The sequence below is a fragment of the Sphingobacterium sp. UBA1897 genome, from assembly GCF_002337775.1.
Taxonomy (GTDB): domain Bacteria; phylum Bacteroidota; class Bacteroidia; order Sphingobacteriales; family Sphingobacteriaceae; genus Sphingobacterium; species Sphingobacterium siyangense.
On sequence record NZ_DDGR01000029.1, the window covers coordinates 1 to 57,671 of the forward strand.

Sequence of the window (57,671 nt, forward strand, 5' to 3'; positions counted from 1 at the left end):
TGCGGGCTTTTTTATGAAAGTCTTTTTTCTGTTAAGCTAAAATGGCAATCAACTCAATCTGAAATATCAACGTACATTCCCCTCCTTTTCGAGGTAACAATTCTTCCTTTCCATAAGCCAGCTTTGGTGGAAGACACACTTCCCAGATTGACCCAACAGGCATCATTGAAATCGCTTCTTGCCAACCGACTATGAGTTCATTGATATAGAACGTTTCGGGGCGCTTCCGCTTATACGAACTGTCGAATACGGTTCCGTCTAAAAGCTCGCCTTTATAATGACAGATAACTTTCGCGGACTTTTTGGGAATCTGCCCCGCCCCCTTTGTTAATACCTTATAGTGCAAACCCGATGCACATACAACAGCACCTTCCTGTTGTGCATACTTTTCCAAAAAGACCTTTCCAGCCTCCAGATTCTTTTCCGCAAACGCTGCTGAACTTAACTTATTTTTCTTTCTCTGAACCAAAACTCAATTGATTAAAATTCAATATTGCTAATTATTTATGATATCCTCAAAATAACAGCTTTTTCTCCTTTTTACGAAAAAAGGCCGGGTTTTTGTTCAATACTGTACCTTTATCATAGTAGCTTTGCATCTAAGGTTTTCTCGAAACTAAAAGCCTTACTCACAGGACAGTTTTCCTTCGCTTTATGCGCTATTGTTTGAAACTCAGCTTCTGTAATCGCTGGGACCTTTCCTTTCAGCTCCAGTTCAGATCGCACAATTGAACCATTTTCGAAAACAATTGTCGACACTGTCGTTAATTCCTCGGGAACAAAACCAGACTCAGAAAGATAAGCGCTCAATTGCATGGTGAAACATCCAGCATGCGCTGCTGCCAATAATTCTTCGGGATTTGTCCCAATACCATTTTCAAAACGTGTCGAAAATGAATATTGCGTATGATCCAACGCTGTACTGTCTGTAGTCAGACTACCTTTTCCTTCTTTCAAATTGCCATTCCATTGGGCTGTTGCTTTTCTTCTCATGTTTTCTACGATCAATTATTCAATTTAATTTTTCCTATGTCAATTTCTCCTGTCGCGTTTCTAATTTTTCAGGTATCTTTTATAGAACAAATAGTCGATCAAAAAGTTGTACACTATTGAATAAATTGATGTCGCATTTTAGATAGTGCTTACGTTAACAGTTGTATTAAAACTAAACTCATGAATAAACTACTGTACCTTTTTATCTTTGTAATTGCGTTCACTTCATGTAAAACTCGTCAAGTCAAAGAACAGGCTTTAATACAAGACTGTCCTGAAGAGAAGATTGTCAATAAAATCCCCGGCCCTCCAGTAAAGGGTGAATCTGAAAAAGTTTACTATATCTATCAAGGCAAAAGAATTTCACCAAAACAATTTGATCAAGAATGGCTCGAGAAAAATTGTGATATTAAAGAGACAGTTGTTTATTGATTTTATTTCTAAAAACAAGCATAAAGACGTAATTTCGCCTAAAATTTTTTATAATGACAATTTCTCTTCGGGAGGTCAATCAAAAGATTTTAGGCTATGTCTCTTTAACTTTCCTTGGTTATTTCACAATCGGCCTATCGCTTGCAACCCTTCCCATCTTTATTCACCAGACTTTAGGATTTAATACAATTATTGCGGGATTGGTCATTAGTGTTCAGTATGTTGCTACATTCTTACTCCGCGGTTATGCAGGAAAAATTGTGGACACCAAGGGCCCCAAGATTTCAGTTTTGCGTAGCATGTTATTTTTTGCATTATCTGGACTTCTTCTGCTCCTTGTTTTCTTATTTAAATCACAGCCTTTTATCAGTTTAGGGCTTCTGCTCATTACCCGTTTGTTTACTGGAATTGGAGAGGGTCTGGTGGGTGCGAGCCCTATAAATTGGGCATTAATGGAACTCGGCGATGAACATGCTGCAAAAGCAATTTCTTTCAACGGAATAGCCAGCTATGGTGCATTGGCTATTGGCGCACCCCTAGGTGTTTTGATGGTGGATCATATCAATTACGAAGCTTTGGCTCTACTTACCAGTGCGGTTGGCCTCCTTGGTTATTTTTATTGTCGCGCTAAAACACCCTACCAAGTGGCACGAAAAAAGGCTGAAAAAGTGAGTTTTAAGCGCGTATTGCTTTTAGTAGCACCCTTTGGAATCTGTCTTGCTTTAGGAGGTCTAGGCTTTGGCAGTATCTCCACTTTTATGACGCTTTACTATGAACATTTCAATTGGCAAAATGGCGCAGCTTGCTTAACTATATTTGGCGTATTCTTCATTTTAACACGGCTTATTTTCAATAAGGTTATTGACCAATATGGCGGGCTTAAAGTTGCTTTAGTGAGTCTTTTCGTTGAAACATTAGGTCTCATGGTTATCGCAGTGGCTATTGATCCATTATGGACCCTATTGGGCGCAGCATTAACGGGTTTTGGCTTCTCACTGGTATTTCCAGCGCTTGGTGTCGAAGCCATTAAGCGGGTAGATCAAAGTCAACAAGGCTCTGCTCTGGCTGCTTACGGACTATTTATAGACATTTCACTAGGTATCACAGGCCCTTTAATTGGCTTTGTGGCCAATAATATGGGTATGACAGCGATATACCCATTTAGTACCATTATGGTCTCTATTGGTTTTGCCGTTGTTGGAAACCTACTCTATCAAAAGCGGCGGGAGCTGACACCATAGTCTCCCAAACATATAAACATAGCATCAAAGATATACCTACAAAAAGAGCGGATAATGTTTAAACATTATCCGCTCTTTTTGTAGGTATATCCGTTAAAATTAACCTTCAATACTAGGTACACCAACAACTTCATTGGTATCAGCGTTGTAATCGATACCGTCGAAATTGAAACCGAACAAATTGAAAAACTCGTTACGGTAACCTTCAATGTCTGAAATTTCGGCTAAATTTTCGGTTGTTGCTTTCTCCCATAATGCTGCAACTTCAGCCTGAACATCTTCACGCATTTCTAAGTCATCAACACGGATACGACCTTTGTCATCAAGCAATACCTTTCCGTCAGCGGTATAAAGTCGCTCAGCAAACAAACGTTGCATTTGTTCAATTGTACCTTCGTGAACACCTTTTTCCTTCATGACTTTATACAATAAAGAAATGTATAAAGGAACAACTGGAATAGCTGAACTTGATTGCGTAACCAAGGCTTTATTCACCGATACATAGGATACACCATTAATATCGCTCAAAATCGCGTTTATTGCAGGCACTGTTCCTTCTAAATCATCCTTTGCACGACCAATCGTACCATTACGGTAAATTGGATAAGTAAGTTCAGGACCTATGTAAGAATAGGCAACTGTTTTTGCTCCTTCAGCTAACACACCAGCAGCTTTAAGATCTTCGATCCAAAACTTCCAGTCTTCTCCACCCATAACAGCTACAGTATTCGCAATATCTTCTTCATTTTCAACTGGCTGAATGGTAATGTCTGAAATTACACCCGTATGAAAATCTACCGTTTTGTTGGTAAAAGGCTCTTGTATCGGTTTCAAAACAGAAGCGTGTGCTACGCCAGTTTTTGGATGCGTACGACGTGGTGATGCCAAACTATAAACCACTAAATCAACCTGTCCTAGATCCTTTTTAATAAGTTCAATAGTCTGTTTTTTCACTTCGTCCGAAAACGCATCGCCATTGATACTTTTGGCATATAATCCCGCCTCATGGGCTTCTTTCTCAAAAGCTGCCGAATTGTACCATCCAGCAGTTCCTGGCTTGCCTTCTGCCGCAGGTTTTTCAAAAAATACACCGATTGTAGCAGCTCCAGAACCAAATGCTGCAGAAATCCGAGATGCAATACCAAATCCAGTAGAAGCACCGATTACCAATACTTTCTTTGGACCATTCGCGATCTCACCTTTGGATTTCACGTATTCAATTTGATTTTTAATGTTTTGCGCAGCCCCTTGTGGATGCGAGGTTAAACAAATAAAACCTCTAGTTCTTGGTTGTATAATCATCTTGATTAATTTTCTTACTACTTGTTTTATTGATTAGGCAAAATAAGGAATTTTAAATGAGAAAATCGCGATAAAAATCAATTAGTTTTTGTTTCATTTCCATTTGAACGGACATTTGCTTACTTTCACAAAGTTAAGTATACATCGCACTCCTTTTATTTATGCCAATCCAATTTACAATAAAAAAGAATAAAAAAAATGCACTTTTTTTAGGAACGCTAGCTGCATTATTTTTTGCCAGCACCTTCGTTCTAAACCGAATTATGGCAGTCTCCGGTGGAAGTTGGCAATGGACAGCCTCTTTACGTTTTATTTGGATGCTTCCAATCTTACTTATCATTGTTGCCATAAGAGGAAACCTCATCGATTTACTCAAAGAAATCAGATCCAACCTTTGGCAATGGCTTCTTTGGAGTACGATCGGATTCGGGCTATTCTATGCAACACTTACCTATGGCGCAAATTATGGCCCATCTTGGCTCGTAGCTAGCACCTTCGAATTCACCATTATAGCCGGCATGTTTATTGGTCCGCTACTTGATAAAAAAGGGCAACGAAAAAGCATTTCAAAAGCTTCACTCCTCTTCTCCATCCTTATTTTTTTAGGTATTCTTTTGATGCAAATTTCAGAAGCTCAATCAACCTCCTTAAACACAATGCTATTGGGAACCATCCCGGTGTTGATCGGCGCTATTGCCTACCCCTTAGGTAACCGTAAAATGATGAAAATATCGAACAATAGATTGGATGCTTTTCAACGTACACTCGGCATGACACTCTGTAGTATGCCATTTTGGATTATCCTGAGCCTATTTGGCTATTTAGATAATGGCCTGCCCACTGATAGTCAACTTTTCCAAACCTTTTTAGTAGCCATCTGTTCGGGAGTAATTGCCACACTTTTATTTTTCTCAGCTACCGATTTCGTTCATCAGGACCATAAAGCATTGGCAGCTGTAGAGGCAACACAGGCCATGGAAGTCATTTTTACGTTGGTTGGCGAAATTCTTATCCTGCAGGCGGCGCTTCCGAATGTATATTCCTGTATTGGTATTGTCATGGTGGTCATTGGCATGATTCTACATAGTCGCACAAGTTAATAATACCCTCACCTTTCATCTGCATGTAATGTTCGGCTTATTTTACTCAGGTTTAAACTATTGGCCATTGCTGAGAAAATATCATAATAAGTTCCTTTATGTGCGTATAGATCTTCATGTTGCCCTTTCTCCACCACCATTCCCTTTTCCATAACCACAATGGCATTGGAATCGATGATCTGAGAGATACTATGCGAAACGATAATTACTGTACGGTCTTTCTTTATGGCATCCAAACTATTTTTAATCTGTTCGGTCGCGATGGCGTCCAAATTAGCCGTAGGCTCGTCGAGAAAAATAATCGGTGGATTTTTTAAAAATAAACGGGCTATGGCGATCCGCTGCTGTTGGCCCCCTGATAGTGACTGCGCATCTGAATCATAACCTTTGGGCAGATCCATAATCTGCTCATGAATATAGGCTTTCTTGGCTGCTTCAATAATTTCTTCCCTAGAACTTCCCATCTTACCATACTCGATATTTTCAAAGATAGTCCCTTTAAAAATATGATTACGCTGCAATACCATACCGATATGTCGACGGAGAAACGCTGTATCATACTTTGCCAGATCTACCCCATCCAAAAAAATTTGGCCACTGCTAGGTTCATAAAATTTATCCAATAAGTTGATAATCGTGCTTTTCCCGGCCCCACTCAGCCCCACTAAAGCTGTGATTTCATTCGGCTTGATCTCAAAATTCACGTCCTTTAAAGCAACGGTTCCATTTGGATATTCAAAAAATACATTCCGTAAGGCCAAATGTCCTTGAATATGTGCTGGCTTATAATCACCCTTTGATTCAATATGCTCGTCAGATTCCAAAATTTCGAAGAAAGATTCTGAATAGATCAGGGCATCGTTTACCTCATCATAAATACGGTGCAACTGACGTATCGGCGCCGAAACGTTATTAAATAACATGATATGAAACATAATCGCACCAATAGTAATTTGGCCAGAGAGAACAAGATAAGCTGTTAAAACGATGATAATGACGACAGCAATCTGTTCGACAAAATTTTTAATGCTATCATAAAGAAAACTCGTTTTTCGAGTTTCCATTTGATTCTCCGTCATTTCAAATTGGATCTTTTCATGACGTTTAGCTTCTTCTGGCTCCCGAACGAATGATTTAATTACTAAAATTGAATCGATCAAACTAATGATCCGGTTATTTTTCGACTCCCTGTAATTGCGCATCTGCCTCCTAAAGCCTGTCAACTTGGAGGCTTGAGTCTGACTAATATAAAGGTACAAAGGAATAATAGCCACTCCCACCAGCCCTACATATACATTAGCATAGAACATACAGATTAATGCTATGATTGCATTTGCAAACAAAGGCAGAATATCAATAAAGAAATTTTGGACTAAACGTGTCAACGAGCTAATACCGGCGTCTATTCGGGTAGCCAATTTTCCACTTTCATTATCACTTGAGGTATAAAAGGCTAACTTATAGGTTAAAATGCGGTTTACTATTGATTGAGAGAAGTCCCGTGCGATATAAATTCGAAGTTTCTCTCCGTAAAATTTCTGACCAAACTGAACAAAAGCGTACACAATTTCTTTAATTAACAAAATAATACTGATCATGCCTACTAGATACATGCCTTTTGATAAGGGTTCTTTGGCGACCATCAGGTCATTAATTTGATCGACGGTATAACGCAAAATAAAAGCGTTTATTTGCGCAGCAAAAGACCCCACTACCGTTAATAGCAAGGTATAAATAATCAACTGACGATAAGGTTTTGCAAAGGGAACAATTTTTTTAAATAATTGCGGGATAGTCATTGAAATTGATTTTAATATAGAGGAAACAACTAATCTAGGGACATTGTTTAAATGAAAGCATAAAATCAATGTGATCGCAATGACGTACTACGACAAAAAAGGCGTATCGTTTCAGGATACGCCTTTTTAATAATTTATGGTAACGGTAATATTAACCAAAAATTCGGTTTAATACTTTAGCTAGCCTTAAGCCACCTTTTAGCATACATTGCTCCATAATATCTTTGTTTTGATAAACATAGGAGTACGATAAATTGGCATTATTAGCTACGTCAGCGTAAATCTTTTCAGCCAATTGATTTGATTCATACAACCAGTTAGCGAGCTCTCCAGCCGCCAGCTGTTCATTCTCTTTTTTGTTATTCACATCTAAAACAGTTGCAAACTCGGTATAACTATACTTCTCATTGTCGACCAAATCACTATCCCAAACACGGTGAATATTTGATTTTTTTCCAAACCAGCTTACTTCAATCTTATTACCTCCTTGATCCTCGGCACGGCTAACATGCATGGGTTGATGCGCATCGCCCAGAATATGGATCAAGAAATACAGGTTTTGCTTTTGTTGATCCATTGGAATAGTCTTATCTGCAAAGGATTTCTCAATACGGAGCGCTGTCTTATACAGATTCTCATCAGCTGAATTTTCTAAACCCAATTGAAAATCGGCCCAGGGTAAATTTGAGTTTAAATTTATAAAATGAGAATTTCCCAGTTTTTTAAATTCAGGATTGGGATCTGATTTGATAAAATCCCCCCAGTTGGCCCAATAGGCCAGCTTTTGCTGTCCAATAATTTTTCCAATATTCTTTTTGGCTTTTTTAGTCAAATGGCGTTCCGCAATTTCAGCCACGACACGATGCCCTGTTGTCCCCCACGCAAATACCGAAGAAAGCTGAAAACACAATGCCATTGCCAGCAAACCCTTGATCATTTTTTTCATTAGATTGTTGTTTTAAATGATGACGAAGCTCCTACCTGTTAGAAAAACGCCGTTCGCTCCCACAAACTGGAGTTGAAAAGCGGAATCAGACCTGTAATAACCCATCTTACTATATTGAATGTTAATTATTTGAAAATATCGAACGTATACTTAGCCGATGACCAAAACTCATCCAAAGCAATTATTCGAGGTTTAAAAAAAGAAATGAGCTCGGCCCAGTCATCCTCTTTAAAAACACTGTAACCGGTTAAGCTTGTATAGATGCGACAAATCGGCTTTCCATATTCGTCCATTCCGTCCATATCCCAAATCCACTCTTCTTCAAGAAGATCCTGCAACAATACTTTAAACTGAAGAAATTGTTCTGCCATTAATGCCCTGAGCCCAGCATCAGGTTGGGACCACTGTATCGCAATAGTTGCCAGCTTCTTATCCGCATCCATTTTGAAGTATAAATGCTTAATACCTGTCTTGTAGTTAATCCAATTTGCCTTCTCCCCATCTGCCGACGCATGTAATGCCATAAATTGGCCAAACTTCGTCCAGAATAACTGTTTTAGTTGTTTTATCTCTTCCCTTGAATACACCGATACAATTTTTTAGTCAACAAAATTAGTAAAATAGCTCGGTATGTCTAAACCTTATTGGTATCAAAATTGTTGTTTTAACAATAAACATATTCGAAGATGAACATGGATAAGAAAAAATCACTGTTACTATTAACTGGCATAGCACTTGTGGCTGTGGCTTATAACGCTTTTAAACCTGTCGTCTCGCGACCTGATGTCGTAGATCCTTTTGACTTGGATAAATATCTTGGAAAATGGTTTGAAATAGCCAGACTCGATTTCTATTGGGAAAAAGGCTTAAGTCAAGTTTCCGCGGAATATAGTAAAAATAAAAATGGCACAATACGTGTCAATAACCAAGGGTACTCCGAAGACAAAGAACGCTGGAAACAGTCTATCGGAAAAGCCAAATTTGTCAACAGCCCCAATGAAGGTGCACTTAAAGTATCGTTCTTTGGCCCTTTCTACAGTGGGTATAATATTGTAAAAATAACGCCGGATTATAAATATGCACTCGTTTTTGGTGACAATCTAGACTATATGTGGATTTTGGGCCGTGAGAAGGAGATTCCAGATAAAATCAGAAATGAATTTTTAACCTATGCCCTGCAATGTGGCTATGAAACCGGCGATCTTGTATGGACCAAACATTAGTCGAAGATCGGAGCTAATAGTGGGTAGTTTAACGTCTTATCCTGTGTGAGTACATCAGCTATTTCCTCAACATCTTCCGGCGTGATTGCATTTCTGATACCTGCATTGTAGAGATTTACAAGGAACAGGGCACCCGCACGTTTTTCGTTGAGTGGCAAAATTGAACTCCCGACATAAAAATTTAATACAGATACTGCATAATCACCAAACACGTTAAAACCGAAATCACCATTTTTCTGTAGGCAATAACGCATCATTTTTTCAAAATCAGAACGCAAAGTATCTTTAATCTCAGTAGTCATGAAAATCTTTTTAGAGGCACAGGTACTCGAAATAGCGCATAGCATCATACACTTCTCTCCTGGCAGGACAAAAATGCAAAAAATATCCCAAACAATGTACCGCTAAGCAGTAGATTGTTTGGGATAAACTATGCGTTATGCTGCGACTAGGTTACAATGCTTCTGCATGTTGAGAAACATCCAAACCAAGCTCTTCATCTGTCTCTTCGACGCGTAATGGAGCAATAAGATCGGTGATCTTCAATAGCACAAGTGAACCAACGAAGGCAAAAAATGACACCGCAAATAGTGCGACCATATGGACAAAAAACAACTTCGTTTCGCCAAAAAATAAACCATTGTCCACAACAACAGGATTAATGTTATGATGGGCAAACACACCAGTAAGTACCATACCAACCATGCCACCTACCCCATGACAAGGGAATACATCCAACGTATCGTCGATACTTGTTTTACTTCTCAGATATACAACCAGATTACTAACCAACGCGCCAACCAAGCCGATGATCATCGCATGTGGAATACTGACAAAACCAGCTGCTGGTGTAATCGCAACCAATCCAACAACGGCACCGATACATGCCCCCATTGCTGAAGGTTTCTTTCCACGTATGATATCAACAAATATCCATGCCATAGCGGCCATGGCTGATGCTGTAGTCGTTGTCGCAAAAGCGTAAGCTGCCAAAGAATTTGCTCCACCAGCTGAACCTGCATTAAATCCAAACCAGCCAAACCACAAGAGTGCTGTACCTAATATCACGTAGCTTATGCGCGCCGGATTATGAATTTGCGTTTTACGTCCTTTTAAATAAATCGCTGCCGCCAATGCTGCCCAACCGGCCGACATGTGCACAACTGTACCACCGGCAAAATCAAGAACACCAAATTTTGCTAATATACCTTCAGGGTGCCAAGTAGCATGTGCCAATGGCATATAAATAAAAATACTGAACAGAATAATGAATAGCATAAATGAATTAAAACGAATACGTTCCGCAAAAGCCCCCGTAATCAATGCTGGTGTGATAATCGCAAACTTCAATTGAAACATCGCAAACAAAACCAAAGGTATAGTGGGAAGCGCTCCCCAAGCAACATTCCCTAATGTACCTTTCATCATAAAAAATGTACGCGGATCACCGACAATACCACCGATATCATCGCCGAAAGCCAAACTGAAGCCAACAATGACCCAGAGGATTGTCATTAAACACATACATATAAAGCTTTGCATCATCGTTGAAATTACATTCTTCTTGCTAACCATACCGCCATAAAAAAAGGCAAGTCCAGGTGTCATAATCAACACCAATGCAGAAGAAGTTAACAACCAGGCCGTATCTCCCGTATCAAATTCTGCCTTGTTTAAATCAGACAAGTCAATGGACGGAAATACAAGTCCCAATACTCCCAAAAGAACTAGAACAATGAGTGGAATAATTTTTTTCATTTGTTTAAACTGATTAGTGTTTTCAATATATTAATAAAATTGTTAAAAAAATACAAGAACAAAACAAAAACCTACTTTCCCTTATAATTTTTTCAAATATAAAGTCTTTTTGTTAAAAAAATACTATGTTATTTTATTTTTTATGATTTTTTTTACATAATTTCACAAAAACAAACACAAAAACCATAATTACCAATCAATTTTTAAACGAAAACCAATACAAAACAGACAAAACAAAAGAATTAAGCCTTAAAAAATCAAACAAATCAAACTTAAACCAAAAAAAACATGAAAAAACTTCTAACAACCATCTTTTTATCACTATTTCTAATAAAAACAGCAATATCACAAGAAGAAACCAAAGAAAAAGGGATAGAAATATCCGGATCAGTGGATACCTATTGGAAATATGATTTTCAAAACAAACCTAACATCAACACCTATTTTACCGAAGACAACAACTCCGTCTCTATTGGGATGGTGGATTTGGCTGTAAAAAAGAAGTTTAAAAAGGCATCATTTGTCGGAGAATTATCTTTTGGCCCCAGAGGGCAATATCGATCCATTATGAATGGCGATGGCCAGGCTGGCGACGACAAAAACAGTTTTCATATCCAAAATCTATATGTAGGCTATGATCTAACCGAGAAACTCAATCTTACTGCAGGATTCATGGGAACATTTGTGGGTTTTGAAGTAATATCACCAACCTACAACTTCCATTATTCAACTTCTTATTTATTCGGCGCCGGCCCATTTCAAGACGCTGGTTTAAAAGCTACGTATAGTTTCTCAGATAAAGTGGCTTTAATGGTCGGACTATTTAACGACTGGAATGTCTATCAAGATATGAACGGAGTTTCCCATGTCGGCTCCCAACTAGCCTATACCCCCAATGATAAAAGCAGCTTTTATCTCAATTTCCTGACAGGATCCTCTGCTGGCGGTAAAACCAATTACAGCTCTGGAACCTTGATCGATCTCGTTGCTAATTATGACTTCACCTCCAAATTTTTCCTTGGTTTAAATGCTACAAATTATAAAAAGAGAGATGGTGGGGGTTACTCTGGAGTAGCACTTTACCCAAGAATTCATTTTTCAGAACATTTTGGCCTAGGATTACGCGAAGAGTTTTTCCAAACGCATAAAGAGGAAGAAAATGGAATCCCTAGTTCCAATATCCTCGCAACCACCTTGACAGCAGAATATAATTACCATGGATTCAAATTCATTCCCGAAATCAGAATTGACAAAGGAAATACCGAACGATTCATCAAAAACGATCTAAGCCCAACCAAATCTGCAGGACAATTTCTGTTGGCCTGTGTCTACAGTTTCTAAACAACATTGCATTACACATAAAAGAAAAGAGCAGGTTCCAGTGGAATCTGCTCTTTTTTATTTTCACAGCGGTCTAGTTATGCTGCACAAAGCAATTATCGAACACTTACCGAAACATGCCGATCCATAATACGATCAGATTCCGGCGCATCGGCCTTATACTTAGCAAACTGTGAGCCGTACCCCTCTGCACCGATCACTTGTTTGGAAAGCTGCTCTTTACTCAGGTAATCCTTTACAGCCGTTGCCCGCTCAAGCGATAACTTTTTATTAAAATCCTCATTGCCCGTTTTGTCGGTATAGCCACCGATTTTAATATTAGCTGCAGGAAAAGCCTTTAATATCGCTGCAAGATTACTTAGTTGCACCTGACTTTCAGGCAGTACCTCGGCTGTACCTGTTTTGAAATTCAGGTTATCGAAATCAAACCAGGTATTTTTCAGGGAATCTTCACCCATCGATTTATAATCGGATTTTAAAAATTGGACCAAGTGATCCTCTATCCCGCCTTTAAAAGCAGCAAGTTTGACACCGTTTGGTAGGATGACCTCCGTTTGCTCGCGCTCGACCATACCGGAACCCGTTTTCATAGTATCTGACTCTACCGTTGTCTTATTTACACTGGTGTCGGTAGCACCGTCTTGCTTGCTTCCACTACAGCCTTTTCCAAATAAAAACCAAAGTGCAGCCAATACGACCAGGGCGATTAAAATCTTCCACCAACCGCCACCAGAACCGCTTCCAGAACCGGTTCCAGCGATTGCTGCCCTGGACTCTTCCGCTCTTGGCAGTGACAAGGGCTCTTTATGTGCTTCCAGTTCATTTGCCGGATTAATGGGTATTGACTTATGACTATCCACCTCCCTAGCAACATCAGCAGGAATTGCATGTTCAGTCGCGGATTCTTCCGGCGCAGAAAAATGTGCACCATCAAAAAGCTTCCCAAAGGCGCCTAAGCCTAACCCAGCTGGAACAGCAGCAGCAAAAGCGGTTTTATTTTCCTCCAAAACATGACCGATACGATCAAAATCCCAATTTTGACCCTTATTTGTTAGACTGGAGAATATCGCAGGCAAAGAAAAATTCATTAATTTCCCGATGGAGCTGCCATCATACCCCAAATAACCGGCAACAGTACTCAAAACAGTATCCAGGCCGCCACCAAATATTGATCCCAATAAACCCTGAGCATTCTCGCCTTTCACAGCAGGATCCTCTGCGGGCTCATCTGCTTTGGTCACACTACCGAGAAGCTCGCGGAAATCAAAATTCGCAAAGTGCTGCTTAGCCCTTTCAAGTATCTCCGAAATCCCACTACCGGAATCGGAATATTGGCTTAAACCTAAAAACAAGGCGGGAATTGTTACATTCAAACCCTGCTTTACCCCCTCTTTATCCTGATTTAAAATTTGCCCTATCTGAGCGACCGCCCCTTCGTCAAAAAAGTCCTTCGCCCCTTTTAAAAGCTGATTTTCCATAATCTTTGTTTATTTATAGTTTATATAAAACTCTAACAAACAAAGGTTTAATTTGTTTACCCTATACGATTTAACGATCAAAATCACCCGAAAGCCATTTTGGTAGAACAAACTCGGATGCCAGGTGGGCCCATTGGTAACTTTGCCAATCAGCTCTACTGATCCACAGCACTTCTTCCAGTTCTTCGTAAGCCTCAAATGCATGACGCTCTGCCAGTTTAATTAAATAGATATAGCCCACGACCTCCGTATTTAACTCATTTACAGCCTGTGTACTGTGACTACCAATAAAGCTTATTTCCATGCTGCTCACATCATACCGAAGCTCCTCTTTCAGTTCACGAATTAAGGTCTGCTCACGGCTTTCTTCCGGCCCTACCTTCCCCCCAGGTAGCTGAAAATAGCTAGACCCTTTTTTACGAACCATTAGTAAATCTCCTTCCGGAGCAAGCATCACCGCCGAGCAAATAACAATTTTGTCCATATCATTTATTTCATATCACAAAACTAACTTTTTATCCATCATCGAAGAAATATCTCCTCTGCATTCAAGACAGCTCTTTAAAATAAAATTTTACCCCAATAAACACCTCATCATTAAAAATCTGTTACAGTTCACAAAACGAATAGTAAGGTTTAACAGCAATTCTATTTCCTTCAACTGCAATAAAATTGCAAATAATAAACTAATTATCTAAGTTTAAGGAATAAAACGATAATCTATACTTCCATATATGAATCGAAGATTAACCTGTTTAATACTAAGCATATTGTTTCTATTGCCGGGATGCCAGCAGGACAAGAAAAACACAGCAAAAACCAATCAGCAAACTGAGCAGCAAAAACCTACTCCCCCTAAAGAGCAGGTTGAGCAGAAAAAAATACTTACCGCTGAGGATATTATCTTAAAAAAAGAGCTGCTTTACAACAAATACACCCTGGAAGACAGCTATCCTTACAAAGACACCACACGCAGTTTTCAATGGGAAAAGATCAAAGAACGCCTGGCCTTTATCGAAAATTTTCAACAGACGCCATCGCTGTATGGGGTTCTACAGAATTATCAAAATGAAAAAGGCGAAGCCCCAACAATACAGGACTACAAACGGGACTCTTATAAACGCGTATCTGACAGTTTCAATGTCGAACGCTATCAAGCGGCACCACTCTACGATCTTAACAGCGCCAAAGCTGTTCGTTACGGTCGGGACGGCTGGCTCGTCCGCATACAAGGCCCCGACAGCATAGCTCGAATTCCGATTGAAGGTATTTCATTCGAAGGAAAATATACGGTTCCCAAAAGATATCTGCGTATTATTAGCGACACTGTGCAGTTCAAGATCATCAATGTCGTCGATGTAAAGAACCAAAATATCTGCACCTTGGAAAAAGTCGGAAACGAATGGCTTGTCCGAAGCATGAATCCTGTGACGAGTGGCCGGCACAAACCTCCCCATGCCCAGGAAACTCCAACAGGCCTCTTTGTTGTGCAGGAACACAAATCCAAGATGTTTTATTATGAAGACGGCACCAAAACTTACGCCGGATTCGCACCTTATGCCACCCGATTTACCGCCGGGGCCTATATACATGGAGTTCCAGTCAACAATCCCAATGGCAGCATTATCGAATATAGTGAGAGCCTAGGCACAACACCCAAGTCGCATATGTGCGTCAGAAATGCGTCATCTCACGCTCAATTTGTCTATAAACGGTCAAAAGACCTCGCTTCACTGGTCGTTGTTATTGATTAACAATATTTAACATTCTGTAAATCAAATATGTATTAACTTTAATAATTAATTTTGTAAACATCTACACAGAAAAGGGAGAAGAATGGGAAATACGTTTATGTTTCTTTTGATGGCACTCAATACAGCATTGTCTTCACAAGAAGAATTAAAAACAACAGATCAACAAACCACCAGCACTCATCGTATCAATGTCGAACGTCAACGCACCGAAGTTGACTCGTTGTATGATGAAATGAATCTAGGCAAAGTATTAAAATACGAAGCGTTTCGTCAAGCAATGGAAGGCAGAAAAGAACTTCCGATCCACAACAAGGACATCATGACCGTCATTGACTTTTCATTGGCATCAACGGAAAAAAGGCTTGTGGTACTCGACCTTGCGCACAAAAGAGTACTTTTCAACACACTGGTTGCGCATGGAAAAAATAGCGGAGAAAACTATGCTGTCAATTTTTCAAATCAACAGGAGTCACTTAAAAGTTCTTTAGGGTTCTTCACAACAGAAAACACGTACAACGGCGAGAATGGCTACTCCTTGGTATTAAATGGTCTTGAAGAAGGTATAAATGACAATGCAAAAGCAAGATATGTTGTGATGCATGGCGCCGATTACTGTAGCACAGGTACAATAGCAAGTTTAGGCAGACTCGGTAAAAGCTACGGCTGCCCCGCAGTACCAAGGGAATTTGCAGGCCCTATCATTAACACCATCAAAGATGGAACGTTGTTGTTTATTTATGCCGACAACTCCGAATATCTCACAAAGACACACTTGATCCATCAACCCAATATATTGATGGCACAATTTCAAAAAAGACCGCCTGCATTTGATCACGAAGGCTAATAAATAAAAAAAGCCTGATGGAAATACTTCATCAGGCTTTTTTTATTTATAAATTGTCTTTCGATACACCGCTACCGGACCAACACGACCCTAAGATTTATGCTTTTTCTTAAACTTCAACATCCAATTGTAAATTGCATCATCATGGAACAATCGCTCCACACTTCCATGCGTCCCCCCTTTTATTACATTTAAGCTCACATTTGCATCCGGATCTTCTCTTTTGATCGCATTCATAATTTTTCTGGATTCCGAAATTGGCACAGCACGATCAGCGGTACCATGATGAAGCCATATCGGCACCTGCGTCAGATTAGATGCATACTGACTCGATCCGCCGCCACATATTGCTACTGCAGCAGCCACCCTTTCGGGATATTTACCAGCCACATCCATGGTGCCATAGCCCCCCATACTCATGCCGCAAACGTAAATACGGTCGGGGTCAGCATTATAATGTTCAATAACATAGTCAATAATTTCGATTACTTTGTCCGGATCCCATCCTCCCCGGGACTGTGGCGCAACAATTATCCCAGGCACCTCCTGCCCTTTGTTGATGGCATACAATACACCATAACGCTTTACACGATCTAAATTTGTCCCGGACAAACTTCTTCCATGCAAAAACACAAATACAGGCTGTTTTTCAGACTCCAAAGAATCCGGTGCGGCATCTTTCAATAAAAAAGGATAAGCAGTTTCTCCTTTTATAGCGTGTATTTCCTGCGCGTTTACGCGCATCAACAGCATAAAGAAAAAACAGATATACAGGTAAACTTTTCGCATATTTCTTGTCTATGACTATCTAGCTTAATTTTGGAGCACTAAAAATACAATTAAATGACTTTTATGGCACGCATTTAACATGTTTTAACATTTCAACTGCGACAGCATTACACTTTAGCACAAAGCAAAGACTTCATCCCATATTGGCCCGAACTGATCATTTCGAAGATTCCATCCAATTATAATTGCATTTCATGCCAAATTTATCTTAGTTTGTAACATTGCGCAAAATATCCAAGCTCTCACATGAAAATATTGCATACCGCCGATTGGCATTTAGGAAAACGATTGGACAGTTTCTCCCGGATAGATGAACAGGTACTGGTCATGGATGAAATCGTTGATATCGCAGACCGGGAAAACGTGGATCTCGTGATCATCGCGGGAGATCTGTTCGATGCCTTCAATCCCGGTGTGGAAGCCATCGAGCTATTCTACCGAACAATCAAGCGTCTTACCAAGAATGGTATACGCCCAGTAATAGCAATCGCGGGCAATCACGATTCCCCCCATTTGATTGACGCGCCCGATCCTTTGGCACGAGCGTCGGGCATCATCCTAATCGGGCATCCGCATGCTGTGGTTACCCCTTTCGCAACAGATGGTTTCACCGTGTTACAGTCAGATACGGGCTTCATTGAATTGAGCTTACCGCAATTTGACTACCCGATTCGTATTCTTCATACAGCCTATGCCAATGAAATACGCTTAAAACAATATCTAGGCGAAGAGAAAGAAAGTAAATTAAATCAGGTCTTAGCAGCAAATTGGCAAAAAATAGCCAATACCTATTGCGATGATAAAGGCGTGAATATATTGACGGCACATCTTTACATGAATAAATTGGGCAGCCCACTTTTAGAGGAGCCTGACGGCGAAAAACCGGTCAAAATTGGCAATGCAGACTTAATCTATTCAGAGGCCATCCCACCACAGGTCCAATACACCGCATTAGGGCATCTTCACGGGTATAAAAATATCGGTTCTGCCGAAAAACCGGTGATTTATGCATCTTCGCCTCTATGTTATAGTTTTTCGGAGGCTGGGCAAGCAAAATACGTTGCGCTGGTCAATGTATCGGCCGGCGAGCAAGCAAGTGTTGAGCGCATTCCACTAACTCAGGGCAAACCGCTGATCCGAAAATCGTTCGACGATATTGAACTGTGCATATCCTGGTTGTCTGAAAACCCCGATGCTTTGGTGGAGCTCACGCTGAAATCAGAAACCTTCTTAAAAGCCGAGGACCGTAAACGAATCTATCAGAGCCATTCGGGAATAATCTATCTCATTCCGCTCGTTAAACAAGATGAGCAAGCGCTTCTGAACAACAAAGAAATAAATCTTACACAAGACATGTCGACCTTATTCAACGATTATTTCAAATCCAAGAATGGCAATCAGGCGCCCAATGATGACATCCTTGATCTTTTTCGCGAAATCCTAAACTCTTAATCCATGATTCCATTAAAGCTAACTCTAGAGGGGATATACTCTTATCAAGAACGTCAGACGATCGACTTTACCGCGCTTTCTCAAGCGGGGCTTTTTGGTATCTTCGGTGCTGTAGGCTCCGGTAAATCATCGATATTGGAAGCGATTACCTACGCCTTATTTGGAGAAACGGAACGCCTGAATGCACGGGATAAACGCGCTTATAACATGATGAATCTCAAGTCCAATCGATCTTATATCGAGCTTGATTTTGTCAATTTTGAAGACCGTACATTTAGAATTACCCGCGAATTTAAACGCAATTCCAAAAATTTCGATGATGTAAAATCCCCCATCGTTGTACTCTACGAAAAAATAAATGAAGAATGGGTTCCACTGGAAAGCAGCAATACACAGCATATCATTGGATTAAGCTATGAGAACTTCAAAAGAACAATCATCATTCCCCAAGGGCAGTTCAAAGAGTTTATAGAACTTGGCGCCAAGGAACGGACGGATATGATGAAAGAGATTTTTCAACTGCATCGATTTGACCTGCAGGATAAAGTTTCCAACCTCTATAAAAAAAATCAGTCCGAGCTGGATCACCTCAACGGTCAATTAATAGGTTTTGACGAGGTTACAAGCGAACAGATAGAAACGACCGAAACAAATCTCCAACTAGCAGTCGAGTCCTTTGTCGCCATTGAATCGTCGTACAAGTCGCATCATGAAAAGTTCTTAAGGCTCAAAAAACTCAAAGAGGATGTCTTAGAGCTTCGTACGGTGAAGGCGCTCTTTCAGCAATTGCTAGAACAAAAAGGTGAAAAAGAGACCTTACGATTAAAGTTAAACCGCTTTGAGGAAGCGCAAACCAACTTTCTACATATTCTTAAATCCAAGGAAAAATTAGCACAAGAAGGCCTAATTGCACATAAAAGAGTAGAAACCGAAAAACAGAGACAGGCCGAAATTCAACAGCTTATACAGAAGCATTCCTCAAATCTCAATCTGTTGAAATCACAATACGAACAGCTGCCACAACGTCGTGTTCAGGAACTGGATCTTGAATTAATAAGCCAATTGATTACGTTTTCAAATGAAATTAAGAGTTTACAGGATCGGGCACAGAAGGGGCGCAATTTTGTGCAGGAAACAAGAGCGCAACAACGACATTTTAAAGCCAAAATCCAAGAGACAGAAATTCAGATCGCTAACCTAAAGCAATCAAAGCCTTCGGCCCATGAACTCATGGAGCTGGGCCAGTGGTACACCAAACAGCAGGGCATCCAACAACAGGAAGACGATCTGAACAAACAGGCCATTGATTTAGAAACAAGTATAGCTGTGCTAAAGCAGGAACTCCAGGCCATTCATCCGGACCTCGAAAAATTCCGATCAAATCACCTCCTTGTAGCCAGTGCCCTCGAGCAAAAACTTCAGACTCTCCAAGATGAAAAATCACATCTTCTCCTGCAGCAAAGGTTGACCCAATATGCAGAAAACCTTAAAGCAGGATCCCCATGTCCACTATGTGGATCATTGGAACATCCTGCTATCAACCAAGGACAGGATATTTCCCAGGAAGTTGCCGCCAATGAAAAATTGATTGCCGAGACAAATGAAAGTCTTAAGCATCAACAGGACCAACAATTCCAAGTCGAAAAACTCCAGCTGCGCTTGCAGTCATTAAATGATCAGCAACAAGATCTAAACACGAAAATTCAGCTGAATGCCAATAACAAAATTGCACATGCCCAGCAATTTACATGGATCGGTTATAGCGCTACGGATGAATCCAGTTACACATCAAATAAGCAGGAACTTGCCCGGATCGAAACACAGATAACAACAGTGGAGCAACAGCTTGGTGAGCATCAGGCTACACTCGCTTCCGTTGAGGAAAAGCTGGAGAAATACAATAAAGCACTGCATCAGTTTGAACGTGATGAAGCAAGCAAACAGGCCCAGATTAATCAAAATATCGGGAACCTGAAAGCGCTGCGCTGGTCTGATTATGAAATACGGGAATCCGAAGCAGTTGAAAAGGAATATATTGCACTGAAAAGATCAAATCTGGATATTGAGCACGATTACATTACTTTAAGCGAACGATTAAATGAGTTAAACAGTCAATTTGCAGCACAATACAGCTTGGTACAGACGATTGTTGAACAGCTTGCAGATATCCGTCGTGAAAGTCAAGAAACCGATGCTACAATCCAGCAGCTACTTGTGGCTTCACCCTTTGAAACTTTGGCAGAGATTCGGCAAATTCTTGCCGAGAATTTGTCTGTCATACAGATCCGACAAGAGCTTGAACAGTTTCAAATCCAGTTTGAAACTGCGAAGGCACAGATCAGTCAGTTGGAAAAGAAACTCGTCGACCAGGTATATGACGAGAACGAATTTCTTGCACAAGAAAAAATCTTGGATGAGAGCGCCCAACAATTGAAAGCGAGCACTGAAGCTGTTGCCCGACTTCAGCAGGAGCGCGATCAGCTAAAAATCGCCTATGCAAAAAAGGAAAATCTCCTGCAACAACAGGTAAAACTAAACTTACGCCATGACAATTTGAAGCAACTTTTTAATCTCTTTAAAGGTGCGGGCTTTGTACAATATGTTTCTTCGATTTACCTACGACAGCTGTGTGATCATGCGAATATTCGTTTCCATCGCATGACCCGAAATCAGCTTAGCTTACAGCTGAACGACAACAATGAATTTGAAATTATAGATTATTTGAATGAAGGAAAAAGTCGCAGCGTAAAAACACTATCCGGTGGACAGGCATTTCAGGTATCCCTAAGTTTGGCTTTGGCTTTGGCAGAAAGTGTACAGTCAAATTCACGTGCGGCCAAAAACTTCTTTTTTATCGATGAAGGTTTTGGAACACAAGATATCACTTCTGTTAATATTGTTTTCGAAACGCTATTGGATTTACATAAGGAAAACCGGATCGTCGGCATTATTTCACATGTTGAAGAACTCAAAGAACGTATTCCAGTGTCCCTTTCGATAGAAAAGGATGAAGAAAAGGGTAGCCAAATTTTTATCAATTAATTCCGTTTTATTTTGTATATTAGTTATAGCGGTCCCGCTGAACAAGCCTGATCGCTATAACCAACAAAAACAAAAGATTATGGGCTTATTTTCAAACAACAAAAAAGGAAAAGGGTCTCATCCTTTTTTTCATAAAGCGACCAAAGCAGTAGTCAATACGACCTTTTCAGCTAAAGATTCCAGTCCATTAAGGACAACACAATCCATGCTTTTTGTCAAACAATACGATATCCTAACGATCTTGAGGGAGGTTTTAATGCCGCAGAATCAAAACTAAATTCGAATAAAAAGGCTTATCTTTCCATCCAAAAGTGAACAATTGGTTTGGAGTTGCCGGATGCAAAATAGCGTCATTGCCATTCTCATGGAGCCACCCCATCCGAACTGATCCAGGGACAAAAAAAAGAAATTCAAAAAATCATTGAAATTATAAAAAAGGAAGTTTAATTTAACAAGATAAAACTTTTCTAAAAAAATATTGTCATACGATAAATAACAATCGATAGACAGTATATTTGTCAGCTATATGAAGTACAAACAAATCAACAATAATTCCATCAATCAAATCATGCTAATCGTCATCATTCTGGCGATATGTATATTGATCTTTACAAGCCTATTCTACTACCTACCCGGTTTTCTGGGAGCAGTTACCTTGTATGTTCTTTTTAGAAAAATCAACTTTAAGCTGACTGAAGAAAAAAAATGGAATAAATCTTTTGCAAGTATTTTATTGATATTATTGACCATCATATTCTTGGTAGGACCACTCTATCTGTTAATCAACTACATGGTACCTCAGGTAACAGAAGTCATTAGCAACAAAGACGATCTGATGCACAAGTTTGACTCGATCAAAACCTACTTTAAAGACAGCCCTTATTTAAGCAATATTGATCTTTCAGATACTGCCTTAATGGGAGCGCTTCAAAAAGCAGCTAAATTCATACCCAATATTCTGAATTCCGTTGCAGAAGTGGGTGTCAATATATTGGTTGCTTTGTTTGTTTTGTATTTCATGTTGGTTAGCAGCAAAAAATTAGAACAAACTATCTATCAAGCGATCCCTTTCACCAAGGCCAGTAAAGCCGAATTGTGGAAAGAGTTTGACATGATGGTAAAATCCAATGCAATCGGTATCCCGATTTTGGCCATGTGCCAAGGTATTGTAGCCGGTCTTGGCTATTGGTTCTTTGGCCTGGAAAGCCCTATCTTTCTAGGGATACTCACCGCTGTTTCCACCATAATTCCCATTTTGGGAACGATGGTGGTCTATCTACCGGCAGCGCTTTTTCTACTTGCGAATGGGCAGTCCGGAAATGCAATAGGTCTTGCCTTATACGGGATCATTATCATCGGGAGTATTGATAATGTACTTCGGTTTACCATATTGAAAAAGTTGGGCGATGTACATCCACTAATAACCGTGTTCGGTGTATTGTTAGGATTAAATCTATTTGGTATGCTGGGATTGATCTTCGGTCCGCTCATTTTATCCTGCGTTAGCGTACTCCTGAAAGTCTACAGTATTGAATTTGGACGAAGTACGCCTGAAATCATTCAATCTACCTCATTGACAGACACAAAGTCTACTCATGACAGCCCTGACATTATAGAATAAGGGCACTTCAATAGGTTAAGTTGATTTGATCACAAATGCATCAATATCCAGTAAACTGTCATAAATGAGATTCAACGATTGATAATCCCTTTTTTTTTATAGTTTTGAATCATTAATACAATAGATTGTTCAATGTTTTCTACGCAGAATTTGACGATTTATTAAGCATAAATATTAAAACGATAAAATCACTAAAACTGATTTAAAAGCAAACGTATTCTATGAATAAAAAGATAATCTTAGGAGTGACAGTGGCATTGGCTGCCGGAATTCTTTCCTCATGTAACAACAACAAACCGAAAACAGATCATACTGCAAATACGACCCAGGAAGCCAGCGCCGAAAGCCATGACCATGCAAGTCACGATCATGCAGGCCACGACCATAGTCAAGCTGCACCAACACAATCTTCCGACCCTGCAGCCATTCTCCCTAATTTCACATTTTATCAGCTTCGTTCGGGCATCCGTGTTACGCAGGAAAACGTTGCCAAAGACAAGAATACCGTTTTTATCCTATTTGATCCCGGATGTAGTCATTGTCAACATGAAGCTACGGAGCTAGAAAAGAATATTGATCGTATAAAAGACGTCAATATCTATTATATTTCCATGAATGACCCGGCATTAGTATTAGGTTTTTTTGACACATTCGCTCCTAAACTATCCAAAGCATCTAACGTAGAGGTATTGATTGATAAAGACCAAACGTTTATACAAACAATCCATGTGCCTTCACAATTTCCGGCAAATTATGTGTATGGTGCTGATGGAAAGCTAAAAGCACATTGGGAAGGTGAAAAAAATATTAACGAAGCAATAAGCCAATTTCATAAATAATCTGAAATGCTAAACATAGCAATCAATGGATTCGGACGTATCGGTAGAAATACACTACGTAATATCTTTTTAAGAGGGGCTTTCGATGAACTGCAGGTCATTGCTATCAATGATCTGACAGACACCAAGACGTTGGCCCACCTATTTAAATATGATTCTGTACATGGTCCTTTTCCTGGTACCGTAACCCACGATGACCAACATATTATTGTCAATGGTCTTTCCATCTTGGTCACCAATGAAAAAGATCCGGCGGAACTGCCTTGGAAGGAGCTTCAGATTGATGTCGTCATAGAATCTACGGGGTACTTTACCAGTCGTGACAAAGCGTCGCTGCACTTGGAAGCTGGTGCAAAAAAAGTGATTATTTCCGCACCGGCACAAGATAAAGACATTCCAACAGTGGTATTGGGCATTAATGATCGTGTCATTGATCTATCTGCTTCGATTTTATCCAATGCCTCCTGTACAACAAACAATGTTGCTCCCCTAGTTAAAATATTGGATGAAAATTGGGGCATCAAAGATGGCTATATTACCACGGTTCACTCCATGACTGGAGACCAAAATCTTCACGACGCACCACATAAAGATTTAAGGAGAGCGCGGGCAGCATCGTCGGCGATCATTCCAACAACTACTGGTGCTGCTAAGGCCATAACCAATGTCTTTCCACATTTGCAGCATAAATTAGGGGGCGCAGGCATACGTGTACCTGTACTCAATGGCTCATTGACGGACTTTACCTGTACACTTGAGAAAGAAACCACGGTAGAAGAAATTAATAAAGCGTTCAAAGCTGCAGCAGAAAACGACTTAAAAAATGTATTATTTTATACAGAAGACCCTATCGTTTCGGTAGATATCATCAATAACCCCTATTCATGTGTATTTGATGCCCAGTTAACCTCGGTAGTGGGTGGTCTGGTCAAGGTCGTAGGCTGGTATGACAATGAATTTGGTTATTCTAATCGTTTGGTTGACCTCCTGATCAAGATCGACAAGCTTGTATAATCTAGCTACCCCTGCAGCATCTTACGATAGGTTCCGGTATAAAAAAGCGTCCTTGCCAGTTATAGCTGACAAGGACGCTTTTTTCTTCACGCCTTAATTTTACATTTCCCCTTCTACGCCTAAACCAAACAACGCAAAATCATATTTGACCGGATCCAACGGATCTAGTAGGCGTAGATTGGCCGTTAATTCCTGGGCTGTTTTCCAATTCACTTTATCCAATGTAATTAGACCAAATTTACGGGCAACGCGCTCAACATGGACATCGCACGGACAGATTAGATCTTTTGGAGACAGACGGTGCCAAATCCCAAAGTCTACCCCTTTTGTATCTTTTCTGACCATCCAGCGTAAAAACATATTGATCCGCTTGACGGTTGACTTCTGTGCTGGACTACTAATGTGTTTCCGTGTGCGAACAGGATAATCAGGCAACGAAAAGAAATAGGTTTTAAAGGCATTCAGTGCCATTTCTAAATCGACCTCTTCACAGTTCTCCTGCCCTACGAGAAAAGCATCTTCCAAAGATTCGAAATGCTGATAGTGATGCTTAAAAAAAGAAACAAAATAAAGAATATCGGTATCATTGAACGTGCGGTGTTTAAATCCCAGTAAGGTTTTTAAATCCTGCTCTTGGTGATTGATGATATAATCGTATGGCGAACCATCCATTCGAGCCACCAGCTCGTTGCATTTATTGATAATCGTCTTTCTTTGTCCCCAAGCCATAATGGAAGCCAAGAATCCCATGATTTCAATGTCCTGCTTCGCTGAAAATTGATGCGGAATCGATATGGGATCATTTGGAATAAAACCAGGTTGATTATATTCATCAACTTTCTTATCCAAGAAATCTTTCAGATCAAAATCAACTGCCATGCTAATCCTTATCTTCCTGTCTGCAATATGCCTTTACAAATCTTTGCAATCAAGCCTGGACCTTCGTAGATAAAACCGGTATAAACTTGAATGAGACTGGCTCCAGCATCTAACTTCTCAATGGCATCTTTCGCCGAATGAATCCCCCCAACACCAATGATAGGAAATGCCTTGTTGGACTTTTCACTTAAGTAGCGAATAACTTCTGTTGAACGCTTGGTCAAAGGACGTCCACTTACCCCGCCCGCTTCATTAATCAGTTCCTGTTGACTCTTTAAGCCTTCTCTTGAAATTGTCGTATTCGTTGCGATGACGCCTGCAATTTGTGTCTCCAATACGATCTCGACGATATCATCCAATTGACTATCCGTCAAATCAGGTGCTATTTTAAGCAAAATTGGCTTCGGAGCTGTTTTAGCTACATTGAGGCTCTGTAAAGTATTTAATAGATGTTTTAAAGGTTCCTTTTCCTGCAAATCGCGTAAGCCCGGTGTATTCGGGGAGCTCACATTGACCACAAAATAATCCACGTAGTCAAACAATGCATTGAAGCAATAAATGTAGTCATTGACAGCTTCTTCATTAGGCGTCACCTTATTCTTACCGATATTCCCCCCTATTAACAATCCTTTTCGATCCTTTAGATTTTTCAATCTTGTGGCGGCAACGTCTGCCCCTTGATTATTAAATCCCATTCTATTGATCAAAGCTTCATCGGAAACAAGTCGGAACATCCGGGGTTTATCGTTGCCCGGTTGTGGCTTGGGAGTTACCGTTCCAATTTCGATAAAACCAAATCCCAAATTAGTCATATCTGCAATATATTCCGCATTTTTATCAAAGCCAGCAGCAAGGCCCACAGGATTTTTAAATTTCAATCCAAAGACTTCGCGTTCCAAACGTGGATCTTCCACGGTAAAAAAAGCGTTCAATAATTGTTTGGCGCCCCAAATTTTTGAGAAAACATTCAATCCACCGGTCACTTTATGGTGAGCCGTCTCCGGATTCATTGTAAAGAATATAGGTTTGACTAATTTATACATAATCGCAAAGTTACTCAAAGAAGAAGAAATATTCATTACTTTTGTACTTTTGCAGTTGAAATGATATCAATAAATAATTTAACATTTGAAATAGGATCTCGCGCTTTATATGACGAAGCAAACTGGCATATCAAACCAGGAGATAAAGTTGGCTTGATCGGTGCCAATGGTACAGGTAAATCGACTTTACTTCGCCTTATTGTCGGTCAATATACGCCCACATCAGGAACGATTTCCATGGCGAAGGACCTTAAGATTGGTTATTTAAACCAGGACTTATTGTCGTACCATTCTGACAAAAGCATTTTGCATGTTGCCATGGAAGCTTTTGAACGCCAAAATCAATTACATACCGAAATCGAGGATTTACTCCACAAACTAGAAACAGATTATTCGGATGACATCCTGAATAAACTAAGCGATAAACAAGTAGAATTTGAGGCCTTAGATGGTTATAACATCGAGTTTAAGGCGCACGAAATCCTTGCTGGTCTAGGTTTTTCGGAAGAAGAACAAAAAAGACCATTGGCCACTTTCTCTGGAGGATGGCGTATGCGGGTTATGCTTGCCCGTATCTTATTGCAAACTCCGGATATTCTGTTACTGGATGAGCCGACCAACCACATGGACTTACCTTCCATCAAATGGCTGGAGAACTATCTGCAAGCATTTGATGGCGCCATTGTGATTGTTTCCCACGATCGATATTTCCTTGACCGCATCATCAAGAAAACAGTCGAATCACGTAAAGGAAAATTAACACTTTATGCAGGTAATTACAGTTTTTATCTTGAAGAGAAGGAATTACGGAATGAATTGCAGGCCAATCAGTTTAAAAACCAGCAAGCCAAGATAAAACAGGAAGAACGTTTAATTGAGCGTTTCCGCGCTAAGGCTTCCAAAGCCAAAATGGCGCAGTCGCGGATCAAAGCGTTGGATCGCTTGGAGAGAATTGACGATGTTGACGATGACAACCCTACAGTAAACTTCAGCTTTAAATTTTCAAAACCTTCAGGTCGTCACGTTGTGACGTTGGAAAATATTTCCAAGTCCTACCCTAACCTGGAGATCTTAAAAAATACCTCAGCAATTATAGAAAAGGGTGATAAGATTGCACTAATTGGTGCCAATGGTAAAGGTAAATCTACCCTCTTACGTATCGTGGCTAACGCGGATCACGAGTTTGAAGGAAAGGCAGAACAGGGACACAATGTTTCGCAAACATTTTTTGCACAACATCAGCTGGAAGCCTTACACCTGGAAAATTCCATCCTTGCCGAGTTACAAACTTTTGCACCGAAGCATACAGAGACCGAATTGCGCTCCATTCTTGGATGTTTTCTATTCACTGGAGACGATGCTTTCAAAAAGATCAAAGTACTTTCCGGAGGCGAGAAATCACGTGTGGCTCTTGCAAAAGCATTAACCGCAGACGCGAACTTCTTAGCGCTCGATGAACCTACCAACCACTTGGATATGCAGTCTGTCAACATTCTGATCCAGGCTTTGCAACAATACGAAGGTACATTTATCGTTGTATCCCACGACCGGTATTTCTTGGACAATGTGGCGAACAAAATCTGGTACATTGAGGACAAACAGATCAAGGAGTACCCAGGTACTTACCAGGAGTATGAAGAATGGGCTGCAAAACGCGTTGTGAAGACGGAGGTAAAAACCGAGAAAAAAGTCAAGGAAGAACCCAAAGTAAAGAAAGAGAAGCAACCACTCACGGAAGATAAGACACGTTTGTTGAGCAAAAAAAATAAGGAGCTAACGTCTTTTGAACAAAAAATTGAGGAGCAGGAAATTTTAGTCAAAAACTTAGAATCGAAGCTTGCGGACGAAGCGGTTTATTCGGATGCGACTAAGTTACAGGAAACTACACGTTCTTACAACTCAGCAAAGGCATTATTGACACAATTCCAGGAGAGTTGGGAGCAGTTGGCAGAAGAAATCATGGATTTGGAAAATGATTAATTTTTTTGGCTTAAAATCAGCTTATTAAGCATTAGAGCGTGATTTTAAGCCAAAATTATTTGCAGGAATAGGATTAAAGCCCTACTTTTGCATCACTTCAAACAAGGAACGGTAGTTCAAAAATAAAGAAGTAAGATTCCGTAGCTCAGCTGGTAGAGCAATACACTTTTAATGTATGGGTCCTGGGTTCGAATCCCAGCGGGATCACAGAAAAAAGCTAATCGCAAGATTAGCTTTTTTTGTTTATATGAATTGTAAGTAACAAAGACTGGACGATTATGTTATCTATTCTCACTCAATGACTTTAACCTTTTAATTCCGTTCAAAATACCTCCTCTAATCATATTTCCATATCCGTCATCAGATAATTTGTCCGTGAACGAAAGTGCTGATTGATAATTTTTTTCTGCATTTTCAACATCGCCTAGATCCTCATAGCATTTGGCAATATTCAAGTAAAGCGACGGGAATGCCCCGCCGACATCGTTGTCCTTTATTTCTTGAGCCAAATGTAAGGCCGTCTCATCCCATTTCAATTTGTCTGCAACACTCTTCTGATGTCTTGCTATATAATGGGCTGCTATAAATCTTTCAAAGTCATTTATCGCTTCATTCCAAGCTTGAGTAAATAATTTGCTTGCTTCTTCCGGTTTACCCTCGATGTCCATACCTTGGGCACAAAGTTTAACGACGTGGTTATCTGGATCTAAATACATATTGATTATTTTTAAAAATGTAACTAATCAAATTTAAAACATTCCAACTTTAGACGCGTTGATGTATGTCAAAAAATCATTTCGATTTAAGCCTACTCAACGTTTCCTGTGTAATATCAAGATAAGAGGCAAGTATTCTGTTTGAAAGTCGTTGGATATAGATTGGTTCTTCACTCATGAGTTTGTCATAGCGCTGTTTAGCCGAAAGTGTTATACGATTCTCCATCTTCTGATTCTGGCATAAATAAGTACTTTCCAAAAATAGCCGGTAACATTTTTCCCACAGCGGGATATCTGACAATAACTGATAAAAATCTTTATGGTTTATTGCATACAGTTCTGAATTTTCGAGCATTTCGACGAATTCAGTTGACTTTTTTTGCGATATAAAGCTAGAGATTGAGGTAATAATAGCATTTTCGAATGCGATATGTCTCGTTTTTTCCTGCCCTCGCGCGGTTACAAAGTATGTTCTAATACTACCGCGATGAACAAAATATAAATCTTTACAAGTCTCTCCCTCTGACAGCAACAGGGTATTCTTTTTTACATGCTGTAGTCTGAAGCATCTGCTTATCTGGTCTATGTGCTCATCGGCAATACGCGTATTGTTTTTAAGATAATATTGTATTTTTCCCATCAAATGAACTGTCGCTATGTTATCTATATCCGATTAAGACTCAAAGTTAGAAAAACAAGGATATGATGAATAAAATTGCAATGTAAAATCTTCATTTGATCATCGTTATTTAGCATATCGGATATTTAATTAGCTTTTCTTGTTTAACAACATTACCTTAGATATTAACAGCGTAGTTCATAAAATAAATTTAAAAATGAGAATTGCCCTATTTGGCACGCACAAAGTAGGTAAAACCACCTTAGCAGAAGAGCTTCTAGAAAAGCTTCCCGGATATACACTGGAAGTAGAACCCTACTATCAGCTGGAATCATCGGGGCATGAATTCCTTGAAGAACCCACTGCCGAAGATTTCGTTGAACAATTTAACTACTCTGCCAAGCTAATTTCAAAAAGCGGAGACAATGTAATATTCGATAGATGTGTACTCGACATCTTAGCTTATCTGCATATTCTTGATCCAAAGAAAAATATTCAGTTCCTTTTTGAAAAAGCCTTTGCTGTATTGGCCGAAATTGATCTTTTGGTGTTTGTCCCCATTGAAGAACCCGATTTGATACCTTACCACAAGTCGGATCTACCCAAACTTAGATCTAAAGTTAATGATTTACTCCGCGATTGGATTGACGACTTTGGTATACAAGCTATTGAAGTAAACGGCCCATTATCGAGTCGTAATAACCAAATACTTGCTAAAATTAAATCCTGAGATGTTAGATTTTTATATTATTGATGATAAACAAGTAAAACCAGATTTCCCTGAAAAGGCAGGATTGGTTTTCGCTGGACAACTAGACGAAAAAACTTTCAGCAACCTTCGGCAAAAAGGCATAATCGCCACGCGATTTGACTATTATACGGATTTCAGGCTCGATACTGCTCTGATTAAACAGATTCAGCAAATTATATTAAACAAGGAACTCCAAATAGATACTGACATAAAAAGCTTCATCCAAATCCTTGACATTGCAAGTAACAAACAAAGTGGTTTAATTGCATATAGTGATTAAACATATCTTTTTCAGTAGCGCGGTCTCTCCTTCACTAAAACGGATCGTTTGAGCTACCTATAAAGTTCATAAGCTCAATTTTGGGTTCAACAGCAAGGTTTTTATCTCTTTGTTCCTGAAAATGGAGAAAGCTCGGTACTTTCAGCAATTGATCCTGTATCTCTTTATTCTTATACTGGGAAATATGTACGAAAGTATTGCTTTCACCACCCTGCAAAATAGTATACAGAAATTGTGTTCCATCTAACTTCCTGAAATCTTTGAGAAAGCTTTCAATCATTTTTTTATTCGTATGTACATAGTCATCATGGACACTATAGGTTACTTTAACAACAATCATTTCTTTTATTAATTTATGTTTATAAATGCATAGCGGACTTTCAATGCGCAAAGGGAGCTTCTCGATTTCACGTAAACTGACGGTCGAAGAAAGCCTTTGTGAATTGGACAGCAAGATATGAAAAATTTGGGTCATTGAATCTCGGAATGTACGCTCTATAAGAATATAAAAGCTGGCAGCTGGGTGTACCAGCAATAAAAATTGTGAATCCACATAAACGATTCGGTACAACACAAAAAATGAGACTAACCATCGGGATTTTGATACGATTTGATCAAATTTAAACCTGTTATTTCATTATTTTCAGCCATTCATTCAATAACATTTATAAACAGTTAGCAAGTCCATAGACATCTTCGAAATACAATCAGAAGCCATGAACAATAAAAACCTTTCTACAAAGCCACACTATCCCATTTTAGACGGACTACGAGGCGTCGCTGCGATTATCGTTGTAACCTTTCATCTCACGGAGCCATTGGGAACAGGACATCTCGATATCTTGGTCAACCATGGCTATTTGGCCGTTGACTTTTTCTTTCTTTTATCTGGCTTTGTGATCGGCTATGCCTATGATGATCGCTGGCATAAAATGTCTATTGGTACCTTCTTTAAACGCCGTATTGAACGCCTTCAGCCGATGGTTATATTAGGTATGACTCTTGGCGCAATAGGCTTTTATTTTACAGATTCTACAATCTGGCCACTTATTCACACCGTTCCGCTCTGGAAAATGCTTTTGGTAATGCTCATTGGTTATACGATTCTTCCCGTTCCCCTCTCTTTGGATATTCGTGGCTGGCAGGAAATGCATCCGCTCAATAGTGTCGGCTGGTCATTGTTTTTTGAATATATTGCCAATATGCTATATGCCATCGGTATTCGCAAACTATCCAAAACAGCGTTAAGCATTTTGGTCTTTATTGCGGCTGTGGCACTCGCCCATTTGGCGATCACAAGTCCTACTGGAGATGTTAGCGGTGGCTGGACATTAAATGCTGAACAAGTGCGCATAGGAATCACCCGCACCATGTACCCTTTTTTTGCGGGACTCCTGCTATCCAGAATAACGAGCCCGAGCCGTATCCGACATGCTTTTTTATACTGTAGTATTTTAATCGCCATTGTGTTGTATATGCCTCGTATAGGTGGAGCAGAACAGCTCTGGATGAACGGGATATATGAGTCGGTATGTATTATCATTGTATTCCCCCTGATTGTTTACCTGGGGACAGGCAGCATATCAAGCAGCAGATTAGAAAATAAGCTCTGTAAATTTCTGGGTGACATCTCGTACCCGCTATACCTCGTACACTACCCTTTCGTCTATTTTTATGTTGCCTGGATCAGCAACAATAAGGATATGACGCTTATAAAAGCTTTGCCTTATGCCCTATTGATTTTGGTGGCGAGTATTGCACTAGCCTATGTCAGCTTGAAATGGTATGACGAACCTGTCCGCAAATGGCTCAGAAAGAAACTGGGTTAATGTATAAAAAAGTTGCCGGCATAAGGGGCAACCGCTAAAAATAGTGCTGTTCAATACACCTGTTTAACGTTCCAGTATTCTCTGGATAGCTTGTTGCTCATGCCGTAACAATAAATTAAGCTCGTCGGGACTAACAGTCGACTTTGCAGCAATAAACAGTACATTTGGGTAGTCAATGTGTTTTTCTTGCAATAATTTCGCTCGCTTCATGTGAAAATCAGAGGTAATCACGATGAAGAGATCTGGAGAGATCTTTTTGATGATCTCTTTTGATAGCATAAAATCTTCGTAAGTATTTGTGGATAGTACACATGGAAGTAAATCTCTCTCTGCGACACCTCTTTCCATAAGATATGCTTGAGCATAAGCGCCATGCGGCTTTTCTGTCCGATTGAAATGTTCACCCATGCCGCCGGTACATAAAATTGTAGTCCCTTCATTATGACAATAGAAATTATAGGCACATTCATTTCTATCTAATGCCATAACGCTGAGATTCCCCTGCTCATCATTGGGTGCGCCCAACAATAATATCAGGTTTTTAATTTTTTCCATACGATTTAAATATTCATACAATCAAATGTAATAAGACCTGGATGAAAACCAAATAAGAAGTCGGTTAAATTTTGTCCAGCCATTATTAATGCTTAATCATTTCATGCTCAAATAAATTAAAATGTTACAAAACATTTTTCAAAGTTGATTAATCAATCGATTGACTAAACTAATTATGATAAAAGTTTATTTTTTTACACACCAATAAAAGATGCCTTATTTATATTTATTGATACACAATATAAACCATTATGAGAAAACTTTTAAATCTAATGCTTGCAACCCTCGCTTTAGGGGCTGCCTCCTGTAACAAGACCTTGGTAAATACCGAAGAAAGTGTCGAAACTCTAAAAGCAAAAACATCAACTAGCTCGGTAACAAATGAATGGAACAGTAATCCCTACAAGCTGAACGTCATCTATTTTGTTCCAAATGATGTTGATTCCATTCCCAACTTCAGAAAGCGTCTTAGCAAGATCCTTTTGGACGCCCAAAATATGTTTGCAAATAATATGGATCGCGAAGGGTTCGGCAGAAAATCCTTCGGATTAGATCTGTTCAATGACAGCCTGATTAATATTCATTACATCGCTGGAAAATATGGTAAAGCTACTTATCCGTACTCAGGGGGCAGCGGCGCTGTGAAGGCGGAAGTGGACAGCTATTTTAATCAAAATCCGTCAGGAAAAAAAAGCGAGCACAATCTAATCATAATTCCAACCTACAATACAGATCCAGCTAATCCGGGAGGCCCTCCATTCTATGGTACAGGTACCAGCTGCTATGCGTTAGATTATGTAAATCTGGACGCTAAAAACTTAGGAATAGGCGGTGATATTGGATGGAAAGCAACTGTATGGATAGGTGGAATGATTCACGAACTGGGCCATGGATTAAATGCCAGCCACAACAGAATGAACAAAACGCTCGCGCCAACTTTAGGTACCGCATTAATGGGCTCAGGCAATTCAACCTACGGAATATCTACAACCTCTTTGACCGGTACCACGGCGGCAACATTTAACAATAGCCAAGTATTCAGTCCTGTAGCAAGAAGTGACTGGTATGCTTCTGCATCTGCAGAAATAACATCCCTGTCATCAAGCTTTGTGAACAATAAGATTATCGTTTCGGGGAAATTTACAACAACAAAACCAGTCAATGACATTGTTGTTTGGCATGATAGGGAGCCTTTTGGAGTGAATAACGATTATGATGCCGTACAATGGGCTACAAAAATAATAGGCCAGGATAGTTTTCGATTTGAGTGCCCATTAGCTGATTTTTATGATCTGACAGGAAATTACGAAATGAGAATAGGATTTCTCCATGTCAATGGAAGCCGTACTACCTTAGGATACGCTTATAACTTCGTTAACAATATCCCCGATTTATCCAAGGTTGTGACCTATAAATTGTTACCGACCACAGGTTGGTCAATTGTAGCTAGCGATAGTAATGAGTCTGGATCACCGGCAAGCAATGTATTGGATATGAATAGAAGTACAGTCTGGCATACTCCCTGGTCGTCCACTCAAACTCCGCAGCCACATTTCTTCTCCGTCAATATGGGCGCATTACTTACTGTAAAAGGAGTTGCTTTCCGTAACCGCGACAATTTAAATGGAGCGATGAAAAATGTCAATATTTACTCAAGTACAAATGGTATAAGCTGGACGTTGATTAAAACGACGCAGTTGAGCAAAGTCGCTGGCTCCTGGATCAATGTCGATCTTAATACATCCATTAGCACCCAATACCTTAAAATAGAATCGACAAGTTCTTGGGGTGATTTCTTCTATTCTCATCTTGCAGATTTTGGTGCATATTAAAATTTAGATCGATAGAATATAGGGCCGATATCGCAAATAATATCGGCCTTTTCTAGCTTTGATCAACACCGAATAAGTGAGATTCATAATTGAGGTTAGCAAATAATTTTATATTTTTAGTAGATCATGCTGACTTAGACTTATCAATAAGCTAGAAAAAACGATCGAAATAATCACTTATCACTAAAATTAGGATGAATAGAGAAGAACTGATCAAAACTTTTTCTGACAACCACTATACGGTTATTGCCTATATCCAGGCATTACCTGAGCCTCATTTTTCATATCGTAATCATGAAAAATGGACGGCTGGTCAACAGCTAAAACATATTCTCTTAACGCTTCTACCCTTTCCAAAGGTACTTCAATCAAAAGATTATATAGCCCAAAAATTCGGATCCCTCCAACGTGCAACCTGGGACTACGACACGGTGCGTAACAATTATCTCAAAACAAGCCGGCAGGCCCCAAGTCAATTTTTGCCTGAAGAAATCCTGCCCGCACAGAAAGAGGGTCTGATTGCGCAACTGGAAGAAGTATTGGCTACAATCAATCAGCTATTTGTACTGTACAATGAAGAGGAGCTCGATAGCCTGGTTTTACCACATCCTCTGCTCGGCAAACTCAGTATACGCGAAATGTTTTTTCTGATGAGCTATCATCCCTTACACCACCTGAATCAAATCAAGGAAAACTTGGTCTCATTCAATCAATGAGCTACACTTTATTCATCAGCTTTTCATCGAATCAGTGTTAATGGTATTGTCTATTCTCTTGTATGGACCATATCATATAAATCAAAGCCTTCAGCCCAATAGTCTTTATGGATTTCCCTTAATACAAAACCATTTTTCTTATAAAATCCGAACGTGAATTGAGAGGTACCGACTTCGATCTTTTCAACCTGATGATGGGTATACAGAAAGTCAATACGGTGATGCAATAGGTTTTTTCCAAAACCAAATCCGTGATATTTTGGATTTAAAAAACTCCAGCTCAAAAATCCTGTGCGCTCATCATCAGAAAAACCTACTCCACCGCCACCAATAATTTGCCCGTTAACCAGTGCAACAAAATACGTCTCCGTTTCCTGGTCAAGATATTCTGTGAAATCGGCAACCTCGCTCTGTGCAAAGTACTTCGGTATATTCAAATGAAGAATATCGATCAGCTTATTTCTATCCTGAACATCATATTTCCTAATTTCCAAATACTTATCCATAATTGGTATGATTACAAATCCCTGTCTATTGTTAACTTACATTTCCTTTGAAGTTTATTAAATATAATAATAATTTAGTGTGTTTTTATTGCGCTATTTCCACGCCCACCGATTGGCCAGATTTTTCCCAAGAAACATTAAAAACCATCGCTATTGGCTTGATTTTTGATTAATTTTTTGATTAATTTTACGGTCGCACTGCGGTAAGCAGATGATCATTAAATACCCAATATGCAAAAACCTCAAAAGGATATTCCGATTTTTTTTGAAGCATTAAATCAGATGCCGATTGCAACTGCCATTTATGATAATTCAAACCTCAATATTGCATTCGCCAACTCGCGAATGCTAAATATGTGGCGTACAAAAAACGAAATATTTGGACATTCCTTTGGGGAGGTTTTTCCGGTTTTTACCCAAGAAGGATTTACAGATATACTCCGTAATGTCTGGGAGAGCGGTGTCACCTACAAGGCATTTGAAACCCCTGCAACGATCATTGACCGTGATTTCAAGATCAAACGTTATTTTGATTTTGAATATAAGCCCCTCTTTGATAAGCGTGGCCGAACTTATTCCATCCTCCACACAGCTACAGATGTCACGCATAAGATACACGAAGAGAAACCTGATGATCAAGAAAATATAACAATCAATCCCGCAACCAACCTGCGCATGATATCCTATACGCTATCACATGATGCTAAAAATCCTTTGGCTCTTGCTAAATTGGGTATAGGTGTACTAAAAGAACATTTGGATATGCAGTCCAATAGACGGCTCGAATTGTATGATGTCATTGATCAATCACTTGAAAACATTGCTGATATTATCGACAAAACGGTCGAACTGACTCTTGCTCCAATTAATAGACTACGGAAACAAGCTCTTCGTTTAGATCATACATTGCCCAATTGGTGCCGGGAAGCGAAATTACTATACCGTAGCCCACATACTGAACTTATCTTTGGTGACCTTTTTCCAGTAAACAGTGATCAAGATGCAATCTACCAAATCTTTACAAACTTGATCAACAATGCGGTCAAATACTCTTCGGCCAATAAGAAAGCAGCGGTGCATATCTATAGTGAAAAAGTAACGAACGGTGTATTATATATCATCAAAGACAATGGTATCGGTATTCCGCAGCATGAACTCGAAAATATACGCATGGAAAGACTCCGTGGTTCAAATTCAACGGATTACCAGGGAAAAGGCATTGGGCTGTTTATCGTTCAGGAAATCCTTGAAAGACTCAAAGCGCAGATGGCCATCTTCAGTAAGGAGAACCAAGGGACCGAAATCCGTCTATTTTTTCCAAATTAATCGAGCGACCTAGCTCTTTTATCTTCCTTTGATGGCAAATTTTGTCAATCTTATTCTGCTTTCAAGAAAAATCATTGTTGGACTCCTGATTTATGGCTAATTTTGAGTGTTTAGAAATTGTAAGCAAAATCAGACACGTCTCTATGAATCATTTTCGTAAATATTGGAAACTATTTTCCCATATTGGTGCACATCCGGGCATGTCATACATCGATTTCAAACGTGTGCACATGATAAATTTGATTGCATTGTTATGTTTATTTCCGACAATTTTCTTTTCAATCCTCAATCTTATCGACCACCGCTATGTTTTATCGGCGATTAATTTCTCCAATTCTATATGTTCGTTTACGGTCCTTCTGCTTCAATATTATGGGAAACACAATATCGCTAAGGCAACTCTATTGATAAGTAATTCTGTGTTTTTCTTCGCTGGGGCACTACTTTACAAAAATGGCGGCGAATATTTTTTATTGTGTACATTGATTGTCTCGATGTTGATGTATGACAACCGAAAGATCCATATAGTCCTTTGTATTACGGTAGCTTTCCTGATTTTACTGTTATATTTGCTTCCTGATATACTTCCCCTGAGCCAGCAAGTTCCACGATCCAGATCTGTTTTCAATATTATCAATGCGCTGGCTTTTATGGTCGTTGCGGTCAACTTTTTTCTTGATATCATCTATAAGAATATGAAAAAAATTGAGCAGCAACGCCTCAACTTAGAATCCATGAATCGGGACAAAGAAAAAATTTTTTCTATTATCGCGCACGACATCAAAAGTCCTTTTGCCAACCTGGAAGCACTGGTATTTATGTTTCGTAATCAGATGCTCGATAGTACGGCATCCCAGGAATATATCCAACAGATCTATCAGCAGATTACGCAGCAGAACCAAGCTTTGGATGATTTGCTACAATGGGGTAGCAGCAGTATGCAAGGTATGAATACCAAAGCATCACCCCAATTAATCAAACCTATAATACAACAAATTATTAAAGTTTTCAATGAGAATACACAATCTAAAAAACTAAAAATCAATATTAATATACCCAACAATACGCAGATAATTGCCAATCGGGATCATACCATCATTATTTTACGCAACTTGATTAGCAATGCGATCAAATTCAGCTATGTGAATGGGAATATCAACATCTACACCAGCATCGATGAAACCTATACACATATTCATATTCAGGATGAAGGAATAGGGATTAACCCTTCGAAGTCTGCCGCACTTTTTAATGAAATTCAGCAAAAGTCCTTTGGCACTGAAGACGAGCCCGGATCGGGTGTGGGCCTAGTCTTATGCAAGGATCTTATTGAACGAAACAAAGGTGTTGTGAACATCCAAAGTACACCCAATAAGGGATCCGTTTTTACAGTTGGATTGCCATCCTGCCCCAACCATAAGCAGCAAACCAAGATCGAAGTGCCTACATGCTGTTAACCCAAATATAGGTTTAGAAAATTTTTGATGAGATTATTTACTGTAGAAAAAACTTTGTGTGCTTCATCAATATAGGTTCATTTTTGTAGATTTACCCCTAATACACATTGACGCAAAGGAAATATGGAAGTAAATGCCAATTATGTATATAAAATCATCGACACACCAGTTGGTCCTATACACTTAATCGCTACCGAAAAGGGACTTTCAGGTTTAGTTTGGGCGGACAAGGATTATATCCGCACAAAACTTCCTACAGCAACCTACAATGAACAAGCTCCAGTTTTAATACAGACAGAACTGCAGCTGAATGAGTACTTTGCAAAAAAAAGAAAGATATTTGATATTCCGCTTGATTTTCAGGGAACTGCCTTTCAGATCAGGGTCTGGGAAGTGCTTTTAGGTGTTCCCTATGGTACAACCAGGACTTACGGTCAACTGGCGCAGCAACTTGGCGACAGCAAAGCCGTCCGGGCCGTTGGTGGCGCGTTGAATAAAAATCCTATAGCCATTATTGCCCCCTGCCATAGGATAGTTGGTACCTCGGGCAAGCTTGTTGGCTTTGCCGGGGGCATTCGCAATAAGTCTATCCTGCTGGACCTTGAACAACACGATCAGACCCCAACACTATTCGATCTTTAATGCTGATTATTAGCCTTGGAGCATGTTAATCCTGCGGTATACCAACCATTTCAGGGAATCTTTGAATTGCCGATGAAGAGAAAAAAAATTGCATCTCCGCTTTTGTAATTAAAACTATATCTTTATGAAAAGAATTACACGGTCACTATGATAGAGAATACGTTTGGAATGGATATAATGCCTGAAAATGAACATGACAGACTGAATGCCCTCAGACGCTATAAAATAACTGGAACCCCTTCTGAAGCCAGTTTTGATGGAATTGCAAAATTAGCCACACAAATCTTCAATGCCCCTATTGCATTGCTCTCACTGGTGGATGCAGAATCTGTCTATTTCAAAGCAAATATTGGCATGGGCACCACAAAGGAAACGAATCGAGGGCAAAGCTTGTGTAGTCTAGCTATTCTGGACAAGAAAGTAACGGTCTTTGAAGATACACTGAAAGAAGATATCCTACTGACCAATCCAAATGTAATTGGTGATTTTGGACTACGGTTTTACGCAGGTGCACCACTTATTACGCATGATGGTTTTATGATCGGTTCACTGTGCGTCATCGACAAACATCCACGCGCTTTCACTGCGGCTGATCGACAGATATTAGAAGGTCTTGCTCGAACCGCAATGGATCAAATCGAGCTTCGAAGTTCTTCCATAGATAAAATTGATGAGCTTGAGGGTGTCAATATTACTATGGCAACCATGCAACAACGGCTGCTCGAGCTTAATGACGAGATGGAACTTGCCAATGATGAACTTTATCGTACCAATAGCCAGCTCAACAAATCCTATGATTTGACAGTGCTGCTCAACAAAAACCTCAAAAAAAGTGAACGTCGATTCAGATCCTTTATAGATAAGGCCCCAATAGCCTTTGCGATTTTAACAGGTCGTGAATTAGTCATTGAAGTTGCCAACGATATGATGCTCAAACTCTGGCACAAAACAGAAATCATTCTTGGCAAACCACTTGGACAGGCGCTTCCCGAATTACAGGGACAGCCTTATTTGGGGATATTGGATGATGTCTTTACTACTGGCCAAAATTATATTGGAGACACTGCCTACGCAAGACTTGAGTCTATGGGAGTATTGGGCGATCATTATTTTGATTTCACCTATGAGCCGTTGAAGAATGATGAAGGCGAAACTGAGTCTATTATTGTCATCGCCAATGAGGTTACGGAGCGTATCAAAAGAAACGAACACCTTGAAGCCCTCAACTATCAGCTGGAAATTGCACTAAAAGCTGGTGAACTCGGTTCTTACAATCGTGATATAAGAACAGGTAAAATGGACTGCTCGGAAACCTGTAAACTCAATTTTGGCCTCACTAAAAACGATCGCTTTGACTATGATGTCCTCATGCAAAGCATCGTCCCGGAGCACCGCGAAATGGTCTATCAAAAAGTTCAGGATGCTATCCAGAACAAGACCACTTATCACGCTGAATATCTCATCCGTTGGCCTGATGGATCGTTGCATTGGATCAATGCGTCGGGTCTTCCCAAATACGATGCAGAAGGTAATGCGACTCACCTCATTGGTGTAGTGGCGGATATCACAAAACGGAAGAATTATGAATCTCAAAAAGATGATTTTCTGGGCATTGCCAGCCATGAACTAAAAACGCCCGTCACCGGATTAAAGGGAACGATTCAACTGCTGGAACGATTCAAGGACAAAACTGGAAGTGACATCATTTCAAGACTTATTGATCAGTCTGCTGTCAATATCAAAAAGATCGTTACACTTGTTGACGACCTGCTCAATATGCATCGAATCAGTGAAGGGCAGCTTCATCTCGAAAAAACAACCTTCAAGGCATCAAAGATACTTACCTCCAGTTGTCACAATATCATATCCCAAGGCAACCATCAAGTTAATATTACCGGCGATCTCGATGCAGATATCTTTGCCGACGAACAACGTCTGGAACAAGTCCTTGTCAATTTTGTCAACAATGCCGTTAAATATGCCCCAGAATCGAGAGAAATCAATATTACGGTTGAACAACTGCAAGATCGTATCAAAATAACCGTCAAAGATCAAGGTGAAGGTATTAATCCGGCAGTACAGCCATTTATTTTTGATCGATATTATAGAGCTAATCACGAAGGTAAATCTTACTCGGGGCTTGGACTGGGGCTCTATATTTCCGCTGAAATAATCAAAAAACACGGGGGTCAGATAGGAGTTGATAGCATCGTGGGTTTGGGCAGTAGTTTCTGGTTTTCCATCCCACTCCCGACAACAGAAAAATAAACGCAAAAGAGCCGGTTTTTACCCGGCTCTTTACTATCAAATCCTACGTGCTTATTGATAGACTGCTTACACTTACATGTAGTAGTCCGGCATTTGAAAATAGACTTAGGCTGTCTCCTCAACCGTCGCATCAGGCGCATTCTTCTTGACAGATTCAATGCCATTTTCCATACCACTTGCGCTTTCATACATCTCGCTGGTTCCAATAATTTGGCCATTGGTAGCCTTGAGGTTGAAGTAGTGCTTACCGTTCGTAGAAGTTTTACGATCAAATTTGTTATCGTCCTGAGCGTTCTTTTTTACAGATTCAACGCCATTTAAGCAGTTTGCTTTAGTTGTATAGCCTTCACTGCTTAAAATCACCTGTCCGTTTCCAGCTTTTAGATTAAACTGGAATTCTCCATTTTTCCGTGTTTTTACTTCAAATTTACCCATTTTCTCAATTAATTAAATAAATATGTGGTTATCGGAATTAACTTCCATACTAAAGATAATACTTTTCAATGTTTTTATTGTAAAACAACGATTAATTTTTTTATCATCAATAAGGTACATACTTCCTAACATCTGTTCTAAAAGATTCAACGTCACAGTACGCAAGATAGTTTAATCTCTTAAAGCGGTTAAATCTTGTGTAGGAGCCGGCAAATTCAGATTACTGATCGCCGTATAGACAGATTCATCGACTTTAAAACCCCATTTTCTAAAAAAATCCGAAAGATCTTTTTGTCCAATCTGACATGCCGACAGCATAAAATAGCGCATTTTCTCTGCGTCTGTTGAAACTGTGGGTCTGTTCTCGCGGGTAGTTTTGCTAAGTTTGATGTAGAAATCATCACCAAACCCTAGCCAAAGCTGATGAAACATAATCATTTTCAAATCATTATCTCCTGAATTAAAGTTGCGGTCCGCGATGTTTTTCTGAAAGTAAGTCGTCAATTTAGGCCAGGAATTATTGGCAGTCACCCGGCTTACCGGCAATCCAAATCCCCTTTCACTGGCTAGAGAATAGACATTCACGGTTGTTTCTGTCAGATTGCCCCAGGTCCAAGCTTTTTGTTGATAGGTATGCCCTACTTCATGCCATATTCCCCATCCATTTGTATTGGACAGGTATTTTGGTTGCAACATACGATAAGATAAAGCATCTGTGAAATAAATAGAAATACCAGCAGCCATATAACCACCTGCACTCGAATCTCTCACGGTAATCAGGTGTTTATTATATGGTATGGCATGGACTCCACTCGTACCATTCAAACCACTGATCCGATTGGAAAAACCAATAATTGAATCCAGTCTATCCACAATAAGCTGTTGATCTTCGTTCTTATACAGCATCGCATCGGCAATTTTGGTTACCATAATGGTGTGATCTGACGAGAAGACGACATCCGGCACGGTATTTTTCAACGAATCCAATGTAGCTACCCATTGCTCATGGGTGGTAATTCCCTTTTGAAAGTAAGGTACCGGGATAAAGCCATTGCCAAAAGAAAGCTCTATTTCTCCAGTTGTTGTGTAATTATCAGCTGTATAAATCACATAAACCAAGCCCCCGTATTGATCCACTGTGAACGTTTGCGTACCTGCTTGGAGATTAAAATACTGCCGTACTGGTCGAATATTGTCTCTAAAAGGCGTCCCGATCGCCAAGCGTGCTGCTGTCGTCCCCGAGTTGACTTTTACTTTTATCGTTATAGTACTGTTTGGCGCTACATAAAATCCGGTCATTTGCATCTCATTATGATTTGCGCGAAACTGAAGTCTATCAACCTCAGTTGCAGCCGAAGGACTTACTTTAAATCGTTGGACCGAATCCGCTATTGCTAAGGATTCTGCGCTGGAATCGTTCAGTAAAGTGTACATTAAGCTACCATCCTTCCGGCAGGAAGTGGTCATAGCGATCACTAAAATCGTGATTAAGGAAAACACGGTCTTTCTCATAATTTTTAAATAAAGTTTATAATTTGTATTAATTGTCAACACTTCTTTCCGATCACCCTTCAAAGCCTCAGCGGCTGTTTCGAAGTTTTTATTTTTCTAATCGATTTATGGTTCATCGAAACCTGAAAACCAGATGATCCCTGCAAAGAATTCACTTCACCTTCAGCAAAGTATTTTAGTTCATAATCTAAAAGCAAGATATAATATATTGTACGGAAAAATAATCAACCACTCCACATCAAACGTTTGCACAATCAACGAAAACCTTTTCGCTTTGATAAATTTCAAATAATTATAAAGAAAATCTGTTTTAAAAAAATGACAAGAAACGAGTAACACCTCTATTCTCTACTGCTATAGAAGCTAGATGTTATTCAAACTAATTACACAACCCCAACGTTATTCCCTCGAACACCACATCATAAAGGACTAACATGGCAGCACATGATCATCACAACTGTTACCATCAATAACATTATATATCATTCTCTTTATGCAGAATAATCATTACGTGAAGTCGAAAAACTCCAAAAAAAACAGTATAACCAAAAGTTATAACACACCTGTTTCCATAATCAACTTTTAATACAGATAACAAACATAAACACCTACAATACAAAGAATAACGAAAAATAAAATCATAAAAAACAGCAGTCAAAAATTAAAATAAAAAAGGCGATTTCTCTGTTATTGGAATCAGGTTTTTATTCATCCGCCTATTTTTCCAGTGATAGTCTTCTGCAGGTTGGTTTTACCACAATCGGTGATAAAAAATTATAATTTTAAAAAGCGAATCGTTAAATTCGAAAAGTACACTATGAAATTAATACGCTAATTTTGCTTGCAATCAAACAAGATTGATGGAACACTTAACCTAAACTATAGCCCTAGACACTATAGTGCGGCAATAACGAGCGATTATCTTAAAACATGAAAAACAACATAAAGGAACAAAACGAAACGTTAAATCAATTGGATCAAAATTCAGCATTGCTAGCAGAACACCCCATTCTAGTAGAATTTAAAAACCTTATTCACCAGTATCCTCAGAATCACTGGGATCTCCAATTCTACTTGAAAAAGCTCAATATATCAAGAATAGCGTTACATCGATTGACGCTTTCAAGTAATGAAACTTCACCCAGCACGATCGTCAAGGAAATTGTTGCAAGTGAGATTGCCAAAAAACTAGCTTCTACGGAGATTCCGATTAAAGAGTTGACTTCGTATTATGGTTTTAGTTCATCAGCATCATTAACACGGTTTATAAAAAAGCATACTGGTCTTAGTCCGCGAAAATTTAGAGCATTAAACGCATTGGATTATATTTAGACTTGTCCAGCGACTATCTCTCATTTCGATGGTTAAAAATTGAATATCTTTAGGTAAACCTTTTTACGATGTTTCATGATACTCATGCATTTACCAACATTTAATATTGATTCAATAAGGCTGCACAGTGAATAAAAATCAAGATAGTGCAGCTACTGCTTTTTGATAAGCTTGTAATTATTCAGCGATTCGTCCTTTTGAACAGTATACTGATCTTTGAGTTTCATCACCCAACCCTCACCCTCTATTCGCTGTCCTTCGATTTTAGTAGGCCTACTAACGGTTATTTTATCCCAATTGGGCGCCATGAGCGCCCCACTTTTGACATCTAGAATCCCCCAGTTATCGGTGATCCTTATGGTTGGATAAACAGTTCCCAAATCCGCGATTGGGAGGATATTTCTCGGATCAAAAGACACATTCATTTTCTCAAATTTAATGGTCATATGAGGCTGGTCCACAAACAAGGAACGGTACAATGCAATTTGCTGTTTTATTTTTTCCGCTCGTAATTGTTCTTCTGTGAATATCTGTTTTCCATTATACTCCGCTGTAATGGCTTTTACTGTTGCTGCAAGATCTTTCGGAAGTTCAATGTTCAATTCGCGCATAAAGAATACAGTTAAATCTGTATTTACTGAAATCTTTTGATTCCAAAGCGGATCCTTTAAACTCATTATATATCCATAGATGGGCGTGGTATTGTAGGCAAAAGACCTTACATAAGTGGGGTTCTTGAAAAATCTGTCTATTACATCAATGAAATGTTTTTTTGTTTTTTCTTTATCTCTCCCACTGATCATTACTCCGGTATACTCTGCAATCCCTTCATTAAGTTCCAATTGATTTTCAATATGGGCAGAGCCTGGAAAAAGTGAATTTCGATACTTCCGAAAAATCAAAGCATCCTTCAAGTGCATTCGTTGTTCATCTTGCGCGTCTGAACAAACCGCCTTTTTAAGCGCCTCCAATTCAAAACGTAAGTATATCCGTCCATTCTCTTGATCCAGATGGGTACTTTCGCTGTTATTTTGAACGAAGCCCAAAGCCGATTGTGCGGAATGAAACAATTCATGAGCCAACAAATTGATCCGTGCATAATAATCTTTAGATAAAGGCAACATAATCATCGCCCAAGTGCGGCCATTCCACGTTAAAGACGTATTGGCAATATTTACACTGTCGGGCAATTTACCAATATAGCTATTTTTATATTGCACAAACGAACTATCGGCACCAAAGTTATTACTAAATAGCTGTCGTGTCTGAGGCTCCACCAAAATAATATCACCATATAAATCCCTATTCCATAACGAATAACCAATTTTAGTTGCAGTTTTAATTTCACTAAAATATTGAACGATACTGTCTGGCTTTGTCTCCTTAGATTCTTGTCCAAGCGCTAATGCACTGAGCAAAAGATATAGAAACGTTATAGATATTTTCTTCATTAAACACTTGTGAAAACGGTTATAAATGATATTTTTTAGTTAAAAAGAGATTATTAGAATTTGACAAACATCTTCTTTTAAATCCCTAAAAATACATTATATCACTAAAATATCTATCATTAAACAAAAAAAAGCACACTTAATATGTGTACTTTTTTGCTCAACATAGACTATGCTGTGTTTATACATCAATATAAAGACTCTTTGAACTACAAAGTCTCCTTGAGATATACTACTGATTCCAAGTTCAATCCATCGAGTCTGCTAATACCTGGTTGTTTTACAAATCCATTCTGTTCAAAAAGTCCGATCAACGAACTTCTTAAGGGTTCATTGATCCAAATCACGTCGTAGGTACTGCATACGGCAAGACATTTGTCCATTAATGATACCTCCATTTGCTGCAAAGCCTCATGCTGGCAGACACCGAAATCCGCGATTCGAATCACACGTTTACCTGCCAAGCCATCCGGCTTCTGCCCTTTCGAGGTTATTCTGGCATAACCCATCGGCTGATCGTTAGCATATACTACCAGCCATTGATTTGACATACTGTTTATTTCGTTGACAAGTGTTTTGGAATTAAAACTATCAGCAATGTAATTGTCTAGTTCAGCTGGCTCCACTAAGCTGCCGAATTTTTCTAGGGCTAGAGTTTTGGTGAGCATTGACAACGCTTCAATTCCCTGCTCTGTTGCTACCGTAAATTTTGTGACTATATTCATATGTGCATCTACTATTAAATACACAAATGTACATGCTATCACTTGCTATTATTCGATACACATTGTTCATTTAGCATCAGTACAGGCTCCCACATAAATAACGACCTATATGCTGGATCGCTTCTATTCGTTTAGCAGAAAACTTGTCCGCGATGACCAACCTAAAATAATGTTCAAAAGTATTCGCAAAAGAGAACGTATAGCCCGGCGTAAATCTTGCACCAATTTTTTTACACTGCGCGTAAAAATCCGCCATATCTGTACTTTCAGGCATTTTAACCCAAAGATTATACCCACCTGCAGGTGTGATCACTTTGGTTTTTTCAGGAAAACTGGAAGCGATTAGGTTGGTGGCCAGATAGGCATTTTTTGCCAGTTGCATCTTCAGTGAACGAATATGCCGATCGTAACTGCTGCTACCGATCAAACGGTTTACGGTCTCCTGATTCAGAGGAGAAACTGTACTGCCCAATGCAAACTTGATCTGTTCAGCATCTTTCAGAAATCGCCCTGTGCTTAACCAACCCAGCCGAATTCCAGGTGCCAGGGTTTTTGAATACGATGAATACGTCATGACCAATCCGCTTTCATCAAATTGTTTTAGTGTGGATGGTCTGCTCCCCTGAAAGTTCAGGTCTCCATAGATATCGTTCTCGATTACAGCAACATGATATTTATGAGCAATCGCCAATAAAGCAATTTTCTGTTCATCTGAGAGCAAAATACCTGTTGGATTATGAAAATTCGGTGTTAGGACGACTGCTTTTACAGCACTTCCTTGACACGCTTGTCTAAAAAAGTCTATATCAAAACCATCTTTAGTAAGAACAGGAATTTCAATAACGCGCAGCTTGAGCACCCGAATGACCTCCAATACAGAAAATACGCACGGACTTTCCACAGCAACAATATCTCCGGCTTCACATGCAGCAGCCAAGGCGATATACAAAGCCTGCAGGGCGCCATCTGTGATCAGCAGTTCATCTGCATGCAGTAAGGTCTGATAGGAGGCCGCACGCCTGATAATATTGTCCTTCAATTGTACCGAACCGTTAGATGGATAATAGCGTAGTAACCCTGCCCCTTGTTCCCGAATGACCCGCTGCATGGTCCGAAGTAAAAGTTTTTGCGGAACAAGAAGGTCCCCTGGGGCAGCAACATTAAATTCCGAAAAACCCCGCCCCACAGGTGACGCTGTTGTCAGACCAAGCCCTTGCTCAAAGACAGCATCCCTTACTACCGGTGGACGTCGACGCCCTTCCGGTTCTGCCAGCATTTCATTCTTCGCACTGACATAGTAGCCAGATTTCGGAACGCTCTCCACCAAACCAATAATCATAAGATACTCATAACCTGACTGAACAGTACTCATACTTAAACCGTAGTAATCTTTAAACTCGCGTACTGAAGGCAGCTTTTGCCCCGGTTTATAGACTCCTGATTTTATATTTTTCTCAATTGCTTGTGTAAAAATTTCAAATTTATAGCTCTTCATCTGTATTGATCACTTTTACCTATACTGTACCTGTATCGCAAATCTAATCAATCTAAATTTGTCTAAAAAAGAAATGACAGGTAATTATCAAATCAATAGCCCTAGCGAATTACGTGCTCTTCCACAGGAGGTATTACCCGAATTAAGTCAGGAACTAAGAAACTTCCTCATTGACCATATTGCTACACATGGCGGTCATTTTAGTTCAAGCCTTGGTGTTGTAGAACTTACTATAGCAGTTCATTATGTATTTAACACCCCTAAGGATAAATTGATCTGGGACGTTGGTCATCAGGCTTATATCCATAAACTACTCACAGGGAGAGCGGCTCGCTTCCATTCGAACAGACTTCTAGGCGGCATAAGCGGATTTCCTGTTATGGAAGAAAATAACTTTGACGCCTTTGGTACAGGTCATTCTTCCACATCCCTATCAGCAATTCTGGGTATGGCCTGCGCAGCCAGGTATAAGGGTGATAACAGCCGTCAACACATCGCTGTTATCGGCGACGGCGCCATGACTGCCGGTCTAGCATTCGAAGCTTTAAAATAATATAGGTTTCGAACAGCCTAACCTATTGATTATATTAAATGATAACGATATGTCTATTGATGCCGGTACGGGAGCCCTACAAAACTATCTGACCGACCTGACCTCGGGGCAAGCCTATAATCAGTTCAAATCACAGATCAAAAAGCTGCTGTCATCCCATAAAGATCGGACACAATGGTCAATTGCTGCAATTAGAAAAATAGAGAAATTGATAAAAACAGGGCTATTTGCTTCGAGCAATATTTTCGAGGCCTTAGGAATACGTTATTTTGGACCAGTGGATGGTCATAACCTCCACAAGCTTATCAAAATATTTGAACAGTTGAAGCATATCCCCGGGCCCAAAATAGTGCATTGTGTAACACAAAAAGGAAAAGGTTTTACACCAGCCATGTTAAACAAGGCGGAATGGCATGCCACAGGGAAATTCGACAAACTGACAGGTATACGGTTAGAAAACCAACTACCGCAACTCTACAAGGAAACTTTTCAGCAAGTGCTGGGCGAAACGCTGATACAGCTCGCCCAACATAATAGCCGTATTATCGCTATAAGCCCAGCTATGCTTTCCGGCAGCAGGCTGACGGCAATGAAACAGCAGATGCCTAACCGCGTTTTTGATGTTGGTATCTGCGAGCAGCATGCCATTACTTTTTCCGCAGGCCTTGCTGCTGATGGGCTACTTCCTTTCTGTGTGATCTATTCGACATTCTTACAACGCGCCTATGATCAACTAATCCACGACGTCGCTTTACAGAAATTACCGGTCGTGTTCTGTATCGACAGGGCCGGCGTTGTCGGCCCCGATGGCCCCACCCATCAGGGGGCATTCGACATTGCTTTTCTTCGCTGTATACCCAACATCGCAGGCGCTTCGCCCATGACGCTCACAGACTTTAAAAATTTGTTGTTCACGGCTCAGGACATCACTCTTGACGGACCGCTTGCAATCCGCTACCCAAAAGGCCCAGGTGGTCGAGAGAAGCAATCAGACAAATTTATAAGACTTGAAATTGGAAAAGGAAGAAGGCTTTGTTCAGGGCAAGACATTGCCATACTCTCTCTTGGGCCCGTTGGTCAATATGCACAGGACGCATGCAACGAACTGCTCCGGGAAGGCATGCAGGTTGGGCACTATGATCTACGGTTCTTTAAACCGCTCGACGAAGCGTTATTACATGAAGTATTCCAATCATATTCCTATATCATCACTGTTGAAGATGGATGTATAGCTGGTGGAGTAGGAACTGCAGTACTGGAATTTATGACCGAACATGGCTACTCAGCGACCTTGAAGCGACTTGGCTTGCCCGATACTTTTGCAGTACAGGGTACACAGCAACAGCTTCACCAACTTTATTACTACAATAAGCAGGCTATTATCGCCACGGTGAGACAGCTATACACGGGCCCGCTCGAATCGGCAGGCTCAGGGTGTAGCCTTAAGCCGAACGAGTCTTCCCCAAACAGTTAACTTAGTCACAATAGTAGTGCTTAAACAATATAGATTAAACTATCATTTGGTCTGATCATAGGATCTAAACAGCATAGGACCGACCCTGTCAGACATTCAGCTTGCGAAGCTTTCCTAAAAGGTCTTTTTGTCAGGACATGCCTTTCATAGATTTACTTCGTCTTTCAATTGTAAAAAGAATCTATAAGAACCAAAACTGCTTATATCTTCTAAGACAAACATCCAGAAAGGTACGGTGTTTGTGGCTTACATGAAAGAAACAATGTTGTTTCTTTCATGTAGCAATTCATACCATGAAACACTTATTCGTCCTCCTTGCTATAGCGACAGGCTTATTTCTGATCAGCAAGGTTTGCTTTTCACAAAAAGGGAAAGATTCAAAACCGTCAATACAAAATACTATGAATACTATAAATCAAAAAGATCATGTTGTCTATTTTGCCGGAGGATGCTTCTGGGGAACTGAGCATTTCTTTAAACAAGTCCGCGGGGTCACCGCAACCGAAGTTGGCTATGCCAATGGAAACCTTCAGCACCCTTCATACGCACAAGTTTCGACAGGAACCTCAGGTTTTGCCGAAACGGTAAAGGTAACCTTCGACCCGGAGCTTGTCGATCTAAAGCTTCTCGTAGACCTTTTCTTCAAAACAATTGATCCAACTTCATTAAATAAACAAGGCAACGATATCGGTACACAATACCGTACAGGAATCTATTATACCAATGCGGATGATGCCGCTGTTATCAAAGAACAGATAGCTGCTTTAGCAAGTCAATACAACAGCAAAATCGTGGTGGAAATAGAACCTTTACAGAATTATTATAATGCTGAAGCTTATCATCAAAAATACCTGGACAAAAACCCTGGCGGTTATTGCCATATAAGCCCTGATTTATTTAAACTTGCGCGAAATGCCAACCCCGAAAAAGCGAAAGCGGACGTTAAAAACACGTATAAAAAAGCAGATAAGGAGACCTTGAAGAAAGAGTTGACTCCATTGCAATACGATGTTACACAAAACAGTGCAACGGAGCGCGCGTTTGACAATGCCTATAATGATGAATTTAGGGAAGGTATTTATGTCGATATCACAACCGGAGAACCCTTATTTGTTTCTACAGATAAATTTGAATCGGGATGTGGGTGGCCCAGTTTTTCCAAACCGATTAGCGATAGCCTGATTCAAGAACACTCCGACAATTCGTACGGGATGCGCAGAACGGAAGTACGCAGCAAAACTGGTGATGCACACCTTGGCCACGTTTTTAACGATGGACCGGCAGATAAAGGTGGTCTGCGCTATTGTATAAACAGTGCTTCACTTCGATTTATTCCAAAAGACAAGATGAAAGCACAGGGTTACGAAAAGTATTTGCCATTATTGGTAAAAAAATAGGCTGCAGCGCCTCATTGGAGGCGCTTGCTCTGAACATTTCAGAATCCTTCAGGCTACCCTTATAATAACCTATTATTCAATGCAAAAACCAATGCTTCATTCATGTTGCTTACCCCTAGCTTTTCAAATAATTTTCGCCGATGAAATTTCACCGTATCAATGGAAACGAAAATTTTCTCCGAAGTTTCATGAATGGTCAGACCTCGATGATAAAAACGTAAAATCTCTATTTCACGTTCGGTAAGATTAATCTTTTTCTGGGAGTTCCATTTCCCAGTCAACAGATCCAATTCCCATACTAAGTTGGAGTGCAACTTTTCGATAGTCACGTTACCTGAAGATATATTAGTGGATAAAGACACGATACAAATTGCTTTCCATATTTTCCCCTCTTCTGTCAAAAAAACAGGTGTCAGTTTATGATTAATTAAAATAAACTTGTTGTGTGCATTTTGTATCTGAAAATCATACGATATAACATAAAGCTTCCGTTCCTCAATGGGTATTTTTTCATAAAAGCTAAACCCCGCTTCGTTAATCGTAATGAGCATCTGGAAATCATCAGATGGAACATATTTTTGATAAAAGCCATAGCCCATTTCCATCACCTCTTTGGCTGTTAAACCAGCTAGAAACAGCGGGTTGTCTGAAACAAACTCAAAACTTTTAGCTTGGTAATCGATTAGGTAAATACTCTGATAAGTAATCCGTGAGAAGGCTTTGACGAGCTCAATATAGCCGTGGGTCTGCTGGATGTCCTTTTCTGAAAGACGATCAACAGTATTTTTTTGTGAAAATAGCGCGTTAAAATCCATAACGAAATTCTAAATGTCGAAGTTAATTAAAACTACACTCAAGTGTAGCTTTTATTTGGACAAACTGTAATACTTTTGGACAAAACAGCTAAGAAATATAGCTAACTGAACGAAAAGCCGGAAAAAACATAAAACCACTTCTTACACAAATGCTTATTAACACTATTCAAATTCGAAATATTGGAATCGCTATCGGGATCTTATTTTTTGGAAACAGCTATGCACAGCAGAAAATTGAGGTTCTAAATTTTGGGACATTTCACATGAGCTATACGCCTGATGCACATAAAGTGGAATTTGACGAAAAAGATCAAAAAAACAGAAAAGAAACATACCAAGTAGCCAAACTATTGGCAGACTTTAAACCAACTATCATCTGCGTGGAAATCATTCCTAAAAAAAACGAAGAATTGAACGGCGATTACAGCTCTTTTATTAAAGATAAAGGATATAAAGCTAAGTTCGGTGGTGAAATAGCCATAATTGCATATGAAGTTGGCAAACTTGCAGGGGTAAAAAAAATTTATGGAATTGATGAACAACAAACTGCTGCTTATAATTACAACATTGCAAATGAGTTGGAGAATCAGGTAGACAGTGTAACCTATAAAAGCTACATGGGAAAAATTATGCAGGAATTCACCCATATTGATAAACTCTCCATTTTAGAAAAATTAAAGGTATTTAATCAAAAAGAGACCTTGCAAAAGTTTATCAATGTAAACGCCGATATCTTAACCTACAGCAGTACAAAAGGTAATTTTGAAGGAGCAGATGAAGCCAGTAAATTCTACCGAAGAAATCTACGGATATTCTCCAATTTAAATCAGATCCCAGTCACTGGGCAGGATCGAATTTTGCTAATCACGGGCGCTACTCACGCAGCTTTCCTTGGTGAACTTTTGCAACGGAGCCCCAAATACAAACTCGTAGAGGTTGCCGAATACCTTCAATAAAACCATCGGTAAGCAAAGACTCTTTTGGCGACTTTCGAATGAAACAGATTAACAAACCTTAATTACTTAAAGAAACACTTCAACATGATAACATGCAGAAACTGTGGCACGGGCATTACATCAAAATTCTGTCCCGATTGTGGCCAACCTGCGACGCTAAAAAGGATAGACGCTCATTATATCACCCACGAAATAGAACATGTGCTTCACTTTGAACGCGGTATTCTCTATACCATTCGAGAATTGGTGACAGCTCCAGGTAAGAATGTGCAAAACTACATTTCTGAAAATCGCAGCCGACTGGTCAAACCTATTATTTTCGTTATTGTCACATCTTTAGTGTATTCTATTATTGCCCACTTTTTCCATACTGAAGAGCGCTATTTGCAATCAATCGACAGCCATGGTATTGAAAGCAAACTCGTCATCACAACCAACATCTTTCGATGGCTACAAGGTCATTATGGTTATGCTAACATTATTATGGGGTTCTTTATTGCCCTTTGGACTAAATTATTTTTTAAAAAATACGGTTATAATCTTTTTGAAATCATCATCTTATTATGTTTTATTATGGGGATGACAATGTTAATTTATGCACTTTTTGCAATAATTGACGGTATCACGCACCAAAGTTTAATCCTATATGCAACTTTAGTAATTTGTATATATTACTCCTGGGCCATAGGACAGTTTTTTGATAAAGCTAAAAAGATCAACTATTTTAAAGCATTTGCCGCTTCAATAATAGGTTTTTTCTCCTATTTGATCGTCATACTTTTCATTGGTATTACATTGGATGTACTTATAAAATAGCATTTTTTTGACTGATGCAGACATGTATCTAAGAAGCCACCATCATCAATTGATGCGATAAATGGGATAAAGAAGATGTGACTCTTCATAATAAGGTGAATGTTTGTATATCCAATCCAGCTGCGCACTACTACTTGCAGCAAGTTTAGGGTTGTTCATCTTTTCGCGTTCAAAGGCAGATCTTAAATCTTTATTCTCTTTTAGAAGCTTGGCTGCTGTATCTTCAAAAACATAAGCTGAATAGTATTCTTTCTGTCCTAAGATCGCATCAAAGAAATTCCAATTAAAATAAGAGTCTATTGCTTCAGGTTCCAAGGTTTCCAGCAGAAACTTCACACCGTCCTGATTCAAAGGGACCAAAAAGTCACCGGCACTGAAGTTTACCTTGTTGGAGTCCCTAAGGAGGCTGGTGTCAAAATGTAAATAATGCCCCTCATATGGACTTGAAGTTGTCTTGAAATCCTTAATCCTATACTGTTCCACCGCAATAACAGAATCTTGTTTAAGCGGAATCATCTTGATTTGATTGAGTGTCAACAATTCAATAACTTTCCATTCAGACTGCGGAATGACATAATACGATGGAATCGTCACTTCTTTTGTCGGAACATATGTATTATATAACTTAACTTGTTTTGAAAACTTAGCGTTTCTATCATACCACAACCTATCTTTCGAAGAAACGTCACTTGGTTTATATTTTGCCTCGAAGCCCTTAAATTCCAGCGATTCATATTTTGATGAATCAAGCTTCCATGCTATGGCATATTTATCCCCTATTTGATATTGCTTTAGGTTTTCAGCTCTTTTTTGTTTAATCACCTTATAATTCTGTTCGATAAAATCCAAGTTACAACGCATATAGTCATAAGTCGCTTTGACACGTTCTTGATAAGGTTTCAACATATGTGTTTCCACAACAGTTCCGATTACATTAAATAGACTGGTGTAGCCTGTTGCGTATCTTGGCGAATCCATAAAGGTTGGAAAACCACCATCGGGCACATCGTTGTGGATGTTGACATAGGGAACAGACATAAATCCTTTCTTTTGGAGATCCTTGAGTAAGTTCTTTTGCATGTGGCTGTTAAAATAATTTCCCAAAAGGTTTCCTAAACGTTCTTTGTTTGTTGAGATATAGGTGAAGGTGTACTGATAATCGGCTCCATTGCTGACATGATTATCTATAAAAACATCTGGTTTGACCCATTGGAAAATCCGCTGAAAGCTCCGCGAGTTTTTAGTATCTGTCTTAATAAAATCCCTATTTAAGTCATAGTGTCTTGCATTTCCACGAAAACCATACTCTTCAGGGCCATTTTGATTAGCTCTAGAAAAGCTCCCACGATTTAACATCCCACTCACATTATAACTCGCCAGCGCAACAACAATAACATTTTGAGGTGCCTTTATCTTTCCTGTTGCCAAATCGCGCATAAGCATCATAGTCGCATCAATACCGTCTGGCTCTCCAGGATGAATACCATTGTTGACCAATAAAACGCACTTCTCTTCCCTAGCCACTTCCAGTGTCTTTCCAAACGGATTAAATACAACAACATCTATTGGTTTATTGTTATCGTCTTCTCCCCGTGTTTCATAGTGAATTGTTGTATATTTCCGTGCCAATTCCTGATAATATGCCCGCATTTCCTCAAAAGTTGCCGATTGATTGCCATTACCCCGTTCATAAGGTGTAAGTATTTGCGCATAACTTCTGCCAAAAAGCATGAAAGAAAATAATACTAGGAACTGTTTCATAAGATCAATTTAGGCTCCAATTTACGATAAACTTGTTAAAATGCGTAAGCAATTTCTACCTTCTATTAGGAACGGCTTCCCAATAAAAACAAAATCCCTAAGAAATGTAGGGATTTTGTTTTTACTCTTTATCACTATTTCATTTGCTGACCTCATTTAATAATTCAATATCTTCCGTATCTAATTTAAGAGTCGGCGCCGCACATAGTGTATCCAATTGACTCTCACTTGTAGCACTTACAATGGGAGCGGTAATTAGCGGTTTAGCCAACAACCATGCTAATGCTACAGTAGCCTGTTTTGTCCCATGTTTCTCGGAGATAACATCGAGCGCTTTTAGGACAGCTTTACCTTTAGCATCAAAATATTTTTTGATCCCACCGCCCCTAGCCGTTTTATCAAAGTCAGCTTCAGTACGGTATTTACCGGTCAAGAAACCTGCAGCAAGCGACCAATATGGAAATACACTCAAACCGTACTTCTCGACCAATCCCGCATAATCTGTTTCAAAACCAGCACGCTCTACCAAATTGTAATGCGGTTGCAAAGCAACATATTTAGGAAGACCATTTTTCTCCGCAA

At 39.5% G+C, this 57,671-nt stretch carries 55 protein-coding genes, 1 tRNA gene and 1 pseudogene (1 of these 57 running past the window's edge); 31 read left to right on the forward strand and 26 right to left on the reverse strand.

Annotation, left to right across the window (positions count from 1 at the left end; genetic code table 11):
• Positions 1–31 precede the first annotated feature (31 nt).
• Together B4N43_RS20145 and B4N43_RS20150 are read right to left on the reverse strand one after the other, a co-directional pair.
• A complete protein-coding gene (locus tag B4N43_RS20145) occupies positions 32–469 on the reverse strand; it encodes an FKBP-type peptidyl-prolyl cis-trans isomerase (RefSeq protein ID WP_286735996.1) in 438 nt (145 codons plus the stop codon).
• A gap of 113 nt (positions 470–582) precedes the next feature.
• Positions 583–993 (reverse strand): OsmC family protein, encoded by a 411-nt coding sequence (locus B4N43_RS20150; RefSeq protein ID WP_075992768.1) that lies wholly within the window; start codon positions 991–993, stop codon positions 583–585.
• 180 nt (positions 994–1,173) lie between these two features.
• Between B4N43_RS20150 and B4N43_RS20155 the strand changes: the two genes are divergently transcribed.
• Together B4N43_RS20155 and B4N43_RS20160 are read left to right on the forward strand one after the other, a co-directional pair.
• Positions 1,174–1,425: a hypothetical protein gene (locus B4N43_RS20155; protein WP_088161696.1), complete on the forward strand. Its 252-nt coding sequence runs from the start codon at positions 1,174–1,176 to the stop codon at positions 1,423–1,425.
• Between the two features lie 53 nt (positions 1,426–1,478).
• Positions 1,479–2,666, forward strand: coding sequence for an MFS transporter (locus tag B4N43_RS20160; protein ID WP_120334292.1), 1,188 nt, complete (start codon positions 1,479–1,481; stop codon positions 2,664–2,666).
• 99 nt (positions 2,667–2,765) lie between these two features.
• Here the strand turns inward: B4N43_RS20160 and fabV are convergent, their stop codons facing one another.
• Positions 2,766–3,968, reverse strand: coding sequence for an enoyl-ACP reductase FabV (gene fabV / locus B4N43_RS20165; RefSeq protein WP_286735997.1), 1,203 nt, complete (start codon positions 3,966–3,968; stop codon positions 2,766–2,768).
• Positions 3,969–4,129: 161 nt separating this feature from the next.
• Here fabV and B4N43_RS20170 point away from each other — a divergent pair, with 161 nt between their 5' ends.
• A complete protein-coding gene (locus B4N43_RS20170; protein ID WP_286735998.1) occupies positions 4,130–5,068 on the forward strand; it encodes a multidrug resistance efflux transporter family protein in 939 nt (312 codons plus the stop codon).
• A gap of 8 nt (positions 5,069–5,076) precedes the next feature.
• On the opposite strand, the gene B4N43_RS20175 is transcribed toward B4N43_RS20170, so the two are convergent.
• The 3 genes from B4N43_RS20175 to B4N43_RS20185 form a co-directional block, all read right to left on the reverse strand.
• A complete protein-coding gene (locus tag B4N43_RS20175; RefSeq protein WP_286735999.1) occupies positions 5,077–6,867 on the reverse strand; it encodes an ABC transporter ATP-binding protein in 1,791 nt (596 codons plus the stop codon).
• Positions 6,868–7,018: 151 nt separating this feature from the next.
• The gene (locus B4N43_RS20180; RefSeq protein ID WP_075992774.1) at positions 7,019–7,813 is read right to left on the reverse strand and encodes a S1/P1 nuclease; all 795 of its coding nucleotides are present in this window, start codon (positions 7,811–7,813) and stop codon (positions 7,019–7,021) included.
• A 125-nt stretch (positions 7,814–7,938) separates the two neighbouring features.
• Positions 7,939–8,400: a DUF4268 domain-containing protein gene (locus B4N43_RS20185; protein WP_286736001.1), complete on the reverse strand. Its 462-nt coding sequence runs from the start codon at positions 8,398–8,400 to the stop codon at positions 7,939–7,941.
• 99 nt (positions 8,401–8,499) lie between these two features.
• Between B4N43_RS20185 and B4N43_RS20190 the strand changes: the two genes are divergently transcribed.
• Positions 8,500–9,036 (forward strand): lipocalin family protein, encoded by a 537-nt coding sequence (locus tag B4N43_RS20190; RefSeq protein WP_286736002.1) that lies wholly within the window; start codon positions 8,500–8,502, stop codon positions 9,034–9,036.
• Here the strand turns inward: B4N43_RS20190 and B4N43_RS20195 are convergent.
• Both B4N43_RS20195 and B4N43_RS20200 read right to left on the reverse strand, forming a co-directional pair.
• On the reverse strand, positions 9,033–9,338 hold the full coding sequence (locus B4N43_RS20195; RefSeq protein WP_286736003.1) for a hypothetical protein: 306 nt from the start codon (positions 9,336–9,338) through the stop codon (positions 9,033–9,035). The genes B4N43_RS20190 and B4N43_RS20195 overlap by 4 nt on opposite strands.
• Positions 9,339–9,489: 151 nt before the next feature.
• Positions 9,490–10,794: an ammonium transporter gene (locus B4N43_RS20200; protein WP_201671499.1), complete on the reverse strand. Its 1,305-nt coding sequence runs from the start codon at positions 10,792–10,794 to the stop codon at positions 9,490–9,492.
• A 288-nt stretch (positions 10,795–11,082) separates the two neighbouring features.
• On the opposite strand from B4N43_RS20200, the gene B4N43_RS20205 reads away from it, so the two are divergent.
• Entirely contained in the window at positions 11,083–12,135 is a 1,053-nt protein-coding gene (locus B4N43_RS20205; protein WP_286736004.1) for an outer membrane beta-barrel protein, read from the forward strand.
• Positions 12,136–12,230: 95 nt separating this feature from the next.
• Here B4N43_RS20205 and B4N43_RS20210 read toward each other — a convergent pair whose 3' ends face one another.
• Both B4N43_RS20210 and B4N43_RS20215 read right to left on the reverse strand, forming a co-directional pair.
• Positions 12,231–13,613 carry an OmpA family protein gene (locus B4N43_RS20210; protein ID WP_286736005.1) on the reverse strand — a complete coding sequence of 461 codons (1,383 nt, stop codon included), beginning with the start codon at positions 13,611–13,613 and terminating at the stop codon, positions 12,231–12,233.
• Between the two features lie 70 nt (positions 13,614–13,683).
• On the reverse strand, positions 13,684–14,097 hold the full coding sequence (locus B4N43_RS20215; protein ID WP_201671503.1) for an NUDIX hydrolase: 414 nt from the start codon (positions 14,095–14,097) through the stop codon (positions 13,684–13,686).
• A gap of 250 nt (positions 14,098–14,347) precedes the next feature.
• Between B4N43_RS20215 and B4N43_RS20220 the strand changes: the two genes are divergently transcribed.
• Positions 14,348–15,367, forward strand: a complete 1,020-nt coding sequence (locus B4N43_RS20220) for a L,D-transpeptidase (protein ID WP_088161704.1) — start codon at positions 14,348–14,350, stop codon at positions 15,365–15,367.
• A gap of 82 nt (positions 15,368–15,449) precedes the next feature.
• The gene (locus B4N43_RS20225; protein ID WP_227550076.1) at positions 15,450–16,211 is read left to right on the forward strand and encodes a murein L,D-transpeptidase catalytic domain family protein; all 762 of its coding nucleotides are present in this window, start codon (positions 15,450–15,452) and stop codon (positions 16,209–16,211) included.
• A 90-nt stretch (positions 16,212–16,301) separates the two neighbouring features.
• On the opposite strand, the gene B4N43_RS20230 is transcribed toward B4N43_RS20225, so the two are convergent.
• On the reverse strand, positions 16,302–17,000 hold the full coding sequence (locus B4N43_RS20230) for a prolyl oligopeptidase family serine peptidase (protein WP_088161705.1): 699 nt from the start codon (positions 16,998–17,000) through the stop codon (positions 16,302–16,304).
• 246 nt (positions 17,001–17,246) lie between these two features.
• Between B4N43_RS20230 and B4N43_RS20235 the strand changes: the two genes are divergently transcribed.
• The 6 genes from B4N43_RS20235 to gap all read left to right on the forward strand — a co-directional run bounded on the left by B4N43_RS20235 (position 17,247) and on the right by gap (position 24,968).
• Positions 17,247–18,452, forward strand: a complete 1,206-nt coding sequence (locus B4N43_RS20235) for a metallophosphoesterase family protein (RefSeq protein ID WP_286736006.1) — start codon at positions 17,247–17,249, stop codon at positions 18,450–18,452.
• A 3-nt stretch (positions 18,453–18,455) separates the two neighbouring features.
• On the forward strand, positions 18,456–21,494 hold the full coding sequence (locus B4N43_RS20240; protein ID WP_286736007.1) for an SbcC/MukB-like Walker B domain-containing protein: 3,039 nt from the start codon (positions 18,456–18,458) through the stop codon (positions 21,492–21,494).
• Positions 21,495–21,573: 79 nt separating this feature from the next.
• A complete protein-coding gene (locus B4N43_RS20245; RefSeq protein ID WP_088161708.1) occupies positions 21,574–21,771 on the forward strand; it encodes a hypothetical protein in 198 nt (65 codons plus the stop codon).
• A 249-nt stretch (positions 21,772–22,020) separates the two neighbouring features.
• Positions 22,021–23,115: an AI-2E family transporter gene (locus tag B4N43_RS20250; protein WP_075992785.1), complete on the forward strand. Its 1,095-nt coding sequence runs from the start codon at positions 22,021–22,023 to the stop codon at positions 23,113–23,115.
• Between the two features lie 221 nt (positions 23,116–23,336).
• Positions 23,337–23,954: a TlpA family protein disulfide reductase gene (locus B4N43_RS20255; RefSeq protein WP_088161709.1), complete on the forward strand. Its 618-nt coding sequence runs from the start codon at positions 23,337–23,339 to the stop codon at positions 23,952–23,954.
• A 6-nt stretch (positions 23,955–23,960) separates the two neighbouring features.
• On the forward strand, positions 23,961–24,968 hold the full coding sequence (gap, locus tag B4N43_RS20260; protein ID WP_088161710.1) for a type I glyceraldehyde-3-phosphate dehydrogenase: 1,008 nt from the start codon (positions 23,961–23,963) through the stop codon (positions 24,966–24,968).
• Positions 24,969–25,067: 99 nt separating this feature from the next.
• On the opposite strand, the gene B4N43_RS20265 is transcribed toward gap, so the two are convergent.
• Both B4N43_RS20265 and B4N43_RS20270 read right to left on the reverse strand, forming a co-directional pair.
• Positions 25,068–25,847, reverse strand: coding sequence for a TIGR02757 family protein (locus B4N43_RS20265; RefSeq protein ID WP_201668247.1), 780 nt, complete (start codon positions 25,845–25,847; stop codon positions 25,068–25,070).
• An 8-nt stretch (positions 25,848–25,855) separates the two neighbouring features.
• Positions 25,856–26,890, reverse strand: a complete 1,035-nt coding sequence (locus B4N43_RS20270) for a quinone-dependent dihydroorotate dehydrogenase (RefSeq protein WP_088163570.1) — start codon at positions 26,888–26,890, stop codon at positions 25,856–25,858.
• Between the two features lie 60 nt (positions 26,891–26,950).
• Between B4N43_RS20270 and B4N43_RS20275 the strand changes: the two genes are divergently transcribed.
• Positions 26,951–28,870 (forward strand): ABC-F family ATP-binding cassette domain-containing protein, encoded by a 1,920-nt coding sequence (locus B4N43_RS20275; protein ID WP_286736008.1) that lies wholly within the window; start codon positions 26,951–26,953, stop codon positions 28,868–28,870.
• A gap of 134 nt (positions 28,871–29,004) precedes the next feature.
• Positions 29,005–29,077 (forward strand) — tRNA-Lys (locus B4N43_RS20280).
• A gap of 74 nt (positions 29,078–29,151) precedes the next feature.
• Here B4N43_RS20280 and B4N43_RS20285 read toward each other — a convergent pair.
• Positions 29,152–29,586 (reverse strand): hypothetical protein, encoded by a 435-nt coding sequence (locus B4N43_RS20285; protein WP_286736009.1) that lies wholly within the window; start codon positions 29,584–29,586, stop codon positions 29,152–29,154.
• A 76-nt stretch (positions 29,587–29,662) separates the two neighbouring features.
• Positions 29,663–30,226, reverse strand: a complete 564-nt coding sequence (locus B4N43_RS20290) for a Crp/Fnr family transcriptional regulator (protein ID WP_286736010.1) — start codon at positions 30,224–30,226, stop codon at positions 29,663–29,665.
• Between the two features lie 196 nt (positions 30,227–30,422).
• On the opposite strand from B4N43_RS20290, the gene B4N43_RS20295 reads away from it, so the two are divergent.
• Positions 30,423–30,935 carry an ATP-binding protein gene (locus B4N43_RS20295; protein WP_286736011.1) on the forward strand — a complete coding sequence of 171 codons (513 nt, stop codon included), beginning with the start codon at positions 30,423–30,425 and terminating at the stop codon, positions 30,933–30,935.
• A 1-nt stretch (position 30,936) separates the two neighbouring features.
• On the forward strand, positions 30,937–31,236 hold the full coding sequence (locus B4N43_RS20300) for a hypothetical protein (protein WP_286736012.1): 300 nt from the start codon (positions 30,937–30,939) through the stop codon (positions 31,234–31,236).
• A gap of 34 nt (positions 31,237–31,270) precedes the next feature.
• Here the strand turns inward: B4N43_RS20300 and B4N43_RS20305 are convergent, their stop codons facing one another.
• Entirely contained in the window at positions 31,271–31,711 is a 441-nt protein-coding gene (locus B4N43_RS20305; RefSeq protein ID WP_286736013.1) for a hypothetical protein, read from the reverse strand.
• A 241-nt stretch (positions 31,712–31,952) separates the two neighbouring features.
• Here B4N43_RS20305 and B4N43_RS20310 point away from each other — a divergent pair, with 241 nt between their 5' ends.
• Positions 31,953–33,065, forward strand: coding sequence for an acyltransferase family protein (locus B4N43_RS20310; protein WP_286736014.1), 1,113 nt, complete (start codon positions 31,953–31,955; stop codon positions 33,063–33,065).
• Positions 33,066–33,128: 63 nt separating this feature from the next.
• Here the strand turns inward: B4N43_RS20310 and B4N43_RS20315 are convergent, their stop codons facing one another.
• The gene (locus B4N43_RS20315; protein WP_286736015.1) at positions 33,129–33,620 is read right to left on the reverse strand and encodes a YdcF family protein; all 492 of its coding nucleotides are present in this window, start codon (positions 33,618–33,620) and stop codon (positions 33,129–33,131) included.
• Positions 33,621–33,871: 251 nt separating this feature from the next.
• Between B4N43_RS20315 and B4N43_RS20320 the strand changes: the two genes are divergently transcribed.
• Both B4N43_RS20320 and B4N43_RS20325 read left to right on the forward strand, forming a co-directional pair.
• Positions 33,872–35,452, forward strand: a complete 1,581-nt coding sequence (locus B4N43_RS20320; RefSeq protein ID WP_286736016.1) for a discoidin domain-containing protein — start codon at positions 33,872–33,874, stop codon at positions 35,450–35,452.
• Between the two features lie 194 nt (positions 35,453–35,646).
• Positions 35,647–36,168, forward strand: coding sequence for a DinB family protein (locus tag B4N43_RS20325; RefSeq protein ID WP_286736017.1), 522 nt, complete (start codon positions 35,647–35,649; stop codon positions 36,166–36,168).
• 50 nt (positions 36,169–36,218) lie between these two features.
• Here the strand turns inward: B4N43_RS20325 and B4N43_RS20330 are convergent, their stop codons facing one another.
• Positions 36,219–36,674: a GNAT family N-acetyltransferase gene (locus B4N43_RS20330; RefSeq protein WP_286736018.1), complete on the reverse strand. Its 456-nt coding sequence runs from the start codon at positions 36,672–36,674 to the stop codon at positions 36,219–36,221.
• Positions 36,675–36,905: 231 nt separating this feature from the next.
• Here B4N43_RS20330 and B4N43_RS20335 point away from each other — a divergent pair, with 231 nt between their 5' ends.
• The 4 genes from B4N43_RS20335 to B4N43_RS20350 all read left to right on the forward strand — a co-directional run bounded on the left by B4N43_RS20335 (position 36,906) and on the right by B4N43_RS20350 (position 42,367).
• Positions 36,906–38,000 carry a PAS domain-containing sensor histidine kinase gene (locus B4N43_RS20335; protein WP_286736019.1) on the forward strand — a complete coding sequence of 365 codons (1,095 nt, stop codon included), beginning with the start codon at positions 36,906–36,908 and terminating at the stop codon, positions 37,998–38,000.
• Between the two features lie 230 nt (positions 38,001–38,230).
• A complete protein-coding gene (locus B4N43_RS20340; RefSeq protein WP_286736020.1) occupies positions 38,231–39,457 on the forward strand; it encodes a sensor histidine kinase in 1,227 nt (408 codons plus the stop codon).
• A 123-nt stretch (positions 39,458–39,580) separates the two neighbouring features.
• Positions 39,581–40,099 carry a methylated-DNA--[protein]-cysteine S-methyltransferase gene (locus tag B4N43_RS20345; RefSeq protein WP_286736021.1) on the forward strand — a complete coding sequence of 173 codons (519 nt, stop codon included), beginning with the start codon at positions 39,581–39,583 and terminating at the stop codon, positions 40,097–40,099.
• 147 nt (positions 40,100–40,246) lie between these two features.
• Positions 40,247–42,367, forward strand: a complete 2,121-nt coding sequence (locus tag B4N43_RS20350) for an ATP-binding protein (protein WP_286736022.1) — start codon at positions 40,247–40,249, stop codon at positions 42,365–42,367.
• 105 nt (positions 42,368–42,472) lie between these two features.
• Here the strand turns inward: B4N43_RS20350 and B4N43_RS20355 are convergent, their stop codons facing one another.
• Positions 42,473–42,802: a YegP family protein gene (locus B4N43_RS20355; RefSeq protein WP_145326834.1), complete on the reverse strand. Its 330-nt coding sequence runs from the start codon at positions 42,800–42,802 to the stop codon at positions 42,473–42,475.
• Between the two features lie 171 nt (positions 42,803–42,973).
• On the reverse strand, positions 42,974–44,314 hold the full coding sequence (locus B4N43_RS20360; RefSeq protein WP_286736024.1) for a M60 family metallopeptidase: 1,341 nt from the start codon (positions 44,312–44,314) through the stop codon (positions 42,974–42,976).
• A gap of 930 nt (positions 44,315–45,244) precedes the next feature.
• Here B4N43_RS20360 and B4N43_RS20365 point away from each other — a divergent pair.
• A complete protein-coding gene (locus B4N43_RS20365) occupies positions 45,245–45,646 on the forward strand; it encodes a helix-turn-helix domain-containing protein (RefSeq protein ID WP_145326836.1) in 402 nt (133 codons plus the stop codon).
• A 152-nt stretch (positions 45,647–45,798) separates the two neighbouring features.
• Here the strand turns inward: B4N43_RS20365 and B4N43_RS20370 are convergent, their stop codons facing one another.
• The 3 genes from B4N43_RS20370 to B4N43_RS20380 form a co-directional block, all read right to left on the reverse strand.
• A complete protein-coding gene (locus B4N43_RS20370) occupies positions 45,799–47,097 on the reverse strand; it encodes a hypothetical protein (protein ID WP_286736025.1) in 1,299 nt (432 codons plus the stop codon).
• A gap of 209 nt (positions 47,098–47,306) precedes the next feature.
• A complete protein-coding gene (locus B4N43_RS20375; protein WP_088161728.1) occupies positions 47,307–47,822 on the reverse strand; it encodes an N-acetyltransferase in 516 nt (171 codons plus the stop codon).
• Between the two features lie 76 nt (positions 47,823–47,898).
• A complete protein-coding gene (locus B4N43_RS20380) occupies positions 47,899–49,317 on the reverse strand; it encodes a PLP-dependent aminotransferase family protein (RefSeq protein WP_286736026.1) in 1,419 nt (472 codons plus the stop codon).
• Between the two features lie 73 nt (positions 49,318–49,390).
• Between B4N43_RS20380 and B4N43_RS25450 the strand changes: the two genes are divergently transcribed.
• The 4 genes and pseudogenes from B4N43_RS25450 to msrB all read left to right on the forward strand — a co-directional run bounded on the left by B4N43_RS25450 (position 49,391) and on the right by msrB (position 52,741).
• Entirely contained in the window at positions 49,391–49,870 is a 480-nt protein-coding gene (locus B4N43_RS25450) for a 1-deoxy-D-xylulose-5-phosphate synthase N-terminal domain-containing protein (RefSeq protein WP_349677187.1), read from the forward strand.
• A gap of 49 nt (positions 49,871–49,919) precedes the next feature.
• The gene (locus tag B4N43_RS20385; RefSeq protein WP_312460959.1) at positions 49,920–51,344 is read left to right on the forward strand and encodes a transketolase C-terminal domain-containing protein; all 1,425 of its coding nucleotides are present in this window, start codon (positions 49,920–49,922) and stop codon (positions 51,342–51,344) included.
• Between the two features lie 401 nt (positions 51,345–51,745).
• Positions 51,746–52,213, forward strand: a pseudogene (msrA, locus tag B4N43_RS25455) (peptide-methionine (S)-S-oxide reductase MsrA); the annotation flags it as partial.
• A 108-nt stretch (positions 52,214–52,321) separates the two neighbouring features.
• The gene (gene msrB / locus B4N43_RS25460; protein WP_349675893.1) at positions 52,322–52,741 is read left to right on the forward strand and encodes a peptide-methionine (R)-S-oxide reductase MsrB; all 420 of its coding nucleotides are present in this window, start codon (positions 52,322–52,324) and stop codon (positions 52,739–52,741) included.
• Between the two features lie 59 nt (positions 52,742–52,800).
• Here msrB and B4N43_RS20395 read toward each other — a convergent pair whose 3' ends face one another.
• Complete coding sequence (locus B4N43_RS20395; RefSeq protein WP_075992811.1) at positions 52,801–53,556, reverse strand: response regulator transcription factor; 756 nt, start codon at positions 53,554–53,556, stop codon at positions 52,801–52,803.
• Positions 53,557–53,705: 149 nt separating this feature from the next.
• Here B4N43_RS20395 and B4N43_RS20400 point away from each other — a divergent pair, with 149 nt between their 5' ends.
• Both B4N43_RS20400 and B4N43_RS20405 read left to right on the forward strand, forming a co-directional pair.
• Positions 53,706–54,512 (forward strand): DUF5694 domain-containing protein, encoded by an 807-nt coding sequence (locus B4N43_RS20400; protein ID WP_286736027.1) that lies wholly within the window; start codon positions 53,706–53,708, stop codon positions 54,510–54,512.
• A gap of 84 nt (positions 54,513–54,596) precedes the next feature.
• A complete protein-coding gene (locus B4N43_RS20405) occupies positions 54,597–55,328 on the forward strand; it encodes a DUF3667 domain-containing protein (RefSeq protein WP_083663647.1) in 732 nt (243 codons plus the stop codon).
• Positions 55,329–55,373: 45 nt separating this feature from the next.
• Here B4N43_RS20405 and B4N43_RS20410 read toward each other — a convergent pair whose 3' ends face one another.
• Positions 55,374–57,089 (reverse strand): hypothetical protein, encoded by a 1,716-nt coding sequence (locus B4N43_RS20410; RefSeq protein WP_286736028.1) that lies wholly within the window; start codon positions 57,087–57,089, stop codon positions 55,374–55,376.
• A gap of 139 nt (positions 57,090–57,228) precedes the next feature.
• Positions 57,229–57,671, reverse strand: the final stretch of a protein-coding gene (locus B4N43_RS20415; protein WP_201668230.1) for an aldo/keto reductase. Its footprint extends 502 nt past the window's final position; the window shows 443 of its 945 coding nt (coding positions 503–945); the start codon falls outside the window, past its right edge; the stop codon is at positions 57,229–57,231.

Excerpts from the sequence above, each read along its gene's own strand:
- fabV (WP_286735997.1), bottom strand. The coding sequence starts at position 3,968 with ATGATTATACAACCAAGAACTAGAGGTTTTATTTGTTTAACCTCGCAT.
- B4N43_RS20160 (WP_120334292.1), top strand. The coding sequence starts at position 1,479 with ATGACAATTTCTCTTCGGGAGGTCAATCAAAAGATTTTAGGCTATGTC.
- B4N43_RS20230 (WP_088161705.1), bottom strand. The coding sequence starts at position 17,000 with ATGCGAAAAGTTTACCTGTATATCTGTTTTTTCTTTATGCTGTTGATG.
- B4N43_RS20225 (WP_227550076.1), top strand. The coding sequence starts at position 15,450 with ATGGGAAATACGTTTATGTTTCTTTTGATGGCACTCAATACAGCATTG.
- B4N43_RS20200 (WP_201671499.1), bottom strand. The coding sequence starts at position 10,794 with ATGAAAAAAATTATTCCACTCATTGTTCTAGTTCTTTTGGGAGTATTG.
- B4N43_RS25450 (WP_349677187.1), top strand. The coding sequence starts at position 49,391 with ATGACAGGTAATTATCAAATCAATAGCCCTAGCGAATTACGTGCTCTT.
- B4N43_RS20350 (WP_286736022.1), top strand. The coding sequence starts at position 40,247 with ATGATAGAGAATACGTTTGGAATGGATATAATGCCTGAAAATGAACAT.
- B4N43_RS20325 (WP_286736017.1), top strand. The coding sequence starts at position 35,647 with ATGAATAGAGAAGAACTGATCAAAACTTTTTCTGACAACCACTATACG.
- B4N43_RS20375 (WP_088161728.1), bottom strand. The coding sequence starts at position 47,822 with ATGAATATAGTCACAAAATTTACGGTAGCAACAGAGCAGGGAATTGAA.
- B4N43_RS20405 (WP_083663647.1), top strand. The coding sequence starts at position 54,597 with ATGATAACATGCAGAAACTGTGGCACGGGCATTACATCAAAATTCTGT.
- B4N43_RS20190 (WP_286736002.1), top strand. The coding sequence starts at position 8,500 with ATGAACATGGATAAGAAAAAATCACTGTTACTATTAACTGGCATAGCA.
- B4N43_RS20285 (WP_286736009.1), bottom strand. The coding sequence starts at position 29,586 with ATGTATTTAGATCCAGATAACCACGTCGTTAAACTTTGTGCCCAAGGT.
- B4N43_RS20330 (WP_286736018.1), bottom strand. The coding sequence starts at position 36,674 with ATGGATAAGTATTTGGAAATTAGGAAATATGATGTTCAGGATAGAAAT.
- B4N43_RS20320 (WP_286736016.1), top strand. The coding sequence starts at position 33,872 with ATGAGAAAACTTTTAAATCTAATGCTTGCAACCCTCGCTTTAGGGGCT.
- B4N43_RS20410 (WP_286736028.1), bottom strand. The coding sequence starts at position 57,089 with ATGAAACAGTTCCTAGTATTATTTTCTTTCATGCTTTTTGGCAGAAGT.
- B4N43_RS20235 (WP_286736006.1), top strand. The coding sequence starts at position 17,247 with ATGAAAATATTGCATACCGCCGATTGGCATTTAGGAAAACGATTGGAC.
- B4N43_RS20220 (WP_088161704.1), top strand. The coding sequence starts at position 14,348 with ATGAATCGAAGATTAACCTGTTTAATACTAAGCATATTGTTTCTATTG.
- B4N43_RS20275 (WP_286736008.1), top strand. The coding sequence starts at position 26,951 with ATGATATCAATAAATAATTTAACATTTGAAATAGGATCTCGCGCTTTA.
- B4N43_RS20290 (WP_286736010.1), bottom strand. The coding sequence starts at position 30,226 with ATGGGAAAAATACAATATTATCTTAAAAACAATACGCGTATTGCCGAT.
- B4N43_RS20255 (WP_088161709.1), top strand. The coding sequence starts at position 23,337 with ATGAATAAAAAGATAATCTTAGGAGTGACAGTGGCATTGGCTGCCGGA.
- B4N43_RS20155 (WP_088161696.1), top strand. The coding sequence starts at position 1,174 with ATGAATAAACTACTGTACCTTTTTATCTTTGTAATTGCGTTCACTTCA.
- B4N43_RS20265 (WP_201668247.1), bottom strand. The coding sequence starts at position 25,847 with ATGGCAGTTGATTTTGATCTGAAAGATTTCTTGGATAAGAAAGTTGAT.
- B4N43_RS20215 (WP_201671503.1), bottom strand. The coding sequence starts at position 14,097 with ATGGACAAAATTGTTATTTGCTCGGCGGTGATGCTTGCTCCGGAAGGA.
- B4N43_RS20180 (WP_075992774.1), bottom strand. The coding sequence starts at position 7,813 with ATGAAAAAAATGATCAAGGGTTTGCTGGCAATGGCATTGTGTTTTCAG.
- B4N43_RS20175 (WP_286735999.1), bottom strand. The coding sequence starts at position 6,867 with ATGACTATCCCGCAATTATTTAAAAAAATTGTTCCCTTTGCAAAACCT.
- B4N43_RS20345 (WP_286736021.1), top strand. The coding sequence starts at position 39,581 with ATGGAAGTAAATGCCAATTATGTATATAAAATCATCGACACACCAGTT.
- B4N43_RS20315 (WP_286736015.1), bottom strand. The coding sequence starts at position 33,620 with ATGGAAAAAATTAAAAACCTGATATTATTGTTGGGCGCACCCAATGAT.
- B4N43_RS20240 (WP_286736007.1), top strand. The coding sequence starts at position 18,456 with ATGATTCCATTAAAGCTAACTCTAGAGGGGATATACTCTTATCAAGAA.
- B4N43_RS20395 (WP_075992811.1), bottom strand. The coding sequence starts at position 53,556 with ATGGATTTTAACGCGCTATTTTCACAAAAAAATACTGTTGATCGTCTT.
- B4N43_RS20195 (WP_286736003.1), bottom strand. The coding sequence starts at position 9,338 with ATGACTACTGAGATTAAAGATACTTTGCGTTCTGATTTTGAAAAAATG.
- B4N43_RS20355 (WP_145326834.1), bottom strand. The coding sequence starts at position 42,802 with ATGGGTAAATTTGAAGTAAAAACACGGAAAAATGGAGAATTCCAGTTT.
- B4N43_RS20250 (WP_075992785.1), top strand. The coding sequence starts at position 22,021 with ATGAAGTACAAACAAATCAACAATAATTCCATCAATCAAATCATGCTA.
- B4N43_RS20400 (WP_286736027.1), top strand. The coding sequence starts at position 53,706 with ATGCTTATTAACACTATTCAAATTCGAAATATTGGAATCGCTATCGGG.
- B4N43_RS20385 (WP_312460959.1), top strand. The coding sequence starts at position 49,920 with ATGTCTATTGATGCCGGTACGGGAGCCCTACAAAACTATCTGACCGAC.
- B4N43_RS20370 (WP_286736025.1), bottom strand. The coding sequence starts at position 47,097 with ATGAAGAAAATATCTATAACGTTTCTATATCTTTTGCTCAGTGCATTA.
- B4N43_RS20150 (WP_075992768.1), bottom strand. The coding sequence starts at position 993 with ATGAGAAGAAAAGCAACAGCCCAATGGAATGGCAATTTGAAAGAAGGA.
- B4N43_RS20305 (WP_286736013.1), bottom strand. The coding sequence starts at position 31,711 with ATGACCCAAATTTTTCATATCTTGCTGTCCAATTCACAAAGGCTTTCT.
- B4N43_RS20335 (WP_286736019.1), top strand. The coding sequence starts at position 36,906 with ATGCAAAAACCTCAAAAGGATATTCCGATTTTTTTTGAAGCATTAAAT.
- B4N43_RS20310 (WP_286736014.1), top strand. The coding sequence starts at position 31,953 with ATGAACAATAAAAACCTTTCTACAAAGCCACACTATCCCATTTTAGAC.
- B4N43_RS20205 (WP_286736004.1), top strand. The coding sequence starts at position 11,083 with ATGAAAAAACTTCTAACAACCATCTTTTTATCACTATTTCTAATAAAA.
- B4N43_RS20360 (WP_286736024.1), bottom strand. The coding sequence starts at position 44,314 with ATGAGAAAGACCGTGTTTTCCTTAATCACGATTTTAGTGATCGCTATG.
- B4N43_RS20210 (WP_286736005.1), bottom strand. The coding sequence starts at position 13,613 with ATGGAAAATCAGCTTTTAAAAGGGGCGAAGGACTTTTTTGACGAAGGG.
- B4N43_RS20170 (WP_286735998.1), top strand. The coding sequence starts at position 4,130 with ATGCCAATCCAATTTACAATAAAAAAGAATAAAAAAAATGCACTTTTT.
- B4N43_RS20340 (WP_286736020.1), top strand. The coding sequence starts at position 38,231 with ATGATAAATTTGATTGCATTGTTATGTTTATTTCCGACAATTTTCTTT.
- B4N43_RS20380 (WP_286736026.1), bottom strand. The coding sequence starts at position 49,317 with ATGAAGAGCTATAAATTTGAAATTTTTACACAAGCAATTGAGAAAAAT.
- B4N43_RS20295 (WP_286736011.1), top strand. The coding sequence starts at position 30,423 with ATGAGAATTGCCCTATTTGGCACGCACAAAGTAGGTAAAACCACCTTA.
- gap (WP_088161710.1), top strand. The coding sequence starts at position 23,961 with ATGCTAAACATAGCAATCAATGGATTCGGACGTATCGGTAGAAATACA.
- B4N43_RS20300 (WP_286736012.1), top strand. The coding sequence starts at position 30,937 with ATGTTAGATTTTTATATTATTGATGATAAACAAGTAAAACCAGATTTC.
- B4N43_RS20365 (WP_145326836.1), top strand. The coding sequence starts at position 45,245 with ATGAAAAACAACATAAAGGAACAAAACGAAACGTTAAATCAATTGGAT.
- B4N43_RS20270 (WP_088163570.1), bottom strand. The coding sequence starts at position 26,890 with ATGTATAAATTAGTCAAACCTATATTCTTTACAATGAATCCGGAGACG.
- B4N43_RS20245 (WP_088161708.1), top strand. The coding sequence starts at position 21,574 with ATGGGCTTATTTTCAAACAACAAAAAAGGAAAAGGGTCTCATCCTTTT.